At 65.9% G+C, this 42,498-nt stretch carries 37 protein-coding genes; 9 read left to right on the top strand and 28 right to left on the bottom strand.

Translation table 11 applies throughout. The annotated features are described in order from the left end of the window. Positions 1–6: 6 nt before the first annotated feature. From H5T65_05485 to H5T65_05440, 10 genes are all read right to left on the bottom strand, one after another. A complete protein-coding gene (locus H5T65_05485) occupies positions 7–1,281 on the bottom strand; it encodes a cysteine desulfurase (protein MBC7258679.1) in 1,275 nt (424 codons plus the stop codon). A 372-nt stretch (positions 1,282–1,653) separates the two neighbouring features. Then, positions 1,654–2,424 carry a carbon-nitrogen family hydrolase gene (locus tag H5T65_05480; protein ID MBC7258678.1) on the bottom strand — a complete coding sequence of 257 codons (771 nt, stop codon included), beginning with the start codon at positions 2,422–2,424 and terminating at the stop codon, positions 1,654–1,656. 24 nt (positions 2,425–2,448) lie between these two features. Then, positions 2,449–3,924: a formaldehyde-activating enzyme gene (gene fae, locus H5T65_05475; protein ID MBC7258677.1), complete on the bottom strand. Its 1,476-nt coding sequence runs from the start codon at positions 3,922–3,924 to the stop codon at positions 2,449–2,451. 12 nt (positions 3,925–3,936) lie between these two features. After that, positions 3,937–5,364 (bottom strand): 4-hydroxy-tetrahydrodipicolinate synthase, encoded by a 1,428-nt coding sequence (gene dapA, locus H5T65_05470; protein MBC7258676.1) that lies wholly within the window; start codon positions 5,362–5,364, stop codon positions 3,937–3,939. 108 nt (positions 5,365–5,472) lie between these two features. Continuing rightward, complete coding sequence (locus H5T65_05465) at positions 5,473–6,423, bottom strand: hypothetical protein (protein ID MBC7258675.1); 951 nt, start codon at positions 6,421–6,423, stop codon at positions 5,473–5,475. Positions 6,424–6,678: 255 nt separating this feature from the next. Further along, a complete protein-coding gene (locus tag H5T65_05460; GenBank protein ID MBC7258674.1) occupies positions 6,679–7,881 on the bottom strand; it encodes an ABC transporter permease in 1,203 nt (400 codons plus the stop codon). 30 nt (positions 7,882–7,911) lie between these two features. Further along, the gene (locus H5T65_05455) at positions 7,912–9,174 is read right to left on the bottom strand and encodes an ABC transporter permease (GenBank protein ID MBC7258673.1); all 1,263 of its coding nucleotides are present in this window, start codon (positions 9,172–9,174) and stop codon (positions 7,912–7,914) included. 9 nt (positions 9,175–9,183) lie between these two features. Next, positions 9,184–10,134 carry an ATP-binding cassette domain-containing protein gene (locus tag H5T65_05450; GenBank protein MBC7258672.1) on the bottom strand — a complete coding sequence of 317 codons (951 nt, stop codon included), beginning with the start codon at positions 10,132–10,134 and terminating at the stop codon, positions 9,184–9,186. Positions 10,135–10,347: 213 nt separating this feature from the next. Beyond that, the gene (locus H5T65_05445; GenBank protein ID MBC7258671.1) at positions 10,348–11,205 is read right to left on the bottom strand and encodes an alpha/beta fold hydrolase; all 858 of its coding nucleotides are present in this window, start codon (positions 11,203–11,205) and stop codon (positions 10,348–10,350) included. 72 nt (positions 11,206–11,277) lie between these two features. Beyond that, on the bottom strand, positions 11,278–11,703 hold the full coding sequence (locus tag H5T65_05440; protein ID MBC7258670.1) for a DUF3887 domain-containing protein: 426 nt from the start codon (positions 11,701–11,703) through the stop codon (positions 11,278–11,280). Between the two features lie 201 nt (positions 11,704–11,904). Between H5T65_05440 and H5T65_05435 the strand changes: the two genes are divergently transcribed. Then, entirely contained in the window at positions 11,905–12,198 is a 294-nt protein-coding gene (locus tag H5T65_05435; protein MBC7258669.1) for a hypothetical protein, read from the top strand. Between the two features lie 84 nt (positions 12,199–12,282). On the opposite strand, the gene H5T65_05430 is transcribed toward H5T65_05435, so the two are convergent. The 7 genes from H5T65_05430 to H5T65_05400 form a co-directional block, all read right to left on the bottom strand. Further along, positions 12,283–12,585 carry a hypothetical protein gene (locus tag H5T65_05430; protein ID MBC7258668.1) on the bottom strand — a complete coding sequence of 101 codons (303 nt, stop codon included), beginning with the start codon at positions 12,583–12,585 and terminating at the stop codon, positions 12,283–12,285. An 8-nt stretch (positions 12,586–12,593) separates the two neighbouring features. Further along, the gene (locus tag H5T65_05425) at positions 12,594–13,886 is read right to left on the bottom strand and encodes an insulinase family protein (protein ID MBC7258667.1); all 1,293 of its coding nucleotides are present in this window, start codon (positions 13,884–13,886) and stop codon (positions 12,594–12,596) included. A gap of 6 nt (positions 13,887–13,892) precedes the next feature. After that, the gene (locus H5T65_05420) at positions 13,893–14,531 is read right to left on the bottom strand and encodes a tetratricopeptide repeat protein (GenBank protein MBC7258666.1); all 639 of its coding nucleotides are present in this window, start codon (positions 14,529–14,531) and stop codon (positions 13,893–13,895) included. Further along, positions 14,532–15,182, bottom strand: a complete 651-nt coding sequence (locus H5T65_05415) for an MBL fold metallo-hydrolase (GenBank protein MBC7258665.1) — start codon at positions 15,180–15,182, stop codon at positions 14,532–14,534. A 170-nt stretch (positions 15,183–15,352) separates the two neighbouring features. Next, positions 15,353–16,348: a PrsW family intramembrane metalloprotease gene (locus H5T65_05410; protein MBC7258664.1), complete on the bottom strand. Its 996-nt coding sequence runs from the start codon at positions 16,346–16,348 to the stop codon at positions 15,353–15,355. Positions 16,349–16,377: 29 nt separating this feature from the next. Next, a complete protein-coding gene (locus H5T65_05405; GenBank protein ID MBC7258663.1) occupies positions 16,378–17,043 on the bottom strand; it encodes a PHP domain-containing protein in 666 nt (221 codons plus the stop codon). Then, a complete protein-coding gene (locus H5T65_05400) occupies positions 17,030–18,241 on the bottom strand; it encodes a DUF362 domain-containing protein (GenBank protein MBC7258662.1) in 1,212 nt (403 codons plus the stop codon). The genes H5T65_05405 and H5T65_05400 overlap by 14 nt, the downstream gene beginning before the upstream one ends. A gap of 496 nt (positions 18,242–18,737) precedes the next feature. On the opposite strand from H5T65_05400, the gene H5T65_05395 reads away from it, so the two are divergent. Genes H5T65_05395 through H5T65_05370 form a run of 6 tightly spaced genes read left to right on the top strand, consistent with a single transcriptional unit; the run spans position 18,738 to position 23,745 of the window. After that, on the top strand, positions 18,738–19,391 hold the full coding sequence (locus tag H5T65_05395) for a metal-dependent transcriptional regulator (GenBank protein ID MBC7258661.1): 654 nt from the start codon (positions 18,738–18,740) through the stop codon (positions 19,389–19,391). Between the two features lie 10 nt (positions 19,392–19,401). After that, positions 19,402–19,707 (top strand): ferrous iron transport protein A, encoded by a 306-nt coding sequence (locus H5T65_05390; GenBank protein MBC7258660.1) that lies wholly within the window; start codon positions 19,402–19,404, stop codon positions 19,705–19,707. After that, a complete protein-coding gene (feoB, locus tag H5T65_05385; protein ID MBC7258659.1) occupies positions 19,691–21,763 on the top strand; it encodes a ferrous iron transport protein B in 2,073 nt (690 codons plus the stop codon). The genes H5T65_05390 and feoB overlap by 17 nt, the downstream gene beginning before the upstream one ends. A gap of 31 nt (positions 21,764–21,794) precedes the next feature. Continuing rightward, positions 21,795–22,571: an exodeoxyribonuclease III gene (gene xth, locus H5T65_05380; protein MBC7258658.1), complete on the top strand. Its 777-nt coding sequence runs from the start codon at positions 21,795–21,797 to the stop codon at positions 22,569–22,571. A gap of 10 nt (positions 22,572–22,581) precedes the next feature. Then, positions 22,582–22,836 carry a MarR family transcriptional regulator gene (locus H5T65_05375; protein ID MBC7258657.1) on the top strand — a complete coding sequence of 85 codons (255 nt, stop codon included), beginning with the start codon at positions 22,582–22,584 and terminating at the stop codon, positions 22,834–22,836. An 18-nt stretch (positions 22,837–22,854) separates the two neighbouring features. Then, on the top strand, positions 22,855–23,745 hold the full coding sequence (locus tag H5T65_05370; GenBank protein MBC7258656.1) for a hypothetical protein: 891 nt from the start codon (positions 22,855–22,857) through the stop codon (positions 23,743–23,745). 385 nt (positions 23,746–24,130) lie between these two features. Here H5T65_05370 and H5T65_05365 read toward each other — a convergent pair whose 3' ends face one another. The 10 genes from H5T65_05365 to H5T65_05320 all read right to left on the bottom strand — a co-directional run bounded on the left by H5T65_05365 (position 24,131) and on the right by H5T65_05320 (position 39,128). After that, on the bottom strand, positions 24,131–25,753 hold the full coding sequence (locus H5T65_05365) for a hypothetical protein (GenBank protein MBC7258655.1): 1,623 nt from the start codon (positions 25,751–25,753) through the stop codon (positions 24,131–24,133). 69 nt (positions 25,754–25,822) lie between these two features. After that, positions 25,823–27,271 (bottom strand): glycosyltransferase family 39 protein, encoded by a 1,449-nt coding sequence (locus H5T65_05360; protein MBC7258654.1) that lies wholly within the window; start codon positions 27,269–27,271, stop codon positions 25,823–25,825. A 73-nt stretch (positions 27,272–27,344) separates the two neighbouring features. Next, positions 27,345–27,821: a hypothetical protein gene (locus H5T65_05355; protein MBC7258653.1), complete on the bottom strand. Its 477-nt coding sequence runs from the start codon at positions 27,819–27,821 to the stop codon at positions 27,345–27,347. A gap of 36 nt (positions 27,822–27,857) precedes the next feature. Beyond that, positions 27,858–29,585, bottom strand: a complete 1,728-nt coding sequence (gene phnE / locus H5T65_05350; protein MBC7258652.1) for a phosphonate ABC transporter, permease protein PhnE — start codon at positions 29,583–29,585, stop codon at positions 27,858–27,860. 28 nt (positions 29,586–29,613) lie between these two features. Further along, positions 29,614–30,372 carry a phosphonate ABC transporter ATP-binding protein gene (gene phnC, locus H5T65_05345; GenBank protein ID MBC7258651.1) on the bottom strand — a complete coding sequence of 253 codons (759 nt, stop codon included), beginning with the start codon at positions 30,370–30,372 and terminating at the stop codon, positions 29,614–29,616. Positions 30,373–30,890: 518 nt separating this feature from the next. Beyond that, positions 30,891–32,027: a response regulator gene (locus H5T65_05340; GenBank protein ID MBC7258650.1), complete on the bottom strand. Its 1,137-nt coding sequence runs from the start codon at positions 32,025–32,027 to the stop codon at positions 30,891–30,893. A 13-nt stretch (positions 32,028–32,040) separates the two neighbouring features. After that, a complete protein-coding gene (locus H5T65_05335; protein MBC7258649.1) occupies positions 32,041–34,104 on the bottom strand; it encodes a response regulator in 2,064 nt (687 codons plus the stop codon). Between the two features lie 11 nt (positions 34,105–34,115). Further along, the gene (locus H5T65_05330) at positions 34,116–34,853 is read right to left on the bottom strand and encodes a hypothetical protein (protein MBC7258648.1); all 738 of its coding nucleotides are present in this window, start codon (positions 34,851–34,853) and stop codon (positions 34,116–34,118) included. A 26-nt stretch (positions 34,854–34,879) separates the two neighbouring features. Next, positions 34,880–37,654 (bottom strand): cation-translocating P-type ATPase, encoded by a 2,775-nt coding sequence (locus H5T65_05325; protein ID MBC7258647.1) that lies wholly within the window; start codon positions 37,652–37,654, stop codon positions 34,880–34,882. Positions 37,655–38,135: 481 nt separating this feature from the next. Next, on the bottom strand, positions 38,136–39,128 hold the full coding sequence (locus tag H5T65_05320; GenBank protein MBC7258646.1) for a flippase-like domain-containing protein: 993 nt from the start codon (positions 39,126–39,128) through the stop codon (positions 38,136–38,138). A 182-nt stretch (positions 39,129–39,310) separates the two neighbouring features. Here H5T65_05320 and H5T65_05315 point away from each other — a divergent pair, with 182 nt between their 5' ends. Together H5T65_05315 and H5T65_05310 are read left to right on the top strand one after the other, a co-directional pair. Next, a complete protein-coding gene (locus tag H5T65_05315; GenBank protein ID MBC7258645.1) occupies positions 39,311–40,252 on the top strand; it encodes a polysaccharide deacetylase family protein in 942 nt (313 codons plus the stop codon). A 1-nt stretch (position 40,253) separates the two neighbouring features. Further along, positions 40,254–41,945 (top strand): NFACT family protein, encoded by a 1,692-nt coding sequence (locus tag H5T65_05310; protein ID MBC7258644.1) that lies wholly within the window; start codon positions 40,254–40,256, stop codon positions 41,943–41,945. A 196-nt stretch (positions 41,946–42,141) separates the two neighbouring features. On the opposite strand, the gene H5T65_05305 is transcribed toward H5T65_05310, so the two are convergent. Then, entirely contained in the window at positions 42,142–42,363 is a 222-nt protein-coding gene (locus H5T65_05305) for a hypothetical protein (GenBank protein MBC7258643.1), read from the bottom strand. Positions 42,364–42,498: the final 135 nt, after the last annotated feature.

Genomic DNA, 42,498 nt, shown 5'->3' with positions numbered 1-42,498 from the left:
GCGCAGTTATGGTTCCCGCACGGGGAGTATGGGCAGCCCCTCAAACATCGGTTCTGCAAGGATTACGCGCACGGTATCCAGGAAGACCTTGCACTCGTCCAGCGTGTTGTACATGTACAGCGAGACGCGTATCGCGGTAACGTTCCGGCTGATGCGACGGGCGTTGAACCACGAGTTGACGCAGAACATGCCCGCGCGCACCATGATGTTGCTCCGCTCGTCCAGCATGTCGGCCAGCAGGCCCAGCCCGGGCTTCTTGGTGAAGAAGCAGACGATGCTGCCGCGCTTCTCCGGCTCGGGCGGGCCGATGATCTCCAGTTCCTCAAACTGCGCCAGGCCCTCGGTGAGGTAGCGGTTCAGGGCCACCTCGTGCTCGTGGATGGCCTGCATATCCAGGCGCTCCAGGTATTCCACCGCCGCGCCCGCGCCTATCCGTCCGCCGTAGTCCTGCAAACCCGCCTCGTACTTGTAGGGCGGGGGCAGGAAGTCGGGTGGGCGATCCACCCATGTGTCGCGGATGGTGTCGCCGCCCACCAGGAAGTTGTCCATGCGGGCGAAATGCTCGCGGCGGACGTACAGCGCGCCTACGCCGCTGGGGCCGCACATCTTGTGCAGCGAGAATGCCAGGTAATCCACCCCCAGCGCCTGCACGTCCACCCGCTGGTGCGGCACGCTCTGCGCGCCATCCAGAAGCACCTGGACCCCGCGCGCGTGGCACATGCGGATGATCTCCTGCGCGGGAATCTCCACCCCGTCCAGGTTGGACACATGCCCGAAGGCGGCCAGTTTCACGCGCGGGTCCTTCAGCGCCGATTCCAGCGCGTCCAGGTCAAAGGTGTTGTCCGGGCGCACGGGAACGACGCGATGCTCCACGCCGATTCGGGCCGCCAGGTATTGCCAGGGGACCAGGTTGGAGTTGTGCTCCTTGTCCGTGGTGAGGATAACGTCCCCCTTTTGGAACGGGAAGGTGCGGGCCACCAGGTTGATGCCCTCGGTGGTGTTGCGCGTGAAGAGGATTTCGTCGGAGTGCGCCGCGTTGACAAAGCGGCGGATGCTTTCGCGCGCCGCTTCCACGCGCTCGTTGGTTTCCTGGGCGAACCAGTGGTGGCTGCGGCCCGCGCCTCCGCACGCCGGAAACTGGGTGTAGTACGCGCACATGGCGTCAATGACCGGGCGCGGGCGGAGCGTCATGCACCCGTTGTCAAAGTAAATCGGCGGCTTGCCGTTGCGCTCGCGGGCAAGCGGCTCAAAGTCGGCGCGAATGCGGTTTATGTCCATCATCTCATCTCCAATGGCACAGTGCGGAAACATTATACCGCGCATAGGCGACCGCGACAACATCATAAGGGGCGAGTGCTCGCGCCGGGCCTACCCCATCACCCCCCAGCCCCCTCTTTCCCCGCTGGCAGGGAAGAGGGGGCACGCAGATGAGGAATGCCCATTCGTGCCGATTCGTGTTATTCGCGTTTACAACCCCGAAGATCGCTTCGCTCCGCTCGCAGTGACGGGCGGGAGACAACGAGCGATGCACTTCCGAAGTGCGTCGCACGTTCCCTATCCGAGTATGCAACCGAGCCTCACAGCGGAATCTGGAATGCTGAAGCGCGGCTTCAGCATTCCAAATTCGCGTTATTCGCGGTTACAACCCCCGCGCTACGGGTACAACTCCGGCCGCTGCCCCTGGCCGACGGGCAGTTTTCGCCGCGCCTTGGCCACATCGTCCAGGTCCACGTCGGCGCACAGGATTTCCTCCGCGACGCCCGCCTCGGCCACGCGCTCGCCCCACGGCGACGCCACGACCGTTCGCCCCGCCAGCGCCTCGCCGTTGCAAAGGCCCACCCCATTCGCGCCCACGAGGAAGGCCAGGCTTTGCAGCGCCGCCGCCACCGTCAGAATGCGCCAGTGTTCGGCCCGCGCCTGCGGCCACTGCGCGCCCACCAGCAACACCTCTGCGCCGTGCGCCGCCATGCGCTGGAACAGGCCGGGGAAGCGCAGGTCGTAGCAAATCGCCAGGCCGAGGACCCCGACGTCCGTCGCCGCAACGACGACCTCATCGCCAGGAGTGAAATAGTCCGGCTCGCGCAGCAGGGGAATCAGATGCGCCTTGCGGTAGCGGGCCAGAAGTTTCCCGTCGGGGCCGGCCAGCGCCAGGGTGTTGTAGAAGCGAGAACCTTCGCGCTCCGCCATACCCCACGCCACGTAGGCGCGATAGCGGGCGGCCAGGCCCGCCATCGCCTCGGTCGTTGCGCCGTCCAGCGGCTCGGCCAGCGCGTCCAGGCGGGGCCAGTCGTAGCCGCAGGCGGCAAGCTCCGGCAGCAGCACCAGGCGCGCCCCCTCGTCCAGCGCGCGCCGCGTCAGTTCGGCCATGCGGCGGCGGTTGCCGGCCAGGTCGCCCGCCGCAATGTGCATCTGGATTGCGGTCACACGGACGGCACGCATGGCAACACCCTACGGCGCGTAGCGGAACGGGTGCCGCGCCGACTCCTTTTCCGCGATCAGTTCGTCCAGCGTCGGGCGGCCTTCCAGCGCCTTACGCGTGGCGGCCTTCATCGCCTTAAAGTTGTTGATGCGCACCCGCCACCGGTTGCTGGCCCCCGGATGGACGAAGACGTTGGCGATGAGCACGATGTCGTCCAGCAGGGCCGCCGGCAGCGTGCCGTCTTTGACCAGCGCCTCCAGCGCCATGACGACGCCGCCTGCAGCGTGCTCGTACACCATCTCCGCCTGCTTCTTCGTCCTCACGGTTACGGTGGGCACCAGGAGCGTTCGCGGGCGCTCAAAGATGATGCGCAGTTCGTGGCCGGGGCGCGGTTCGGCCAGCGCCCGCTCTATGGCTTTGCCCACCGGGCCGTCCCTGCGCCCGATGAGCAGGTCAATGTGGGCCAGTTCCGAGAACGGAGGACCGGCGAAGCCCTCGCCCACCAGGAGCGTCATATCGCGGACTTCCGAGGGCGCGGCGGGCGGCTTCGGGAACTGCCCCTGGACCCCCGGCGCGCCGGCGTACAGATGGTAGGTCATGGGGCGCGGCGGAATCTTGCCCAACTCCTCCAGCACGCCCCGCACCTCCTCGTAGTCCTCCCGGCGGAAGGCGTCGCCCTTCATCATCGGGTGGCGCGAATCGCCGATGGGAAGCCCCAACAACTGGAGCGCCTCCTTCACCGCCTGGGTCGGACCCTGGCGGGCCAGGATGCGCACGAACCGCTGGATGCGCGCCATGAGGGTCTGGGCCGTCGCCAGGTCGCCCGACAGCACCGCTTTGTAGATGGTCTGCCACACGTCGGGGATGACGTTGGCGCTGGCCAGAATCGCGCCATCGGCCCCCATCGCCAGCGCAGCAGGCACGATCTCATCGTGGCCGGTGAAGATGCCGATCTTGCCCCGCACCTTCTCAAACACGGCCATCAGGTAGGGCATATCGCCGCTGGAATCCTTGATACCCACCACGTTGTCCAGATACGCCATGCCCTCCGTCGTCCACCACTGGTAGTGGGTGCCGGCGCACTGGGGGATGTTGTACAGGATGAGCGGCACGCCCAGTTTGTTCAGCGCCTCGTAGTGGTCGTACACCTCGTTGAACGACGGCTTCAGGTAGTAGGGCGCGGCGACAAGGGCGGCGGTAACGCCGGCGTCCCTCGCCCACGCGGTCATCTTGACGGTCTCGCGGGTGGACGGGTAGGCCGTGCCGGCCACGACGGGCACGCGCCCGTTGACCTCGTCCAGCGCGATCTCAATGGCCCGCTTGCGCTCGTCCTCCAGCATGTACACGAACTCGCCCGTGGTGCCGCAGGGAACGATCCCGTTCACGTGGGGCAGGACGTAACGGATGAGTTCGCGGTAGGCGGCCTCATCCACCCGGTCGTCCTTGGTGAAGGGCGTAACCAGGGCGGGGAAGATTCCTTTGAACCATTCGGGTTTCTTTGACATAGGGGACTCTCCTTATCGGTTCGCGCCAAACGCCTGGCGGATGGCAGCGCCCGCCGCCGCGAGCACCGCCTGGTACAGGGCGTGGCGGTCCAGGGCTTTGGGGTGCACGCTGGCCTGCACCAGCATCACGTGCGTGTCCATGGCCGACTGGGGAATCGTGCCGTCTTCTAGGGCATCCACGATGGCGCGGGCCACCGCGGCCTGGGTGGGGCCGTAGATCATGTTGGCCTGGCGCAGGTTCTTGAGTTCCGCCGTCGGGACGATGAGCGTGGACGGCCGCACGGTCAGGTTCGGCTCTAGGATGGTGGTGAGCGCCTCGTAGCCGTGGCGCGGGTAGGTGAGTTGCAGCGCGAACACCTCGCCCACAATCCCGTCCTTCGGCCCGGCGATGAGGTCTATCTGCGCGTTCTCCGGCTCGGCGCCAGCCGCTCCGGTGCCCACTCGCAGCGATTCTGCCCGCACCTGCTCAGCGGAGATGTCCAACGCGCCAAACCGTTCGGCGACAGGCCCCGTCGGCGGCGCGTAGGGGTCTTCCGCGGGGGCGATCTTGCCCAGGCGCTCCAGTTCCAGTTGAATCTCGGCGCGGTCCTCGTGGGTCAGGCTGCCGCCCACCTTGAGCGGGCGCCGCGCCTTGCCCACCGGAATCCCCATCATGTTCAGCGCCTGCTTCACGGCCAGGCCGCCGCCGTAGCGACAGAAGATGCGCGACAGTTTCTGCACGCTCCGCTGGAGGGCGCGGGCCTCGTCTATGCGGCCCTCCTGCACCGCCGCATAGACCTTCTGCCACACCTCGGGGTACACGTTGGCGCTGGCCAGAATCATGCCGGTGCACCCGCCAGCCAGGGCCGGCAGCACCACCTCGTCGTGGCCGATGAAGACATCTATGCGCCCCTGCACCATTTCCAGAATCTCCATGGTGTAGGTCAGGTTGCCCGAAGAATCCTTGATTCCCACGATGCTGGGAATGTCCGACAGGTCCTCCACGACGTTGCGCGGCAGGTAAGCGTCCACCACCTGCGGGATGTTGTACAGGATGATGGGGATGTCCACCGCCATCGCCACGTCGTAGAAATGCTGGTAGATGCCTTTGTCGGACGGGTGAAGGAAGAAAGGCGTAACAACGAGACAAGCGTTGGCGCCGGCTTCCTTCGCGTTGCGCGCCAGGAGGATGGTCTCCTTCGTGCCGGCCGCGCTGGTGCCGGCGATGATGGGCTTGCGCCCGGCGACCTCGTCCACGACGATGGCGATGACGCGCTTCTGCTCGTCGGGGGTCATGTACGGAAATTCGCCCGTGGTGCCGCAGGGGACGAACCCGTCCACGTGGGGCAGCAGGTGGCGCACCAGCGCGCGCAGCGCCGCCTCGTCCACCTCCTCGTCCTTGGTGAAAGGCGTTACCAGCGCGGGGAAGACGCCCCGCAGCCACGGCAGTTTTGCAGGCATTCGGGAACCTCCGTTTTTGGTGTCTCGCACGGCGCGCAGAGGATACCGGCGGCCCACCCGATGGCCGCGTCCGGCATTCTGCGCGCCCGCGGGGAACGATAGGACAGGCTACGGTTTCGGTATGGCCAGACCCTTGCAGCCCTGTTTGGACAGGATGAGGTCGGGCTGGTTCTCCTGGATTAGGGTGTGGATGATCTCCGCGTACTTCACCTTCTCGCGGGCGAAGTCGGCCAGGGCCTGGGGGCTGGTCCAGGGCTTGTACAGCGCCCCCGGCCCGGCGGCGCAGGCAGGCCCGGGTTCTATCTTGAAGTAGCAGGGCGCGCAGACCCGCGCCATCTCGGCCCCGTCGTAGAAGCGGTTGTACCCGCCGAAGGATTCCGCCAGGTAGATGTGCAGGTCCATCGGAATGTCCACCGCCTGGCGGATGGAGGCCAGTTGCGGCAGGCTCAAGTCGCCCACGGGGTTGAAGGTCCCCGCGCCGAGCATCTGGAGCACCTTGCCGCCCGCTGCCGATGCGTGCCCCGCGTAGATGGAGACCTTGAACGTTACGTCGCTGGGGATTTCGCCGGCCTTGCGCAGTTCGTTGAGCAGCCACAGCAGGCCCTCGTCAATGACCAGGAACCCGCGGAAGCCGAGTTCAATGCACGTGAGGATGTCGGTGATCACGTAGCGGAGTTGGTCGGAGCCGCGATAGCGCAAGCCCGACAGGCCGCCTTCGGGCGTAACCAGTTGTCGGCCCACGTCCCACGCGGCGCGCGGGCCGGGCGTCAGGATGACTTCCAGTTGGTTCGCGGCGGCAATCTGGGCGAAGTCGCGAAGTTCCGCGCGGTCCAGGAGCGTGGCGCCCATGACGACGGAGATGACCCGGTGGATGGGAATCTTGCGCCGGTTCATCTCATCAACAAGCGCCTCCAACACGTTGGGCCGCTCCACGCCGGAAATCTCCATGCGGTAGTGAGCGCCATCGGGGAAGCGCTTGGGGCTGGACGGGAGGTCGTAGGCATCCCGACCGGGAATGCCCGCCCTCTCCATCATCTTGGCGACGCGATCCATATTCATTTGTCAATCCTCCTTCGCAATATTTACTGGCCTCTTTGCCGCAAATTCCCGCGGAGGTGAAGAAGAGAGCGCAACGTTCGGGCGCAGTATACCATGCCCGATGGGGTGTGTCAATCCGACGGGCGGCGGGCGCGATTCTATTGCGTTGGGGTGCAGGCGCGGTGCGCTGCCGGAAGTGCGTCGCACCTGCACCCATGCCGCGACCAACAGAGTTTGGAGCCGAGTCGGGCGGCGACAGCCGACGGCGAAGCGCCGCTACTCGTACCGGAAGTACCACAGGCCCACGCCGAAGAAGACCGCGGCGAAGGCGAGAAGCACCCCGACCTCCGGCAGGATGCCGCCGATCCCCTGCCCGCGCACCACGATGTCGCTGAAGCCGCTCATCGCCCACGTCGTCGGGAATATCCTCACCACCTGCTGGTACACCTTCGGCGTGATTTCCAGCGGCCACCACGCGCCGCCCAGCGCCGCCATCAGCATCCCGCTGCTGATGGCCATCCAGTTGGCCTGGCTCTGCGTTCGGGCGATGGTGCCCACCAGCACGCCGAAGGCCACAAAGGCCAGCGCGAAGGCGAGCATCATCACCGCCAGCGCCAGCGGCGACCGCCCCCAGTTGACGCCCAAGATGAGCGCGCCGAAAAGAATGAGCAGCGTCATCTGCACCATGCCGTGTATCAGCCGACCGCCGATCTTGCCGGCCAGGATGGTGGCCCGCGCAACCGGCATCGCCAGCAGGCGACGCAGCGTCCCCAGCCGCCGCTCCTCAATGAAGATCCCCGCAATGCCGATGAGGGGGATAGATACCCACGTGATCAACTGTCCGACCGACGACTGCTCGGCGGGACTGGCGCTGGTACGGATGACCTCCGGAGCATACGTGGTCTCCACGCGAGCCGGCGGATCGGCCAGCAGTTCCTGCGCCATCGTCAGCGCTTGCAGAAAATAGGCCTGCTTCGCGGTTGCATCGGCGAAGGGGCGCACCCTCTCGGCCTCGGCCACGCTGGCGTTGGCCGCGACGACGGCGTTGCTCACCCGATCGGCCGCGGTGCGCACGGCCTGCTCCACGGCAAGGGCGCGTGTGTCGTTCGGCGCTTTGCTCAGCGTGAGGGCCGACGGCCGACCGGCCATCAGCGCCTCGCCGAAGCCCGCAGGAATGACTAGGGCCGCGGGAACTTTACCGTCCTTGACCAGGGCGTCCGCCTCGTCCCGCGCCTTAGGCACCGGCCGTACCACATCCGACGCCGCCAGGGCCTCGGCCAGTTGGGCCGACAAGGCGCTGCGATCCGCATCCACGACCGCCAGCACGTAGCGATTGTCGCCGCCAGAACTCCCGCCCGACATGGTAGCGGCCAGGATGAGCGTGAACATCACGGGCAGGACAAGGAAGAAGACCCACTCCGACTTGTCGGCGAACCCCATCTTGAAGTCCAGCCATGCGATAGAAATCAGTTTGCGCATTGCCATCTCCCTGCGAGACTCCAATCCGACTCACGCATACTGGCGGCGGAACAGGACGGACGCCGCGAGGAACAACGCCACCGCCAACACGAGAAGGCCGGCGATGGGCACGAGCACGTCGCCCAGTGCCCCGCCCGCCGTCAACTTGCCGAACGCATCCAACCCCCAGGCGTTGGGCGTGATGAGCGACACCGTGCGTATCCACTGGGGCAGGGCCTGGCGCGGGAAGAAGTTGCCGGCCAGCCCGCCGAAGGCCAGCGAAAGGATGGTGCCCATCTGATTGGCCTGGCCTGGCGTGCGGGCGTAGGCGGCCAAAACCAGCGCCCAGCCGGTGGCCGCCGCGACCAGCGCCAACGTTACCGGCACCACCGCCGAGAGGGGGCCCATCTTCACCCCAAGCATGAGCCTGCTGGCCACCAGCAAAATGCCCATCTGGGCCAAGCCGGTCAGGTAGATGCCGCACACCTTGCCGCTCAGCACCTGAAAGGTGGACGTCGGCGTTGTGAGCAGACGGGGGAGCGTGCCCCAATCGCGCTCGGCCAGCAGGGTTTTGCCACCGTTGCTCACCGTGAACATCAGGAACAGGATCGCCATGCTGGGGGCCATGTAGGTGAGCCAGTCAAACCCCGCCTGCGACTCTTTCTCGGCGGTCTCGCCCTGTATCGCGATCAGGCGGCTTTCCGCAGCCCGGCGGGCGGCCCGCTCCCCGATCTCCAACCCCTTGGACAGCGCCTCCTGCGGCGCAAGGAGACCGTTCGCCATCAACTGCGCCACGGCCACCTGTCCGCCCACCGCGCCGGCCGATACCCTGCTCAGGAATTGATCCACGATGCTGCGCACGATGCTGGAACTGACGGGCCTATCCGGATTGGAGTACACTTCCACGACGCTTTGCGGGCGATTCGCCAGCGCAGACGGGTCGCCGCTGGCAAGGCCCGACGGCACGATGCTTTCTGTCAGGTCGGCGGGGATGATGACCACCGCCGCGGCCTTGTCGGCGTCCACCGTCGCGCGCGCCGCCGCTTCGTCCGTCGTTACCGTAACATCCAGCAGGTCGCCCAACTCCGGCGACTGGAACGTCTGCTGGAGAAAACTGCCAAACTCACCCTTGTCGCAGTTCACCACAAACACGGGGATTCCGCTGAGGCCACCTCCACCGCCACTCAAGCCGCCGAACGCAAACGCCATGACGAGCGTGAGCGCGTAGGGCGCGGCGAGCATGACGATGAGCGCCGTGGGGTCGCGGAATGTGGTAACCAGGTCTTTCCATGCGACGTTGAGAATCTTCCGCATCGTCGCCTCCTAATCCCGCAACGCCCGGCCCGTCAGGTGCAAGAAGACGGTTTCCAGGGTCGGCTCCTGGATGTCCACCGAGCGCACCTTCACGCCCAGTTCGTTGGCCTTTGTGATGGCAGGCGGCAGGGCGTCTTCGGCTTCGGGGACGATCAGCACAATCTCGCGGTCGGTCGTGGAGACCCGGACGATGCCCGGGACGGCCCGCAAGGCCTCGGCCAGCGGCGCCGGATCTTGATCCTCGCCCAGGTGCAGGCGCAATGTCTCGTACTCGCCCACCTTTTGGGTGAGTTCCTTCTGGGTGCCCAGCGCGATCAACTTGCCGTGATCCATGATTCCCACCCGATGGGACAGTTCGTGCGCCTCTTCCATGTAGTGGGTCGTGTAGAGCACCGTCATGCCCTCGCGGTTGAGCGCCTTGACCATGTCCAGGATATTGCGGCGGCTTTGCGGATCTATGCCCACCGTCGGCTCGTCCATGTACACGATCTGCGGCTTGTGCAAGAGTCCCACGGCGATGTTGAGCCTGCGCTTCATCCCGCCGGAAAAGGTGCCAACCCTGGACTTGGCCCTGTCGGCCAGCCCCACCTGTTCCAGCAGTTGATCCACGCGCCGTGCCAACTCCTGGCCGCCCATCCCGTACATGCGCCCCCAGAACACCAGGTTCTCGCGCGCGCTCAGCACGTTGTACAGGGCGATCTCCTGTGGCACGACCCCGATGACGCGCTTGACCTCCATCGGCTCGCGGACGACCGAATGGCCCGCCACAAAGGCGTCCCCCGCCGTGGGGGCGAGCAGGCAACTCAACACCGAGATTGTGGTAGTCTTGCCCGCGCCGTTCGGCCCCAACAGGCTGAAGATTTCCCCCTGCTGAATCTCAAAGGAGACATCGTCCACCGCCAGGACGTTCTCGGGCATGTACCGCTTGGAAAGATTCCGCACTTGAACTATGGCTGTCATTCATCCCTCCTCATGTGCATACCGACACTTCACGAACGTTACCGCCCGACTCGCTGCGAGGCGCGCAGAGGCGGAGGCCCACATCATGCCGCCTCTGCGCTCCGCGGTCTTGGCAGTGAACACCGTCATGTCGGTGAGAGTGCTGATCAACGCGCGACCGCTCTGCGAATGCCTGCTCCGCTCGCGCAGGCTCGCCGGCGCGATGAGCCGCGCCTACGGCAGGCCCGCAATCCACGCCGCGATGTCGTCCACCACCTCGCGGGCCACGTTGCCGGGCACATCGTACTCGCCCGGGTTGGGCTGCCCGCTGCCGGCGATGAACAGATGATTCAGCGCGGGATAGGACTTGAACTGCACCCCGGCCCGGCCCGCCAGCCCGTCTTTCCACGCCGCGAAGTCCACCCGCGTAACCTGGTAGTCCCGCTCGCCCTGCAGGATGAGCATGGGCACCGTCAACGACCGCGCGGTCGCGACCGGATCGTAGGCCAGGATGTCGGCCCAGTACGCCCGGCCCGCGCCCAGGATCACCTCGCCTTCTTTGAAGTCCAGCGCCTTGACCCGCTCCACCTGCTTGCAGAGTTGGTCCAGCGCCTGGGCCTCCTCGGCCGTAACCGTGCCGTCCAGCGTGGCCAGGTATTCGTTCTGCTCCACCATCAGGTCGGCCAGGTTCCGATTGCTGGCCGCCAGCAGGATCAGCCCCGCCAGGCGCGGGTCGCGCGCGGCAATGCGCGGGGCCACGGTGCCGCCCAGGCTGTGCCCCAGGATGAAGACCCTGTCGGGGTCAACGGCCGGTACCCCGCGCAGGTACGCCACCGCCGCCAGCGCATCGTTCACGACCTCCTCGTTGACCGTGAGCGTGGACATGGACTGCATCATCTGCGCTGGGCACTGCTTCGTGCGCTTCTCGTAGCGCAGCACGGCGACGCCCCTCGTGGCCAGGCCCCACGCCAAATCCTTGAACGGCTTGTTGGGGCCGATGGACTCGTCCCGGTCGTTGGGGCCGGAGCCGTGAACCAGCACGACGGCGGGGAATGGCCCCGGGCCGTTGGGCATGGTCAGCGTCGCCGGCAACGGGCAGTCGCCATCGGCGATGGCAACCCCCGTCTCGGCGAAGGCGGCGGGGTCAGCGTAGTCCGGCGCTCTTCAAGTGCCCCCGCTTCCCGGCGGCACGAACCACAGCCCCGCGATGCGCCCCTCGGCGTCAAACACGACCTTCATGTCCAGCGGGTTGCGGGCGAAGTCGCACGCCACATAGGCAATGCGGTAGCCCATTTCGCTGGTCAGCCGCACTTCCTTGATGCCCTGGAGCGCGCCCACATTGCGGATGACTTCCTCCCAAGTGGCCTTGAGTTTGGCGACGGGGAACGCCGCCGCCATCTGGGTGTCAAACATGGCCGCGGCCTCGGCGTATTTGCCATCGCCGAGCAGGGTCGTGAAGTAGCGAGCCGCCGCCTCCAAATCCCCGACCGGGGGCGTGGGCGCGGGGGTGGGCGTGGCCTTGGGAGCGCATGCGCCCAGGAGCAGCATCCCCGAAGCCAAAAGCGAAGCAACCATCCACCATCGTCTCATCGCATAACCCCTCCTATGGACTGCTAAAGCATGGCTTCAGCAGTCCAAAAATCATTGTGCCATACGCCGCCCGCTGCGTCAAAGCGCCCCGGCGAGGGCCGAATTTGCAAAAATCGGGAAAAGTGCATATACTGTGTTGTTGGCAATTATAGATACACACGCACTGCACGACAGCGCAGGTGAAAGAGAGGTGATTCAGGCATGCCCATCTACGAGTACGAATGCGATGTGTGCGGCATCCGCTTTGAGCGCGTGCAACGCATCACCGAAGACCCTCTGAAAACCTGTCCAGATTGCGGCGGGCACGTGCACCGCGTGCTCCAACCCGTGGGCATCATCTTCAAGGGGTCGGGGTTCTACGTTACGGATCACCGCGCGACCTCACCCACCGCCGTTCCGGGGGAGTCCAAGAGCAACGGCAACAACGGCCGCGGCAAGAACGGCGAGAAGGCCACCGAGTCGGCCAAGAGCGGAGACACCGCCAAAGCGGATTGACGCCGCCCGGCTCCTGATGCGCAAGCGAGGCCCCGTGAAGAGCGGGGCCTTTTTCTTTGCTCGCGACGCCCGCGCGCCAACCGTCTACAACTGGAAGCGGCTGGAGTCGTGCACGAACTTCTGCTCGTAGTTCTCCACCAGACGAAGGAGTTTGGCCTTCAGATCGCGCCACTCCTCGCTGTTCATCGCCTCGCGCATGGACTCCAGGTCTGGCGCGACGGCTCCGGTGAGAATCTGCGGGCCGTCGCCATAGGCGGTGTACCAGGCCTCTGTCGGCTGCACCCCCAGGCGCATCAGCGTCGGCGCAAACTCCTTGGACACAAACTCAAAGTACTCGGCTTCCTTGTCCGGCCGGATGTCCCACGTCATCAGGATTTTGATTGCCATGATTCCCCCTACTCCAGGCGCGCCAGGAGTTCTTTCTTCACCGTCGGCCCAAACGCGCCGACGAGGGTTACGTTCATGCGGCTGGGCTGGATCAACTGCCCCGCCAGTCGCCGAACCTCCTCCGCTTCCACCTTATCTATCGCTTGCAGGACCTCGTCCACCGTCATCAGGGGTTCGTTGAGGGCCTCGGCCCTGCCCCACCACGAGGCAATGGCGAAACTGTCCTCCAGGCCCAGGACCACTCGGCCCTTGACCTGCTCCTTCGCTTTTGTCAACTCATCTTCCGGCACGAGTTCCTCGCGGATGCGCGCGCACTCTCCGAGGATCGCGTCGTAGGCTTCGGTGAGCCGCTTGGGGTCCACGCCCGCGCTAATGCCCCAGATACCCCCGTCGCGGAACAGGCCAAACCACGAGTCCACACTGTAGGCCAGGCCGCGCTTTTCGCGCACCTCTTGGAACAAGCGCGAACTCATCCCCTCGCTCATGACCGCGTTCATCACCAGGAGGTTGAAGCGGTCTGGGTGCACGCGCGGGATGGAACGCACGGCGATGTTGAGATACGCCTGTTCGGTCTTGCGGCGGCCCACCCTCACGCGCGGCTTCTTCTGCTGTCCGCGCAGGGGGACGAAGGAGGGCACGGGCTTCACAGGCCAGTCTTCCAGGGCGCGCGCCAGCCGTTCCACCGTCTGCTGCCCGTCCAGCCGTCCGGCCACGCTCACCACCACGTTGGGCGCGCCGTAGTTCTGCGCGATGTAGTCCAACAGGTCCTCGCGGCGGATCGCCAGCACGCTCTCAATGCTGCCGGCGATGTCGCGGCCCAGCGGATGGCGCGGAAACACCTCCTGCGTGAGCAGCAGGTGCGACCAACTCTGCGGGTCGTCAACGAGCATGCGGATTTCCTCCACGACGACCCTCCGCTCCTTTTCCAACTCCACGGGGTCAAAGATGGGGTAGCGGATCATGTCCTCCAGCACATCCAGCGCCAGGTCTCCATGTTCGCAGGGGACCTTAGCGTAGTAGATGGTCAGTTCCTTGCCGGTGGATGCGTTCATCATGCCGCCGACCGACTCCAGCGCCAGGGATATGGCCCCTGGAGTCGGGCGCTTGCGGCTCCCCTTGAACATCATGTGCTCAATGAGATGGGATGCGCCGGCGATCAGGTCGCTTTCGTAGCGCGCACCCACCGCCACGAAGAACCCCACCGAGATGGCCCGCGTGTGGGGCACCTCGGTAACGAAGATGCGCAGCCCGTTGTCCAGCGTGATCTTCCGCGTGGTCTCTGCGACGTTCTCTATCTTCATTCGGATTCACCTCAAAGTTTGAAGTTGCCGCTCGGCCTCGGCCCGCACGGCAGGGTTGTCGCTGAGTTCCAGGACGCGCTCCAAGGCCTCTCGCGCCTCCTGGGTCTTGCCCTGGAGGGCGTAGATGGAACCCATCCCCAGGTATGCCTCGGCCAGGTTGGGGTCAAACTGGCGGGCCGCGAGAAACTCGCCCAGCGCCTCGTTCAGCAAATTCTGCTGGGCGTATGCCGCACCCAAGTTGTAGTGGAAGACCGCGTCCTTCGGTTCCAGGAGCACGGCCTTGCGGAACTCCTGCACCGCCTCGGCAAAACGCCCCTGCTCGTAGTACACCCCGCCCAGGTTGGAGTGCGCGTCGGCGTCATCGGGGTTCAGGCGGATGACCTCGCGGAACTCGGCGGCGGCGCCGTCCCAATCGCCCAAGTTGGCAAGGGCGCGGCCCCGCGTGAAATGCGTCTCGGCGTCGTTGGGCGCAGCGGCCACCGCCGTGGCGAGCAGGCTTGCCGCGCGGGCATAGTCGCCCGCCTCGTAGGCCTGCTGCGCCTCCTGCTTCACGGCGGGCACGTCCACCGTTGGCGCGCCCCCGCCGCACCCCGCCAGCAGCGCCGCCAGGCATATCCCCACAAGCCCAACGCGCAACCGGTTCATCTAGTCTCCGTTCTCCAACTTGGGCCGAAGGAGCACGACCTGCGTCTCCTCGGGCAGGCTGCTGGCCGAAACCTTCAGCGCGTCCTGCTCCTCCGCCGACGCGATGCCTAACTCCTTCAGGAATTTGCCGACCGGGTCCAGTTTCATGGTCAGCCCGCTCAAGCGGTAGTGCATGGGGATCACGATGCTCGGCTCCAGCAGGCTCACCACCTCGGTCGCCTGGGACGCCTTCAACGAAGCCCCGCCGCCCACAGGCACGAGGAGGACGTTGATGTCGCCGATGGCCTCCACCTGGCTCTGGCTGGGAATGTGCCCCAAATCCCCCAGATGGCACACCCGCAGCCCTTCCATCTCAAAGACGAAAATGGTGTTCTTGCCGTATTCCCGTCCGTTGCGGGCGTCGTGGAACGACGAGATGCCGGTGATGAAGACGCCGCTGACTTCGTACTCGCCCGGCCCGTCTACGACGAACGGATTGCCCCTGACGGCTTTCGCGTTGGAATGCCCCGGGTGCGGGTGGCTGATGGTAACAATATCGCCCTTCAAGCCGGTGGGCGAAAGGCCGATGCTCTTGTCAAACGGGTCGGTGATGATCGTCGCCGTGCGGTCTTTGATGCGAAAGCACGCGTGCCCGTACCAGATGATGTCCATGACCAAGCCTCCAGGATATGCGCTACAAGCGCATTATACCGTCAGGGCCGCGTGTTGACAATCGGGATGGGTTCGCGATTCGGTTCCGTCTTGCGTTGGCGACCAAGGCGCGACGCACCCGACCCGCAGACTTTGGAACCGAGACGGGTTCGCGCAACGCCTGTCTGCAGTCAGGAGGCCATCCCAGAGCGGAGGTGGGCGATTTGCTCGCGCAGGCGGGGAATGGCGCGCAGGTCTTTGGCCGAGGCGCGCCCGTGGCGGTAGCGATGGAGGCGGAAGGCCAATTCGGCCAGCAGGCGGTAGAACTTGGCGACCTTGCGGCCGTGGGCCAGGTTCCTGGAGGCCGCGGCCTTGCCCTGCGCCCGTAGCCGCCGCAAGGGGGACTGGGCAATGCGGTACTCGTCCACCGTCAGCAGGATGCCGATTTCGGGGCGCAGTTCCTCGGCGATCCAACGGCGCTCCTGGCGCAGCGCCAGCACGAGGATGCCGATCACGATGAGCACGCCACCCGCGTCCCCGATGAGGCTGATGCCGATGGCCGCCAGCGTCTCGCCCGATAGGGTGGCCCCCAGGTTGTGCACCGCGTGGAAGCCCATCCCCACCAGCAGCCCCAGCACGGGCACGGCCCCCTTCGCCAGGCGATTGGTCGCGTTGCGGGCGTAGCCAAGCCCCGCCCCCGTGAAGGCGGTGTAGAACGCGTGATTCAGCCCGAAGACGATGGTGCGCAGCGCCGCCAGCACGCCGAAACTCTCCCAGCCCCCGGAGGTCGCCTCGTGCATCAGGTAGAAGAAATTCTCGGTCATGGCGAAGCCGAACCCCACGAGCGCGCCGTAGATGACCCCGTCCAGCACGCCGTCAAACTCGTCGCGGAAGAGGCGGTAGATGAGGTACAGGGCGATGGCCTTGGCGAGTTCCTCCACAATCGGCGCGACAAGCGACGCGGAAGCCAGGTCGCGCGCCAGGTCGGAGTAGGCCGACAGAGGCGCATCCAATGCGATCTCGGCGCCGAGGGAGAGCAAGATGGCCGGCACCGCGCCCCAGATAAAGGCCGCCGCCAGCAGCAGAATCGGCTCCTTCTCGTACCGGTCGCACCACCAGATGATGAGGACGTACACGATGGTCGGGGCAACGGCAGCCAGGATGCTTGCTGTAACTTCGGCGGCCATGGTCGCCTCCTCTTGAAAGCGGAACGGGGCTAGCGCGCGCCCCGTCTCCGCAGTTTGTTGACGGTGCTGATCAGATGCACGAGCGGCGAAGACAGTCGCCCCACCGCCCTGCCCTGTCGCAGCGATGCAAGGAAGTCTTGAGGTCCCGCGAAGGGCGGCAGTTCCACATAGGCCCGCCCCACCTCGTATACCGAATGCGCGTCGCTTCCCGCTGTCCCGGGCAGGCCGCGCTCGCGGGCCAGCGCCTGGGCCCGCGCATTGTCCCCCGGCAGGACGACCCGCGCGTTGAAAACCTCCACGCAATCTATCAGCGGCAGCACGCGGGCCAGCACGTCGCGCCCCATCGCCTCACGGCGCAGTTGGTCCAGCGGGTGCGACACGCCAACGACGCCGCCCTGCTCGCGGATGCGGCGAATGGTCTCCTCGGGCGAAAGGCCGGGGGGAATCCGCTCTCGGATGAAATACGCCAGCAATTCGCCGCTGTCGGTCTTGATCTCCTCGCCGACGATGACGAAATCGGGCGCGATGGATTGCGCCTCCAACGCGCCCTCTATGCTGTTGTGGTCCGTTACGGCGATGCGCGAAAGGCCGCGCTCGCGGGCGACCTCCACCAGTCGCCGCGGACTGACCGCGCAATCCCGCGAGTAGTGCGTGTGCAGGTGGAGGTCTGCGCGCCAAATCTCACTTGCGGCCACGCTTCCTCCAAATGGCCAGCCCCGCCAACACAGCGGCAAGCCCCGCGAGTCCCAGGCCGGCCTTCTTGGGATCGTAGAGCGGATCGGTTACCGCAGGGACGTCGCCGTACCGCTCAAACAGCCGCCCCCACGGCGTCTTGAGCGCCTCCTGGACCCGCTTGTGCCCCACCAGAGGGTACCAAAGCCCGTCGTAGTAGGCCCGCGAGGCGATGTAGGACCAGGGCACGATGGGGCTGCGCAGCAGCAGGTTCTCAAACGGCTTCAGGGGGCCGTGGTAGATCATCTTCTGGCCGCGGCTGGCGAAGGTCTCGCCCGTAACGAAATGCCAGTTCTCGCCCGAGATGTCGTCGCCGACGATCTCTATCTCGCGCGGGTCGCCCACGCCCAGGCCGCGCTCGTGGGCCAGGCGGATGAACTTCAGCGACATGGGGTCAAACCCCTGCAACTTGGCGGATATGGCGTCAATGGCGACCTGATCCGCCGAGGCCAGGATGATGTTCTTTTCGTGGACGTTCATGGCGCGCGGCCCAGGGCCATCGCCGGCGAACGTGCCGTCCATCACGGCGAAGATGCCGGTGTGAATCTCCTGCTGGATGGCCAGGAGGTCCACGACGGTCTCGTGGATAACGCTGTGGGTCCAGTGGCGGCGCTCCGACAGCAGCCCGCCAAAGGCGTTCTTCATGGCCCCCGTGATGGTGGTGAACACGTGGGTCTTGACGGTGGGCAGGTGGACGATGTTCTTCCCAATGAACATCTTGGGAATCTTGATGCCGTCGGGATACACCTTGTCCAGCACCAGCATGGGGGTCTTCGGCTCGTACACGATCCACTCCACCTGGGGCTCGTACAGGTGGACGTTGCGCAGGCCGTAGCGGTCCACCACGAGTTTGTGCTTGTTGTTGCGCTCGCCCACGTAGGCGTCCACCACCACCGTGCGGTTGTGCGCGGCGATGAGGTCGCGATAGCCGGCGTCCAGCAGCGTGCGGATGACGGCTTCCAATTGCCAGGGCGCGGTGGAGCAGGCGGGATACCACTGCTGCCAGGAGATGTTGATTTTGAGCAGGGTCTCTTTGTCCTTCGGGAGGGCCTGCTCAAACCCCGCCAGTTGCATCAGGCGGCGGTAGTCTTCCAGGACGGTCTCGGGAGTGGTGCGTAAAACGGCCACTTTGCCGCGGCCAGGAAATTGCGAGTTGCTCATGTTCGTTGTCCTCCAAATGCTGCAAAGGTCTTGGTGCTCTGTATGAGTATACATGGAACCGCGGGCGCGGGCAAACGCCGCGCGACGCGCCTATGCCATTGTACACGCGCCTGATGAAAATCCGATGACATTGGCGGCGCCGGCAGGTTACAATTCGTTCACCGAGGGAGCGGGACACGAAAGGTGCGAATGGCCGCGCAGGGTTCACCTCACCCATCCCCGCCCCAGAGAGCCATCCACGAATAACACGAATCCACACGAATGGGAAATTCACTGTAGGGCGGCTTTCCACAGCCGCCGGGGGCAGAGGGGCAGGTATGGAAACCTGCCCTTACCGTTCCCCATTTGCGTGGATGAGCGTTATTGGCGGTTATAGAGGCCATGGGGTCTTTACCCCCTCCCCACCATCTTGACAGAAAGCGCCACCCCATGATATAATAGGCCATCCTAATCTTTGCAATTAGGTTTGCCTAATCATCACTCGCGGAGTCCCGAAATGATGTCGCAAAACGCGGAGGAGTACCTGGAGGCCATCTACAAACTCATCCAGGACGGCTCGCCGGCGGCCATTCCCGCCCTGGCCGAGCGGCTGGGCGTCTCGTCCGTATCCGCCAACGAGATGGTGCGTCGCTTGGAGCGGGACGGTCTTGTGGCGTATGCCCCGTACAAGGGCGTAACCCTAACCGCCGAGGGCGAGGCGCGTGCCCTGAACGTCCTGCGTCGGCATCGCCTGTGGGAGCGGTTCCTCGTGGACGTGCTCGCCATGCCCTGGGAGGAGGCACACGAAGCGGCCTGCGGCCTGGAGCACGTGTCGTCCGCGAGTTTGATAGACCGCCTGGAGCGGTTTCTGGGCGAACCCGACACCTGCCCGCACGGGCATGTGGTGCCAACCGCTGCCGGCCAGGTCCCGCGCCGCGGCGGGCTCCCGCTGGCAAATCTGGCGCCGGGCGATCACGCCGTCGTCCTCCAGGTGCCCGAGGAGGAGCCTGGCGTGCTCACCTACCTGAGCGAACTGGGATTGCGGCCGGGGACGCCGGTCGTGGTGGAGGAAATTGCGCCGTTTGACGGCCCCCTGACCCTTCGCGTGGGCGAGGCCCTCCTGGCGCTTGGCAGAAACCTGGCCTCGCAAATTCTCGTAGACCGGAAGTGAGGTGATCATCATGCGTACAAGAAACCACACCCTTGCACACGACGCAGCCCTGAAGTCCGACCAACGCATCACGCTGAGCGCCTTGCCTTCCGGGAATACCGGCACCGTCGCCGAACTCCAGGGGGGGCGCGGGTTCACGACACGCATGGCCGCGCTCGGATTTACCCCTGGCGCTTCCGTTACCATGATGCAGAACTTCGGTCGCGGGCCGGTCATTGTGCTTGTTCGCGGCACCCGCATCGCGCTGGGCAGGGGCGAAGCGGAGCGCGTTTGGATCACGCTCAATGGAGACAAGTCGCATGAAGAATCCCGATGAAACCGCGCGCTCGGCTTCATCCGTGCTCGGTTGCTGCGCCGAGGGCGACGGCCCATCGCTGCCCGCGGGCGCCTGCACCGTCCGAGTTGCCCTGGTGGGCCAGCCCAACGTGGGCAAGTCCACCGTGTTCAACCTGCTCACCGGCCTGAATCAGCACGTGGGCAACTGGCCGGGCAAGACGGTGGAGCGCAAGGAGGGCATCCACCGCTGCGATGGCGTGGACATCCAGATTGTGGACTTGCCGGGGACCTACAGCCTGACGGCGAACTCGCTGGAGGAGCGCATCACGCGCGACTACATCATCCGCGAGCGTCCCGATGTGGTGGTGATGGTGGCCGACGCGGCCTCGCTGGAACGCAACCTGTACCTACTCTCCGAGATTCTCTGCCTGCCCGCGCCGGTGGTCCTGGCCCTGAACATGGTGGACGTGGCCCAGCAGCAGGGCCTCGGCATAGAGCCGCACGTGCTGGAGGCGGCCTTGGGCCTCCCCGTCGTCCCGATGGTGGCCTCCAAGAACCAGGGCGTGCGCGAACTGGTGGATACGGTGCTGCGCGTGTACCGCGAGGGGCCGCGGGGCGTGTGTCGCCCGGACATCCGCGAAGACCACCGCCAGGTGCTGGCCGAAATCGCGGACCTCATCGCCGGCAGCGTGCCCGAGCCTTATCCCGAAGACTGGGTGGCCCTCAAGATGCTGGAGGGCGACGAGGAGATCACCGAGATGATGCGGGCGCGCCTGAACCCCGAGCAGTGGGAGCGCGTGCATCGTGTGCTCATGAGGCACGAGGATGCCATCCTCGCCATCGCGGGCGGGCGCTACGAGTGGGTGCGCCGCATGACCCGCGCCGCCCTGACCGTGCCCAAGGCCGGCCAGATCACCCTGACCGACCGCATAGACAAGGTGGCCACCCATCCGCTCTGGGGGCTATTCCTCCTGCTGGGCGTCCTGGGGGCCATCTTCTGGCTCACCTATACCATCGGGTCGCCGATTCAGGCTTTTCTGGACACGTACCTGGTTCAGGCGGGCGCGGAGTGGGTTCGGACTGCCCTGGCGAGCGCCCCGTGGTGGGTTGTGGGCCTGCTGGCCGATGGCGTCATCGGCGGGGCAGGCATGGTCCTCACGTTTCTCCCCATACTCGTCATCTTCTTCGCCGTGCTGGGCGCGCTGGAGGACATCGGCTACATGGCCCGCGCTGCCTACGTCATGGACCGCTTCATGCACCTCATGGGCCTCCACGGCAAGAGTTTCCTGCCGCTGTTCCTGGGGTTCGGCTGCAACGTCCCCGCCGTGATGGGCGCGCGCATCGTGGATTCGCCCAAGGCGCGGTTGCTGACCATCCTGGTGGCGCCTCTGGTCCCGTGCACGGCGCGAATGGCGGTGGTGGCCGTCCTCGCGCCCATCTTCTTCGGGTCGGCGGCCATCTGGGTATCCTGGGGCCTCATCGCGTTGAGCCTGGTGGTGCTCGCGGTGGTGGGCATTGCGCTGCACGAACTGGTGCTGGGCGGCGAGCACGTGGCGTTCATCATGGAACTCCCGCTGTACCACCAACCCAACGCCCGCACCATCGGCCTGTCGGTGTGGCAGAGGACGATGGGCTTCGTGCGCAAGGCGGGCACCATCATCCTCATCGTGTCCGTGGTGGTGTGGGCGCTGTCGGTGTTGCCGCACGGCCAGGTGGACACCAGTTACCTGGCCGCCGTGGGGCGCTTCCTCACCCCGCTGGGGGCGCTCCTGGGCGTCGGCTGGCAGATGATGGTGGCGCTCCTCACCAGTTTCGTGGCCAAGGAGAACACCATCGCCACCCTGAGCGTCCTGCTGGGCGCGGAAGGGACCGGCCTGGCGCAGGTTCTGCCGACGCTGCTCACGCCGGCCTCGGCGCTGGCGTTTCTCATCGTGCAGGTGCTTTTCATCCCGTGCGCGGCCACGGTCGCCACCATCCGCCAGGAGACAGGCTCGTGGAAGTGGACTGCGCTCAGCGTGGGGATGCTGTTTGTCGTCTCGTTCGCCGTGGGCATCGGCGCGTACCAACTGGCGCGCCTGGTGGGCTGGGGTGTATAATGGGCGCGAGAACGCGCATGGAGGGTGAAAGATGAAGATCGCGACGTTCAACGTCAACTCCATTCGCAGCCGCATCCCCGTAGTTCTGGACTACCTGGCGAAGGAGCGGCCCGACGTGCTCGCCGTCCAGGAAATCAAGGTGCAGGATTCGGAGTTCCCGCTGGACGCCTTCGCGGACACCGGCTATCACATCGTCTTCAAGGGCCAGAAGGCCTACGGCGGCGTGGCGCTGTTCAGCCGCACGAAGCCCGAAGGGGTAGCCTTCGGCCTGGACGACGGCGACGAACCCGACGAGCATCGGCTCCTCCGCGCCGTCGTGGGTGGCATTCCCATCGTGAACACCTACGTTCCCCAGGGGCGGTCGGCCGACTCGCCGGAGTTCCAGTACAAACTCCGCTGGCTGGCAAGGCTGCGGGACTTTTTCGCGCGGCACTACGCGCCCGACAAGCCGCTCGTGTGGGTGGGCGACTTCAACGTCGCGCCGGAGGACATAGACGTGTACGACCCCAAGCGGCTGAAGGACCACGTGGACTTCCACCCGGAGGCCCGCGCCGCCCTGGAGCGCATCCGGCAATGGGGGTTTGTGGACGTGTTCCGCCTGCACCATCCGGGCGAGGCCCGTCAGTACACGTACTACGACTACCGCATCCGCGGGTCGCTGGAGCGGGCCGTGGGCTGGCGCGTGGATCACATCTGGGCCACCGAGCCGCTGGCGCGGCGGTGCACCGCCTCGTGGATTGACCTGGGGCCGCGCATGGCCGAGAAGCCGTCGGATCACACGGTCCTCGTCGCCGAGTTTGACGTGTAGGACGGGCCGAATGCTGGAAGACCTTCTGCGGCTGCTGGCGCGCGGCGGGGCGCATACCCCCGATACCCTGGCGCGCGGGTTGGGTGTGAGCCGCGACACGCTGGATCGGATGCTGGCCGACCTGGCGCGCCTGGGCTACCTGGAGCCGGCCGCGGGCGGGTGCGAGGCGAAGTGCGCCGGATGTCCCAGCGCGTCGGTCTGCTCCGTCGGCACCCCCCAGCGCATCTGGACGCTCACCGACAAGGCGCGCCGCAAGGGTCTCTGACCCCCACCAGAGGCTACGATGGCGACGTGCCGCATCCTGGACACGTGGGACGACTTCCTCCGGTTTTGGGTTGCGGCTGCGGATCTCCCGCCGCCGGCCCAGGTGGACCGATGGCGCGCCGACTACATGGCCCGCTACCCCGAACTCCTGCGCAAGCAGGTGAACGACTACACGGCGCAAGGCGTGGACTGGCGCGACATCGCCGCAGACCGAATCTTCCCCCGCCTGCCCGAACGCCTGCCGTGGATGCAGGCGGCGCGAGATCTCCTTCCGCACGTGTGCGTGGCCGTCTACGAGCGGGCGCAGGCGACCGTGAACCTGGACTTTGACGTGCGCTTCGTCATCTACGTGGGCATCGGCTGCGGCGCGGGCTGGGCGACGCGGTACGAGGGCCGCCCCGCTTGCCTGCTGGGGCTGGAGAACATCGCCGAAGAGGGGTGGCACACCCGCGAGGGGCTGGAGCGGCTCGTGGCGCACGAGTTGGGCCACCTGGCGCACATGGCCTGGCGGAACGAGTGGGACGAGTCCGCGGCGAACGAGGGCGACCCGCTGTTCCTGCTGTACAGCGAGGGGTTCGCCGTGCGGTGCGCCGAGGCCATTCTCGCCGACGAGGCCAGGCCCGCACGTGGGGATGCGACGCCGTCGGCGTGGTGGGCCGCGCGCCGGGCAACGCTGGCCGCCGAGTTTCTCCGCCGAGTGGATTCGGGCGAGGCGGTGCGCGACTTCTTCGGCTCGTGGTACAGCATTGAGGGGCGCAGCCAGACGGGCCACTGCCTGGGCCGCGAGTTCATCCGGCATTTGGAGTGGGAGCGCCCACTGCGCGCCGTCGCCACGCTGCCCATCGCGCAGATTCGCGACGCCGCGCGCGCGTTCTTGCAAGGCGCGGGCGGTGGGGGCGCCCGGGGCTGATCGTCTCACGGCCACTCAGGCACGAATCGCCGTGTCGCTCGCGCACCCCACCGGACGGGGGTATGAACTTGTGTTGGCGGCCAAGATGCGACGCGCTTCCGAAAGTGTGTCGCAACTTGGATACCTGCCGCCTGCCTACGGCGGCTATGGAAAGCCGCCGCGGGCTTAACCTCACCTAACCCCTCCCGAACCCTCCCCTTTCCTGTCCGCGCGCGGAGAGGCAGCGAACGCTCCTCATAGGGAAAGTGGAGCCGCTTCGGTCCTCCCAGGATAAGTAAGCACCAAGCCTGCTCAAACGCGGAGAACCCCTATTCGCGTAGATTCGTGTTATTCGTGGAGATAGAGGCTCCCTCTGTGCCCTCGTGCCCCGTGTGGGGACGATGCCCTACGGTTCGGCCTCCACGAACACCGGCGTGGAGCCGAGCAGGAGCGACAGCCCATCGCCCTGCACGGCGAGCCTTTCGGTCTTCGGCTCCGCCTGCGCGATGTCGGTGATGACGTGCGTAACCAGCGCCTGCGCGGCGTCCAGCGGCACGCGGACCGACACCGGCGCGGGTTCGGCCTCGTCGGGGAAGTACAGCCGCCCCGCCTCGCGCCACAGGACGTAAACGGGCCTCCCGCGGACCGCGAAGCGGTAGGCGTAGACACTTTCGCCCAGGTTCAGCCGCTCCACTGTGCTGTAGCCGGACAGTTTGCCGATGGCGAGTTGGTAGGCGTAGAAGACCGGCCAGGGCGACTGCACCTCCCACGCCTGCTTGAGGAAGTTGAATCGGGCGTCCACCATCCCCTGGTAGCCCCAACTGCCGGTCATGCGGGGCGTCTGCGTCAGCGGGCTTTCCACCAGCCACGCCAGGTTCATGCCGGCGTATCCCGCGTGGATGGCGACGACGGTCTTTTTCACGACCTCTCGCGCCTGCAGTGCCCGCCACCACCGCACGGCCGCGTCGTGCTTCGGCGACGCCGCATCCCGTATTGCGTCCAGCCAGCCCAGCGTGCGCAGCGCATCCTGCGGGCGGATGGGCGCGAGCGTGTAGAAATCCTCGTCCCTGGCGCTGGGCAGGAGCGCAGGCGCGCCCCGCGCCATGAGGAGCGACGAAACGGGCAGTGCGTCGCCGATCCAGATGGGCTTCTCGTAGCCGTTATTGTGCATCTCGGCGCGCAGCCACTCGGCCGTCGGGTACAGTTCGGTGTAATCGCCGAGGGAGTGAATCTCCACGACTTCAAACAGGTCGGGGTGGCGCAGCAGTTCGCGCACCTCGCTCATGGGATGGCGCAGGGGGTTGTCCTTGGCAGCGCGCCGCTCAATCTCCTCGGGCGATGGACTGCCGTCAAACACGTCTATCAGGAAGAAGTCCACCAGCCCCACGAGCGCCTCCGAATTGGCCCGCTTGATGGCGCGGTGGGCGGCGGCGAGAATCTTCAGGTAGTCGTCCGCCGTGCCCTCAAAGTAGGCCGTCCACTCTTCCACGACGGTGTAGTGGAGGATGGGCGCCTTCAGGCCGGGCATGTCTCGGTCGCCGTCCCCATCGTACCGCTCCACCAGGTTGAAGACGAACTCCTCGTAGTCGTCCATGTACTGGGGGTCGGGGATGTGATGAAGCCTTGTGGACGAGGCCCAGGCGTTGTTGGCGTTGGTGTAAACCTGGATGCGGAATCCGGCGCTCTGCCATTCGGCGACGATGCGGTCGGCGTTGCCCCAATCATAGACATGCGAACCGTCGGCCGTGGGCGCTCGCGGCTCTATGGTTCCCCACGAGAACTGCGTGGTGGTGTTGGAGCGCGCCCACCCCGCGCCCAGTCCCGCATACGCGGCGGCCAGCCCACCGGGGAGCATGTACTCCACGCCGAACGCGCACCCGCCGGTTGCGGGCGACGGCGTGGGCGACGCAATGGCGGTGGCCGCGGGCGACGGGCGCGGCGTCTTGGTGGCCTTGGGCGCCGGCCCGGCACATGCGGCGAGCAGCAGCGAGAGGATGATGAGCGCGGAGCAGATGAAGTTTCGCATCATGCATCCTTCCGGTGCGGCAACTGGCCGCACCTACTCGTTGCAACCCCGCGTTGCGGATAACGATACGATTCAGCGAACGTAGCGGGTTACCCGCACCAGCGTGAACTGCCGGTCGTCGGTCGGCGTCCAGCCTTCGGCCAGCGCGCTGCGCACCAGCCCCCGCGCGTCCCACAGGTGCGCCTCCGACTCCACGAGCCAGACCCTTCGCTTGTCCTGCAATGCTTGGTTTAGGGCGCGGGCGATGGTGTCGGCGTCCTGCCCGGAGTTGGCATAGGGCGCGGGGATGCCCTCGTAGGCGCGGGCGCAGTAGTAGGCAAACACCGGCCCCACGTGCGGGATGAGGAAGATGACGGCATCGTCGGCGGACAGGCGCGGGCAGACGTGCTCCGCGGCGGCGCGCATGTCGGGCTTGATGGGTTGCGTCGCCTGCACCCACACGCCGCGCGCCGACACGACGAGGATCGCCGCCGCGGCCGCGACCCCCAGCCAACGGGCGCGGCGCAGCAGAGCGTCCAACCCCGTCGCCACCAGCAGCAGGAACGCCGGCAGCGTGGTGATGAGATACCGTTCTACGAACAGCGGCGACCGAAGCGAAATGCCAAACAGCAGGGCGAAGGGCACGGCCCACCACAGCGTGCAGGCGAGAACCGGCAACCGCGATGAGTCGCCGTCCGCAGCCGCCGAACGCGAGAATCCCCACGCCGCCAGCAGACACAGCAGGAACGGCACCAGCGCCCAGAACAAGTCCAGCGGTCGCACGCCCTCGCTGAAGCCGAACACGACGCTCGCCACCGCCTGGCTCAAGGGCACGAAGGGATGGCCCGTGCGGAACCCGGACAGGAGCGCGGGCACCTGCCAGGCGGCGAACGCCAGGCAGGGCACGCCCACCACCGCCAGACTCGCCGCATACGCCTTCAATCGGGGCCTCCACCGCCGCAGCCCGGCGAGAAAAACCAGCGCGAACGTCGGAATCAGCAAGACGGCCAGATAGTGGACGAACAGCGAGGCGGTCGTGAGGAGCACGTACCCTGCCCAGGCCCACCAGGGGCCGCCCTCCAGGCCCCACCACAGCAGGGCGAAACTGCCCGCCGCCAGGAGCGCCACCCAGGCGTACATCTTGCCCTCTTGGGAATACCACACCGCGTAAGGGGCCACGGCGGTCAGGCCCGCAGCCAGCCACCCCACCCGACGGCCGAACAGCCGCGCCCCCAGGTGGAACATGAGCGGGACAAGCGCCGCGCCGGCCACCGCGGAGAACGCGCGCAGGGCGACCTCGCCTTCGCCGAACCACGCCAGCCAGGGGCGGAGGGCCAGGTAGTAGAGCGGGCCGTTCTCGCCCGGCGTGAGGAACATGCGGGCCAGGCCGCCGATGGGCTGCGTGGCGAAGCGGATGGCATCCGCCTCGTCGCGCCACAGGCTTTGGAACCCAATGCGCGCCATGCGGACGGCAAAGGCGGCGATGGTCAGCGCCGCCAGCCACAGGCTCCCGCTTCTTGAGAAACGCGCCGTTCGCGCCACCGTTCTGGCTCACATGCGCCAGAGCGCGCCTTCGGTCGGCGCGCTCTGGTTGGAGATTCGCCGCGCAGCGAGGCTATTCTTCCGCGTTGGGCTTCTTGGGCGAGATCGCGATCACGACGAACAGCCCGACGATCACCAGCCCGACGATGATCCACAGCACGGGCGTGGGGCCTCCGGCGGTGGGCTGTGGGGCGACGGTTGGGGCCGGGGTGATGGGCACCGGCGTGAACGTCGGCAACTCCGGCGTCGGAGGTGGCGGGACTGTGGGCTGGCCCGGCGTTGTGGGCAGCGCCGGCGGCAATTCCCCAGGCGTGGGGAACGGCGTCGGCTCCACGTAGATGACGGTCGGCGTGCGGACTACAGTCGGCTCCTCCGTAACCACGGGCGTGTCGGTGGGGCTTGGCCCTGGGGGCGAGATGGGCGACTGGAACAGCATGGAGGCCCCCGCGCTGCCCAGACTGCCCGCCAGGAGCGCCGCAAGGATCACCGCGCACGCCAGGAGCATCCAGGCGGATACAGGTTCCGGCAACTTGCGCTTGAGCAGGTTCATCGTTTCCCTCCGTGAAGCCCGGGCAACGCCCAGGGATCAGACCAGTCTTTCGCGCACGATGGCGCTCACGTAGTCCATGATGGCCACGACCAGGGCAATAGCCCAGACCGCCGTGGCCGCCTGCCGATACTGGAGCAGGTTGATCCACTGGATCAGCAGGAAGCCGATACCGCCGCCGCCCACCAACCCGATGACCGTGCTCATGCGCACGTTGATGTCCCAGCGGTAGATGGTGAATGCGATGAACGGCGGGATCATCTGCGGTACAACGGCATAGGCGATGGTCTGGACACGGTCTGCGCCGGTGGCGGTAACCGCCTCAATCGGGCCAGGGTCTATGCTTTCAATCGCCTCGGAGTACAACTTGGCCAGAGCCGCGACGGTGTGCAGCGTAAGGGCAAGCACGCCCGCGAACGGGCCGATGCCCACCCACACGACGAAAATCAGCGCCCAGATGAGCGGCTCAATGGAGCGCATGATGTTCATGACGGTGCGCGTGATGTAGTAGATGGTCGCGCTGATGGGATTGTGGATCATCAAGTTGCGCGCGCTCAGGAAACTGATGGGGATGGCGATGATGACGCCCAGCGTGGTAGCCATCAGCGCCAGGAATATGGTCTCAATCATCTTGTCAATGACCATGCGGAGGGTTACCGTCGCCCTCCAGGGCCCGGCAGGCACCGAGATGACCGCTTCCACTTCGTGGATTTCGTAGTCGGTGCCACGCGCGTTGGGCACGTTGAAGGTGTACTCAAACTTCCCGTCGGCGTCGGTCTGGATACCGCGGATACGATCCTTCATCCCGATGGGATCCACCCAGAACAAAAGACCCTTGGCGTTGGGCGCGAAGTTCTCGCCCCGAATGGCGATGAGGTCGCCGCGCTCGCCGCAGGTCCCGCCGCGCGTGATGATGAGGCTGGGCTTGCCTGGCACCACCTCGGACGGAGCGGGCGGTGTGCCCGAGCAGGGAATCTGATACTTGGCGCGGGCGATCTGGTCGGTGGGCGTCCGCTCAAACAAGTCCGGCGTAACCAGATCCACAAACAGGGGCTTGGCCCGAGGCGCGTCCCGCACCAGGGCGTCCAAGTCAATCTTGGTGATCACCCAGCCGGTGGTGTAGGAGAGGATGAGTATGGCCAGCGCCACCGCGCCCCACGAGCGGGTGTACCACGGGCGGGGCCGCACCCGGAGATCCACCACCTGGCGGTATTCCGGCAAGGAGACTTCAACCCCCGCAATCCGGTCAACCAGGGTGCGCCCCTTGGGGTCCACCAGCGCCCATAGGAACAGCACCAGCAGCGGCAGCGTTACCAGCGTCCACGTTTCAAAGCGGGGGTTGTGGGTATGCAGCCACCACAGTGCGATGTACGCGGGGACCATGCCGACGGCGTTCAACAGGGCGTGGAGCAGCCGCCTGAAAAGGGATACCTCCTTGCTCCCGTTTCGGCTGTACTCAATGTTACCCACACGCCCGCCGAGCGACCGCCCCAGGCTGCCCCAGAAGAGGGCCACCACAATCGCAACCGAAATGACGATGGCCCACGGCACGTACAGCACGGGCTGGCCCGTGCTTGCTTTCACGGCTTCCTTGTACTTCGGCAACTGGAGCACCAACAGCCGAACGGATGCGTACAAATAGCAGAGGGCCAAAACATCGGTGAGAAGTCCGGTCAGGCGATGCCGGGCCACCCTGAATCGGCTGACGCCACGCGTGACGATGATCTTGTCGCCGCGACGCAGGACCTCGTTCTGGTTTTCGCTCATCGTTGCTCTCCCCGTGCGAGAATGGACATCAGGCGATCTCCACTTCTATGGCCTCTTCGCCGTAGATTTCCTGGAAGCGTTGGTGGTCAATGTCTTTGGGCAGGCCGTCAAAGACGATCTCCCCGGCCTTGAGGGCGATGATGCGCGAACCGTAGCGGCGCGCCAGGCTCAGAAAATGGAGACTGCACAGGACGGTAATGCCGTCCTCCTTGTTGAGTTGCTCCAGGTACTTGAGCACCGAGTGCGAGGTGGCGGGGTCCAGGCTGGCCACCGGTTCGTCGGCCAGCATGAGTTTGGGCGCCTGCATGAGGGCGCGCGCGATGCCCACACGCTGCTGCTGGCCCCCGCTCAACGAATCGGCGCGGTTGTACGCCTTCTCGCTGATGCCCACGCGTTCCAGGCTCGCCAGGGCGCGCTGGCGGTCCTCCCTGCTGAACTGCCCCAGGATGCTGGCCCACGTATTCACGTAGCCCAGGCGGCCCGACAGCACGTTGGTCATCACCGAGGATCGCTTGACCAGGTTGAATTGCTGGAAGATCATGCCGATGTTGCGGCGAATCTCCCGCAGTTCTTTCGGCGAAGCCGCCGTGATGTCCACCCCGTTCCAGATGACCTTGCCGCTGGTAGGCTCCACCAGGCGATTGATGCAGCGCAACAGCGTGGACTTTCCGGACCCGCTCAGGCCGATCAGGATGACGAATTCGCCGTCCTTGACGGTGAAACTGACGTCGTGAAGCGCACGGGTTCCGTCTTCGTAGATTTTTGTCAGGTGCTGGATTTCAAGCACATGCCCCTCCTGGAAAGGAATCCGAGAATCGGCTGCTGCTATCGGATAATACACCATTTTGGCACGGCCCGCAACACGATGGCCGCTCTGCGCCCCTACTCTTTGTGTAAGAAAAGTATCCCACACGGAGACACCAAGGCACAAAGAGGTTTTCTCCGTGCCTTTACCCCTTTGTGTCTTTGCGCCTTTGTGTGAGAACAATATCCCACACGGAGACGCAAAGACACAAAGGGAGCGTAGGGCAGGTTCCCATACCTGCCCCCTGTAACCGCGAATAACGCGAATCTGCGCGAATATACAACAGGGCGTAGTCCCCGGCGGCTATTCCGACGAGTCATCCGTGGATGACCCCGGCCCGCGCCACACCTGACGTGCGACGCACCTCCGAGGTGCGTCGCGCATAACCTATCCACAAATAACACGAATCTACGCGAATAGGCGCGAGTTCACTTCGCGGCTTCGCCCCTCGCATGACGGACGCCGACACCTGGAACCGGATCGCTGCGCGGGGCGCAGGGTCAGAACTGCTGGAGGATGACCGGCTCGGCGGCGAGCCGCTCGGCCACCTGGGCGAACGCCTGCGAGACGCTGGCCGTCGGCTGGGCCAGCACGACCGGGCTGCCCAGGCGCGCGGCGCTGGCGCATTCCTCCGGCGCGCTAGGAATCACCCCCAAGAGGCCCAGTTCCAGGAAGTTGGAAATCTGCAGCGCCGACATCTCCGTGGATGCGCGCGCGCGATGGACAATGAGCGCCCCGATGTTGCTGGGAGCAACCCCAAACCCTTTGAGCAGAATCAGCAGCATCTTGGCGGCAGCCAGGGATGTGGGATCCTGCTCCGTAACCAGCGCGACGAAATCGCTGCGCTCCACCGCCTCGCGCCACGCAGGCGAGAAGGACACCGGCAGGTCCAACACCACCATCTCCGAAGAATGGCGCAGCGCGTCCAGGGTGGAGGAAACCATTGCTGGCGTCAGTTCCAGGTACTCTTCCGGCTGCTGGGGGCCGGCCAGGACCTTCAACCCGCTGGCGTGCGACATCAACGCGCCAATGATCTCCCGCCCGGTGCGGGTGTCGCGCTCGCGGAACAGGCGCCCCAGCGACACGCGCGGCCGAATGTTCAACTGTAGACACGCCGTTCCGAACGTAGTGCGAAACTCGGCCAGCACAACGTTGTGGCCGCCCTTGGCCAGGAGGACCGCTGCATTCACCGCTGCCGTCGTCGTGCCGACACCGCCTTTTGCGCCTACGAAGGCGAACACCCGCGCCTCCCGCGCCTCGGCGTAGGAAGCGCGGGCAAGGAGCGCCGCGACGCGCGCCACCAGTTCGCTCGGGTCAGCCGGCTTCACCAGGTAGTCGTCGGCGCCCGCGCGGAACCCGGCCACCTTGTCCGCCACCTGGCCCTTGGCCGTCAGCATGAGCACGGGCAGCCTGCGCGTTACGGGGTCGGCCCGCAACCTGCGGCAGACCTCAAATCCGTCCAGGTCCGGCATCATGATGTCCAGAATAACGAGGTCCGGGTGCAACTGGCGCGCTTGGGCCAGGCCGTCCAGCCCGCTGGCAGCCGTCAGGACATCGTATCCTTCCTGTTGCAGGCTGTAACCGATCAGCCGAAGCGCGGTGGGGTCATCATCTACCACAAGAATCCGCTTGGCCATCTGGTCATCCTCCTCACGAGCCTTTCGCGTCGCCGTCGTCGGCGGGGTCTTCCTGTACCGGCAGGGCAAAGGTGAACGTGCTACCCTTGCCCAGTTCGCTCTCGGCCCAGATGCGGCCGCCAAGATGCTCAATGATCTGCTTCGCGATGTACAGGCCCAGACCCGCGCCGCCCGAGGAACGGGTTTGCGAGGGCTCGGCCTGGAAGAATTTGTCAAAGACGTGAGGCAGGCTTTGGGAAGGGATGCCTGCCCCCTGATCCTCCACCTGTACCCAGACCTCTCCCGGCTTGGGCAAGCCGCGAACGATGGCCGCACCGCCCGATTTGCTGAACTTGATCGCGTTGCTGATCAGGTTCGCCATCACCTGCTTCAGCCGCACGAAATCCCCGATGACCTCCGGCAGCGGCTCCGCGATCTCCACGCGCAACGCCACGCCGGCATTGGCAGCCATCCCCTCGGCATCGGCCACCGCCTGCCGAATCAGGTCCTCCACGGGAACGCGCTCGCGCTTGAGCAGGAAATTCCCCTGCTCCAACTTGGATGTGTCCAGGATGTCTTCCACCAATTTGGTCAGGTGATCCGTCTGGTCGCGGATAATGGTCAAGAACTCGGTACGGACCTTGGGGTCCTCGGCTTTGCCGTGCAGGAGCAGTTCTATGAACCCCTTGATGTAGAACAGGGGAGTGCGCAACTCGTGCGAGACGATAGAGACAAAATCAGACTTCATGCGCTCCAGTTCGCGCTCGCGGGTGATGTCCCGCACCAGGCGCACCTGCCCCAAGGGGTTGTGGGCCAAGTCCTGCAATTGCGTGGTGTAGACCATGACCACGCGGTTCAGGGGGGCCGACAGGCTGACCTCTCTCCGCACCACCGCGGGCAAACCTGTGGCGTCCGCGTCGTTGGAGGCCATAGCCTGCAACTGCTCCAGCAGATCCGCGGACGGTGCGCCGATTTCCCAGAGCGCGGCCAACCCAGGGTCGGGCAATCCGCGAAAGTCGTGGATGCTGCGGCCCAGCAGGTCTTCGTGCAGGATGTTCAGGATATTGCGCAAGGCGGGATTGCACACCGAGATGCGGTCCTGCCTGTCCAGTACGAGGACGCCGTCGGCCATGTTCTGGATGATGGCTTCGGTGTGCTGGCGGCGGGTTACCGATTCCTCAAACAGTTTTGCGTTCTGCACCGCCACGGCGATCTGGCGCGCAGAGGCCGAGAGGAGCGACGCATCCGGCTCCTCAGCGCCGCCGGCGATGATCAGCACGCCCTCCGCCTCGGCCTTGCTGATGAGGCCGGTGAGCCATGCCGAGTCCGCGCCCGCGGCCACCACAGCCTTGCGCAGGTCGTCGGGCAGCACCTCCAGCGCCGCCCGCGCAGGCCCCGGCGCGGAGATTTCCAGCACGGACGCATCCAGAGACGGCGGCCACAGGTCGGCCACGGCCTTGTTCTGGGCCACCACCGCAGCAGGCCACAACGAGCCGTCGCGCAGGAGATAGACGGCCCCCAGGGGCGACCTCACTGCCGCGACCAGTTCCGCCAATGCCCCCTGGAGCGTATCCTCTAGCGACAGCGATTCGGCGAGGATGGCGCCCAGGCGGTTCAGCGCCGCCAGTTCGGCGTTGCGCCGCTGGAGTTCGGCGGTGCGCTCCCGAACCTGGCGCTCCAGGTCTTCCTGGTAGCGGCGTTTCTGTTCCTCCAGTTCACGCCGCGCGTCCAGGAGTTCTTTCTCTTTGATGGCGCGACTGACCGACTGGCGCAGGATGTCCAGGGTGAAGGGTTTGGCGATGTAATCGTAGGCGCCGTGTCGGAGGCTTTCGCGCGCGCTTTGAATGTCGGGCGCGCCGGTGATAATGATCACGGGGGCGTCCACGCCTTGCTCTTTGAGGTACTTGAGGATGTCCAGGCCGCTGACTTTGGGAAGGAGCACGTCCAGAATGATGGTGTCGGGGGGGAAGGAAGGGAGAATCTGCGTAACCTCGTCAAAACTGCCCACAGCCTGAACCGTGTAGCCCTCTCTGGTGAGGATGGTGGACAGCGTAATTCGGATGCTTTCCTCATCGTCCACGACCAGAATACGCTTCACGACTGCACACCTCAAGCGCTCAACGGCAACTTCACCTCAAACGCGAACCCGCCATCGGTCGGACGAAGGTCCAGGGTGCCGCCCAGACGGGCAACGTGCGCCCTTGCCGCGGCGTACAGCATCGCCTCGCGGCACAGCGGCGCGCCGTCGGTCTCCGCCCGACGGAGTTGCCCCATGAACCAGGCGGGGGGCGAGGCATCGGCGCAGGCATCCACCACCACGCGGACGGCAGCGTTCTCCCCGAGGCGCATCGGCTCCGCGCTAACCCGCAGCGCACGGAACGACTCGGCCGGCGACTGGAGCAGCCCAGAGCGCGCCGCCAGGATCAGCCCGAGCCACGTGAGCAGAAGTCGGGCGCTGTCCGCGACGACGCGCGCATCGGCGATGTCCAGGCGACGCTCAAAGGCAATGCCATCCTTCTCCAACCGCCGCTGCACCAGCGCGCACGCCGCTTCCAAACTGACACGGATATCCTCGCTGACCGGGACATACGCGGCTTCGTGCGAGATCATCAGCAAGTGGTTGGCCAGATTGCTGATGCGCTTGGCCTGATCCAGGGATTTCTGCAGGTAGGCCCCTGCCTCGCTCCAGGAGGGGAGATCCATCTGCGCCAGTTCGGTGTAACTCATGACGCCGGTTACCGCGTTGTTGATGTCGTGGGCGACCATGGCGGCAACTTCGCCCGCGCAGGTGAGTTGCGCCCAACGAAGGAACCGCTCGTGCTCTGCTGTGTCGTCGTATGGTTCCATGGCTCTACCGCTTACCTCTCTGAGGGCTATGCCGGCGATGGAGACGCCGACTTGCGTCGCTGATCCAGCCGCCGCCACACCCACTTGGTGAGTTCGGCCACGATGGCCGGGACAAACACCAGTGGCAGGATGACCTCCCATTCGCGCAGGGTCAGGAACGTGGTGTCAAATATCGGATCCAGGAACGGCACGTAGATGATGAGCATGATGATCGCCAACGACGCCAGCACGGCCCACTGCATGAAGCGGTTGCTCCAGATGCCAATGGAGATCAGCGGGTGCCGCTCGGAGCGAGACGTGTAGGCGCGGAGCAGTTCCGAGATGCTGAGGGTTGCGAATGCCATCGTGCGTGCGTGGACTTCGGTGCCGCCAAACCACATGCGCCCGATGAGGAACGCAGCCAGCGTGGCGGCGGCAATGGCGATGCTCTGGGTGATGATCCCGATGACCATCGGACGGTTGATGATGGGCTCGTTGACGGGGCGCGGCGGGCGGTCCATGATGTCCGGATCGCCCTTCTCCAGGCCCAGCGCCAGGGCTGGGGCGCCGTCGGTAACCAGGTTGAGCACGAGCAGTTGAATCGCACTCAGGGGCAGCCCCCAGTTGAAGATGGTCGCCAGGAAGACCACGAGGATTTCGCCCACGTTGCACGAGAGAAGGTAGTACACGAACTTGCGGATGTTGGAGTAGATGATGCGGCCTTCCTCTATGGCCGCTACGATGCTGGCGTAGTTGTCGTCGGTGAGCACCATGTCGGCGGTCTCTTTGGAGACGTCGGTGCCGGTGATGCCCATGGCCACGCCGATGTCCGCGCGCTTGAGGGCCGGCGCGTCATTCACGCCGTCGCCGGTCATGGCGACAATGTGCCCCCGATTCTTGAGGGCCTCCACAATGCGCACCTTGTGATGTGGGGAGACACGGGCGAAGACGTCAATCTCGTTCACGATCTCCGACAGTTCCTCGTCCGACATCTGCTCCAGTTCCACGCCGGTAACCAGTTGGCGGCCGGGGGTGAGCAAGTCCAACTGCCGCGCGATGGCCATGGCCGTGCGGTCGTGGTCGCCGGTGATCATCACCGTCTTCAGGCCGGCGTTGCGGGCCAATGCGATGGCGTCCTTGACCTCTGCCCGGGCGGGGTCTATCATGCCCACGAGGCCCAGGAACGTCATGTTCCGCTCCACTTCGTGCATGCGGTCTTCGGGCGGGATGGCGTCCAAATGCCGGCGGGCCACGCCGAGGATGCGAAGGGCGTCGCTGGCCATTTGCTCCTGGATGCGCAGGATTCGCTCGCGGGCCTGGTCGGTCATCGGGTACACCTGGCCGTCCTGCTCGTAGGTGTCGCAGAGATAGACGATGATGTCGCCAGCGCCCTTGGTAAACGCCACATAGCCGTTGGCGTCCTTGTGGATGGTGGTCATGCGCTTGCGGTCGGAATCAAAGGGGATTTCGGCCACGCGGGGGTACTGCTCTTCCAGGTCGCTTTTCCAAAGCCCGGCCTTGGCCGCGGCCACAACCAGCGCGCCCTCGGTGGGGTCGCCCACCATGCGGTATGTCTGCTGGCCCGTCTCACCGGTGCCGCTGGTCTCCAGCCGCGAATCGTTGCACAGCGCCGCGGCGAGCAGCACATCGCGCACCCCGCCGGGCCGCCGCACGTCCACCTCATGCCCGTTCTGCCGAAACTCGCCCCTGGGGTCGTACCCCTCGCCGGTTACGGTGATGAGTTCGCCGTCGCTATAGACGCGCACCACGGTCATCTCGTTCTTGGTGAGCGTGCCCGTCTTGTCGGAGCAGATGGTTGTGGCGCTGCCCAGCGTCTCCACGGCGGGGAGTTTGCGGAGCAGGGCGTGCCGCCGCACCATGCGCTGCAACCCCAGCGCCAGGCAGATGGTAACGACAGCGGGCAGGCCCTCGGGCACGGCGGCGATGGCCAGGCTGATGGCGGTGATGAACATAGTCAGCGGGGGGATGCCCCGTGCCACGCCCACGCCAAACACGATGGCGCACACCACAAGGGCCGCGATGCCCAGCCACTTCCCCAGTTGATCCAGTTTGATTTGGAGCGGCGTCGGCTCCTCCTCAAAACTCTGGATCATGTCGGCGATGAGGCCGATTTCCGTGTGCATGCCCGTGGCGACCACGATGCCTCGCCCGCGCCCGTAGGTTACCAGAGTGCCCATGTAGGCCGAGTTGTCGCGGTCGCCGAGCGCCAGGCCCCGGTCCAGGACGACTTCGGCGTGCTTGGCCGCGGGCGTGGACTCGCCGGTGAGCGAAGCCTCGTCTATGCGCAGGTTGACGCTCTCCACCAAGCGCAGGTCGGCGGGGACGTAATTGCCCGCCTCCAGCACCACCAGGTCGCCGGGCACCAACTCTCGGGCGGGGATGGTAATGAGCCGCCCCCCGCGGATGACGTGCGCCTCGGGCGCCGCCATGCGCTTCAGGGCCGTGAGCGCCTCCTCGGCGCGGGACTCCTGGATCACGCCCAGCACGGCGTTGAGCACCACGATGGCCATGATGGCCGCCGCGTCCACGTACTCGCCGATGAAAATGGAGATAAGGCTGGCTACAATGAGGATGATCACCAGAAAACTGGTGAGTTGATCCCACAGGCGCTTCCAGAAACTGGGGCGGGGCTTCTCGGAAAGTTCGTTGTACCCGCACTCCTTGAGGCGGGCCGCCGCCACTTCAGGCGACAGGCCCGAGGAGAGGCTTGTCCCCAGCGCATCGGCCACAGCGCCGATGGGTTGCGCATGCCAAATCGGCGTGCCGCTGGGTTCGCACGCAGTCTCGTTATTCGCTGTCATCTATCCGACTCCCGTTGCCCTCGCTTGCGGGGCGGTTGTGGTTTCGTGCGGGTTGCAGATCTGCGCGACGGCTGACGCCGCCTCTTCGCATACCCCGGCGCTCCGGCGGCGCGGGCAGCCCCGCCGCGCATATCCCATTATACGTTAGCGGGCGCGGTTGGCAAGTTCGCCATCGGCCAGGCAGTGTACATTCGGTAGAAATTGGTCAGACCGATGAGCGACAGCATGAAATGCATTGAGTAGGGCAGGTTTCCATGCCTGCCCCCTGTTTGCGGCGGCTATGGAAAGCCGCCCTACGTGTTTTGGCGTTGTGCCGCCGACCCATTGCGAGCGCAGAGGCTGGTCTCCACACCTGCACCCGCCGTCTTTAGCCCGGGTGGCGCAATTCCCACCGAACAAGATACACTACCATCGGCCAGGACGCGGTCCCGAAGTTTGCGGATACCCGTCATGCGAGGGCGCGCCGCTGAATCCCGAGGCCCTACGGGTTTTCCAGCGGGGCAAGTTCCGCCAGCCTGGACCAATCGTAGTTCTCGCGCCACAGGAAGTAGGCGCCAAGGACGAAGATGGGAACGTACACCAGGGCATGAAGCACGATCCCGCAGGCCAGCGCCAGCGCGGGATCCACCCCGTAGAGGCCCAACGTGAGGACGCAGAGGTAGTGGAACACCCCGATTCGCCCGGGCGATGACGGGACGATGATCCCGATGTTCAGGATGGCCAGCAGGAGTGGCGCCGCCGTCCACGGCAGGCGCAGCCCAAACGCCCAGAAAGCCAGCAGGTTGGTAAGAATCATGAGCGCCCAATTGCCTGCCGACCAGCCCCAAAGGACCAGGTTCATCCGCAAACTCTTGAGCGGCCGGAGGCTCAAGGCAGCGCGCTGCAGCGCAGCCATCACCCCCATGCGTCCTAGCCAGGAGTCCGGCCCGGCCACCCGCACCACCCAGGCGGGCAGGCGGCTCTCCCACCGCGACAGCACCGTCATGGCCGCCAGCAGCGCCACCATCCCCCCGCTCACGACAAGCGACGACCCCTTGACCCAAGACGGGAACGGCATGAAGATTGACGTTACCAGCACGACCAGCAGCAGCATGAGGCTGTCCAGCGCCTTTTCAAGCACCACGGTGCCGAGCGCGTAGGCGGCGCTGATGGCCTCAATCCGCGCCAGCAGGTAGGCCCGCGCGATCTCGCCCAGGCGCGCAGGCACGGCCGCATTGACCATCTGGCCAATGTAGATGACACGCAGCAGTTTTCCGAACCGCCGCGCCCCGTGCTCCGGGTAGAACAGCGCCTTCCAGCGGGCGGCTTTCACCACCTGCGTTGCCAGAAACGCCCCGAGCGCCGCGCTCACCAGCCACGGGTTCGCCTGCCGCAGGGCGTTCCACACTTCGCGCAGGTGCACCTGCCTGAAGGCCAGCCACAGGAACAGCAGGCTCAACAGCGTGCCCAGGATCAGCGTGATGGTTCGTCGCATGTGGTTCGGCTTCGCGGTGCGAATGGTTCCCTCCTCGCGCTCCGTGCGTCTTGGGTGCGCAACAGCGACGCATTCTACCTTCGGGCCACGCGGGTGTCAAAAGCACCGGAACGCGCCACGGCCCGATTTGACAGAAGCCGTCGCCTGCGATACCCTCACCTACCACTTGGAGGCAGGAGGCCATGAGGTCATCTACCCACAGACGGTTGCTGGTTGCGTCAATCCTTTGCATCACGCTGCTTGCCTCTTGCAGTGCGGCATCCCGACCGTCGGCGACGCCGACGCCCTGGCCCACCCCCACGGCGACGGCCACGCAGGCCCCGCCCACAGCCACACCTGCCCCCACGTGCGCGCCGTGCCCGTCGCCCATCCCCACGGCCACGCCCTTGCCCACGCCCACGCCAACGCCGTGGCCCACGCCCGACGGCATCGCCCGCACCGCCTACGTGCCCATCCTCATGTACCACTACATCTCCGTCCCGCCGCGCGGCGCGGATGCGATCCGCCGCGACCTGTCGGTGCCGCCCGCAGCCTTTGAGCAGCAACTGCGCTACCTCAAGGAGAACGGCTACCAGTCCATCAGCCTGCACGACCTGAACCGCCACCTGCAACGGGGCGACCCGCTGCCCCCCAAGCCCGTCATCCTCACGTTTGACGACGGATACCGCGACAACTTTGAGTATGCGTTCCCGCTGCTGATGAAATACGGGTTCACGGGGACGTTCTTCCTGGTAACGGAACCGATTGATCGGGGCGACGAGGCCTATCTGACCTGGCCGCAGGTGATGGTGATGAGCCAGATGGGCATGGACATGGAGCCGCACACCTACACCCATGCCGACCTCACCAACAAGCCGGTGGACTACATCGTGTGGCAGGTGATCGGCTCCAAGGAGGCCATTGAGGAGCGCACCGGCAAGACGTGCCGCTTCTTCGCCTATCCGTCGGGGCAATACGACCAGAACGTCGTGGACGTGCTGAAGTCGGCCTACTTCTGGGGCGCCGTGGTGTCGCAAGCGGGCGCGACGCACACTTCCGACGGCATGTTCCAACTGCGGCGGGTTCGGATTCGCGGCTCGGACACATTGGAGCAATTCGCCCAGAAGTTGACCTGGAATTGGTGAGATGTTCTTTGACGCGCTCACGCTGGCGGCCGTGGTGCAGGAGATTCGGGCGCGCGCGTTGGGTGGGCGAGTCCAATCCGTGGTGCAACCCGACGCCCTGACCGTGGCCCTGGAACTGTACGCGGGGCAGGCCCGCCACGACCTGGTGCTCTCGGCACAGCCCTTCCATCCGCGCGTCCACTTCGCCGCCGAGAAGCCCCGGCGCGGCACGGAAACACCTTCTCCCCTGTTGCTCCAGATGCGCAAACTCCTGGTCGGCGCGCGGCTGGCCGACGTGCATCAGCCCGCCTTGGAGCGCATCCTGCACCTGCGGTTTGAGCGCGCGGGCGAATCCCTCACCCTCATCGCCGAGATCATGGGCAAGCATAGCAACATCGTCCTGGTCTCCTCCGATGGCGTGATTCTGGAATGCGTCAAGCGCGTGGGGCCGGATGTGAATCGCTATCGGGTGGTGCTGCCCAACCGCGCCTACGTGCCCCCGCCCGCGCAGAACCGAGTCCCCCTGCCCGAATGGAGCGAGGAGCGACTGGCGCGGCTGCTCCGGGAACGCGCCGACATGCCAACAGAGCGGGCGCTCGTGGGCGCGGTGCAGGGGCTTAGCCCGCTGGCGGCGCGCGAGGCGTTGGCGCGGGCGGGCAGCGCGGACCCGCAGCGCATCCTGCGTGAACTCGCCAACCTGTTCGCCCCGCTGGAGACCGGCCGCTGGGCACCGAGCGTGGGCATCCAGGCCGAAACCATCGTCGCTTACGCCCCCTACGCACTCACCCACCTGGGCGAGTGGCAGCCCGCGCTATCCATGAGCCAGGCGATTGAGACGTACCGCGCCGCCCGGGAGACGGCCGACCCGTATGCGGCGGCGCGGGCGTCCGTGCGCAGCCTCCTCGCCGACGCCGCCCAGGCGCTCGCCCGACGCCGGCAGGCGCTGGAGCGCGAAGCGATGTCGCCGGACGAGATCAACCGCCTGCTGGAGTGCGGCCAGGTTCTGCTCAACCACTTGGGCGAAATCCGCAAGGGGCAGACCCGCGTTACCCTGCCTGGGCTGTCCGGCCAGGAGATGACCATTGACTTGAACCCCGACGAGACGCCCTTGGAGAATGCGCAGCGCTACTTCAAAGCGTACCACAAAGCGCGCAGCGCATCCGAGGAAGTGCCGCGCCGCCTGGAATCGCTGGCGGCAGAGGAAGCCTACCTGACCCAATTGAGCGCCGACCTGGCGCTTGCCTCGTCGCGGCCGGAGATAGAGGAGGTGGCGGCGGCCCTCGCCGAGGCCGGATATGCCCGCGATCGCCCGACGCCGCGTTCCCGACCGCGCCCCGCAAGGCCGATGACCTTCCGCTCGCCAGACGGTTTCACGGTGCTGGTGGGGCGCAACAGCCGCCAGAACGACGAGGTTACGTTCAAGATGGCCTCGCCGGAGGATGTGTGGCTTCACGTGCGCGGGGTGGCTGGGGCGCACGTGATCATCCGCGGCGGCGGGCGCGCCGTGTCGGAGCCTGCGCTGACCTTCGCGGCGCGACTGGCGGCCTACTACTCGGCCGCGCGGGGCGAGCCGTCGGCCCAGGTGGACTGGACGCTGCGGAAGCATGTGCGGCGGATGCCCGGCGGTAGGCCCGGCCTGGTAACGTACTCCCATGAGCAGACGCTTGTAGTGCCGGCGTCTCTGCCGGAGGACGCAGCCGAAGTCTCGCCCTAGCCGGCTCGGTTCTGCTTTGCGTTGGTGAGCAAGGAGCGACGCGCTTCCGGAAGTGCACTGCACCTGTACCCTGCCGCGACCAACAGAGGTCGGAACCGAGTCCTGTACCCCGGAAAAGCAAAGCACACCCATATCGCAGGGTGTGCTCCCCGATGAACGGCGCGATGTACGTTGCGGTCAGCGCCAGGGCGCTCGGCTATTCTACCTTGATCTGGGTTCTCTTCCTGGGGGTCTCCTCGGTGCGCTCAATGGCAGCGTCAATGAGACTGCGGTAGGCCAGGAGCGCCTCTTTCCGCGCGGCCCTGATGTGCTTGTGGAACTCTTCCGGGAAGAGGGTCTTCCGGCTTCGCCGAATGCCCCGGATGCCCTCGCGCACCCAGTCCTCAAACACGAATTCCTTCTCTTTCGCTTCTGTCATGGCACCCACCTCCATGCTGTTCAGGCACCTTACCGACGGTTCTATTGTACTCCAAAAGTCCGTTTTGCGCAAGGGCCGGCGGCTATCCACGAATCACACGAATCCACGCGAAGTACTACGCCCGACGCTGAAGCA

The sequence above is a fragment of the Chloroflexota bacterium genome, assembly GCA_014360805.1.
Taxonomy (GTDB): domain Bacteria; phylum Chloroflexota; class Anaerolineae; order DTLA01; family DTLA01; genus DTLA01.
The sequence above is the reverse complement of the archived record's forward strand: the minus strand, read 5'-3'. Positions and strand labels throughout refer to the sequence as shown.

Excerpts from the sequence above, each read along its gene's own strand:
- H5T65_05485 (MBC7258679.1), bottom strand. The coding sequence starts at position 1,281 with ATGATGGACATAAACCGCATTCGCGCCGACTTTGAGCCGCTTGCCCGC.
- fae (MBC7258677.1), bottom strand. The coding sequence starts at position 3,924 with ATGTCAAAGAAACCCGAATGGTTCAAAGGAATCTTCCCCGCCCTGGTT.
- dapA (MBC7258676.1), bottom strand. The coding sequence starts at position 5,364 with ATGCCTGCAAAACTGCCGTGGCTGCGGGGCGTCTTCCCCGCGCTGGTA.
- H5T65_05465 (MBC7258675.1), bottom strand. The coding sequence starts at position 6,423 with ATGAATATGGATCGCGTCGCCAAGATGATGGAGAGGGCGGGCATTCCC.
- H5T65_05460 (MBC7258674.1), bottom strand. The coding sequence starts at position 7,881 with ATGCGCAAACTGATTTCTATCGCATGGCTGGACTTCAAGATGGGGTTC.
- H5T65_05455 (MBC7258673.1), bottom strand. The coding sequence starts at position 9,174 with ATGCGGAAGATTCTCAACGTCGCATGGAAAGACCTGGTTACCACATTC.
- H5T65_05450 (MBC7258672.1), bottom strand. The coding sequence starts at position 10,134 with ATGACAGCCATAGTTCAAGTGCGGAATCTTTCCAAGCGGTACATGCCC.
- H5T65_05440 (MBC7258670.1), bottom strand. The coding sequence starts at position 11,703 with ATGAGACGATGGTGGATGGTTGCTTCGCTTTTGGCTTCGGGGATGCTG.
- H5T65_05435 (MBC7258669.1), top strand. The coding sequence starts at position 11,905 with ATGCCCATCTACGAGTACGAATGCGATGTGTGCGGCATCCGCTTTGAG.
- H5T65_05430 (MBC7258668.1), bottom strand. The coding sequence starts at position 12,585 with ATGGCAATCAAAATCCTGATGACGTGGGACATCCGGCCGGACAAGGAA.
- H5T65_05425 (MBC7258667.1), bottom strand. The coding sequence starts at position 13,886 with ATGAAGATAGAGAACGTCGCAGAGACCACGCGGAAGATCACGCTGGAC.
- H5T65_05420 (MBC7258666.1), bottom strand. The coding sequence starts at position 14,531 with ATGAACCGGTTGCGCGTTGGGCTTGTGGGGATATGCCTGGCGGCGCTG.
- H5T65_05415 (MBC7258665.1), bottom strand. The coding sequence starts at position 15,182 with ATGGACATCATCTGGTACGGGCACGCGTGCTTTCGCATCAAAGACCGC.
- H5T65_05410 (MBC7258664.1), bottom strand. The coding sequence starts at position 16,348 with ATGGCCGCCGAAGTTACAGCAAGCATCCTGGCTGCCGTTGCCCCGACC.
- H5T65_05400 (MBC7258662.1), bottom strand. The coding sequence starts at position 18,241 with ATGAGCAACTCGCAATTTCCTGGCCGCGGCAAAGTGGCCGTTTTACGC.
- H5T65_05395 (MBC7258661.1), top strand. The coding sequence starts at position 18,738 with ATGATGTCGCAAAACGCGGAGGAGTACCTGGAGGCCATCTACAAACTC.
- H5T65_05390 (MBC7258660.1), top strand. The coding sequence starts at position 19,402 with ATGCGTACAAGAAACCACACCCTTGCACACGACGCAGCCCTGAAGTCC.
- feoB (MBC7258659.1), top strand. The coding sequence starts at position 19,691 with ATGAAGAATCCCGATGAAACCGCGCGCTCGGCTTCATCCGTGCTCGGT.
- xth (MBC7258658.1), top strand. The coding sequence starts at position 21,795 with ATGAAGATCGCGACGTTCAACGTCAACTCCATTCGCAGCCGCATCCCC.
- H5T65_05375 (MBC7258657.1), top strand. The coding sequence starts at position 22,582 with ATGCTGGAAGACCTTCTGCGGCTGCTGGCGCGCGGCGGGGCGCATACC.
- H5T65_05370 (MBC7258656.1), top strand. The coding sequence starts at position 22,855 with ATGGCGACGTGCCGCATCCTGGACACGTGGGACGACTTCCTCCGGTTT.
- H5T65_05365 (MBC7258655.1), bottom strand. The coding sequence starts at position 25,753 with ATGATGCGAAACTTCATCTGCTCCGCGCTCATCATCCTCTCGCTGCTG.
- H5T65_05355 (MBC7258653.1), bottom strand. The coding sequence starts at position 27,821 with ATGAACCTGCTCAAGCGCAAGTTGCCGGAACCTGTATCCGCCTGGATG.
- phnE (MBC7258652.1), bottom strand. The coding sequence starts at position 29,585 with ATGAGCGAAAACCAGAACGAGGTCCTGCGTCGCGGCGACAAGATCATC.
- H5T65_05340 (MBC7258650.1), bottom strand. The coding sequence starts at position 32,027 with ATGGCCAAGCGGATTCTTGTGGTAGATGATGACCCCACCGCGCTTCGG.
- H5T65_05330 (MBC7258648.1), bottom strand. The coding sequence starts at position 34,853 with ATGGAACCATACGACGACACAGCAGAGCACGAGCGGTTCCTTCGTTGG.
- H5T65_05325 (MBC7258647.1), bottom strand. The coding sequence starts at position 37,654 with ATGACAGCGAATAACGAGACTGCGTGCGAACCCAGCGGCACGCCGATT.
- H5T65_05320 (MBC7258646.1), bottom strand. The coding sequence starts at position 39,128 with ATGCGACGAACCATCACGCTGATCCTGGGCACGCTGTTGAGCCTGCTG.
- H5T65_05315 (MBC7258645.1), top strand. The coding sequence starts at position 39,311 with ATGAGGTCATCTACCCACAGACGGTTGCTGGTTGCGTCAATCCTTTGC.
- H5T65_05310 (MBC7258644.1), top strand. The coding sequence starts at position 40,254 with ATGTTCTTTGACGCGCTCACGCTGGCGGCCGTGGTGCAGGAGATTCGG.
- H5T65_05305 (MBC7258643.1), bottom strand. The coding sequence starts at position 42,363 with ATGACAGAAGCGAAAGAGAAGGAATTCGTGTTTGAGGACTGGGTGCGC.